Source organism: Pleomorphomonas sp. T1.2MG-36 (assembly GCF_950100655.1).
In the GTDB taxonomy this organism is placed as follows: domain Bacteria; phylum Pseudomonadota; class Alphaproteobacteria; order Rhizobiales; family Pleomorphomonadaceae; genus Pleomorphomonas.
This window is the reverse complement of the sequence record NZ_CATNLY010000045.1, coordinates 56554-112021: the sequence shown is the minus strand read 5'-3', so window position 1 is coordinate 112021 and position 55468 is coordinate 56554. Positions and strand designations below refer to the sequence as shown.

Below are 55468 nucleotides of genomic sequence, written 5' to 3'. Positions count from 1 at the left end.
CGACGGCTTCTCCGGGGTGATCACCGAGCGCGAGGGGCGTGGCGAAAAGATCGATTTCACCTTCGTCGGAATCGACGAGGCGAACGTGGTCGATGCCGGGCTTGAAGGCGGCATCGCACAGGTGACGGTCCGTTTCTCCTCACAGCTCATTTCCGTCACTCGCGGGCGCGATGGCTCGGTTGTCGAAGGCGATCCGCAAAAGGTGGCCGAAGTGACAGATGTCTGGACTTTTGCGCGCGAGGCCAGATCGTCGGATCCAAACTGGAAACTCGTCGCTACCGACGCCGGGGGCTGACCCCATCTTGGCCGACGTCTTCTCCGCCGCCCGCCTCGTCGCGGTTGACTTCATCGATCTTCCCGGCTGGGCCGACGACGACCACGCCGCCGCTTTCGCGGCCTTTCGCCGTTCGGCGATCCGGCTTGCCGCCAAGTCCCCGACGACGAAGGAGCTTGGCCCGGATAGTGCGGCGTTGGTCCGGGAAGGGAAGGCAGCGATCGCTCTCGGGGAGGGCATCGAGCAGGCAGAGGCCCGTACCTTTTTCGAAACGCACTTCCGGCCTTTCCGCGTCGAGCCTAACTCGGGGGAAGGGTTCGTGACCGGGTTCTTCGAGCCCGAAGTGGACGCGCGCCTTCAGCCTTCGCTCGCTTTCCCGGTCCCGCTTCTCGCGCCGCCCCGCGGTCTGCGCGAAATCGGCGCCGATGACGACCGACGCAACCTCGATCCGACGCTGACCTGGGCACTTGAGGACGAACAGGGGCGCCTCGCCGCCTGTCCCAACCGCAGGGCAATCATGGCTGGCGTTCTGGACGGCCGGGCGCGCCCGATCGCCTACGTGGGGAGTGCCGTCGAGGCCTTTTTCATTCACGTGCAGGGCGCGGCGCGGCTTCGTCTGCCAGGTGGCGATCTTCTGAGAGTCACCTTCGCGGCGAAAAGCGGTCATCCCTACTTTCCAGTGGCGCGCCTGATGCTCGAACGCGGCGTCGTGGCGAGCCCGTCCGAAGCCACCGCCGATGCGCTGCGCTCGTGGCTCGAAGGACTGGCTCCACAGGACAGGCGAGCGGCGCTCGGCCGCAATCCATCCTATATCTTTTTCCGCGAGGCACCCGTCGACGATCCCACCCTTGGTCCAATCGCCGCGGCGGGCGTGGCGCTGACGGCAGGCCGATCGCTGGCCGTCGATCGTTCGCAGATCACCTTTCACGCGCCAGTGTTCGTCGAGGCCGATCTTGCCGCCGGACCGTTCCGCCGCCTGATGGTGGCGCAGGACACCGGTTCAGCAATCATCGGACCGGCGCGCGGCGACATTTTCTTCGGTTCGGGCGAAGCCGCCTTTGCGCTGGCGGCCCGGGTGCGCGACACCGCCCGCTTCACCCTGCTTGTGCCGCGGGAGACCTGACGATGTCCCGCCGCAAAGGCCGATCGCTCGCTCCCGAGGAGGAAGAACTCTGGCGAGCGGTGAAGAAGACCGTGACGCCATTTCTTCCCGAAAAGGTCACACTGCCACCACCGGCGGCGCTCGCGGCACAGCCCGAGGCGCAACGATCTCTAGTGCCGTTGCAGCCGACCGTCTCTCCCGCTCCGTCTGCCAAGCCCGCGCTGCCGAAGCTGCACCCGTTCGGCAAGCGCGAGCGACAGGCCGTCAATCGCGGCCGTACGGCCATCGATGGCCGGCTCGACCTGCACGGCTACCGGCAGGACGAGGCCCATGCCCGCCTTTCGGGCTTTCTATCCTACGCGCAGTCCATGGGCTGGAAGGTGGTTCTGGTGATTACCGGAAAGGGGCGCCCGGGCGGGGACTTCCAGAGCCTGCACGATCATGAGCGTGGCGTGTTGCGGCGTGTCGTGCCACTCTGGCTGAGCCTGCCGGAGTTTCGCCGGGTCGTGCTGGGTTATGAGGACGCAGGGCCGGTACACGGCGGTGATGGCGCGCTCTACATACGGATCCGCAAGAGGAAGTAGCATGACCCCGTTCGGCGCCCGCCTGCGTGAGATTCGCGAGGCGCGCGGCATGACGTTGAAGTCGATGGCGGCAGCGATCGGCGTATCGCCGGCTTACCTGTCGGCGCTCGAGCACGGTCGGCGCGGCCGCCCCACCTGGGATCTCCTGCAACGGATCATCGGGCATCTCAACGTCATCTGGGACGAAGCCGACGAGCTCGAACGGCTGGCCGACCTGTCGCATCCCCGTATCGTCATCGACACCGAGGGGCTCACCCCAAAGGCAACGGAACTTGCCAACCGACTTGCGGAATGCATCCGCAGCCTCGACGAAGAGCGGCTCGATCAGCTGATCGACCTCGTCGGCAAACGCTGAGCGCCAAGAGAAGGTCAGCGAGTCACCACCCGAACCGGAAGCGTCAGGAGATAGGCCGGCAGGGTTACGACGGCGCCCGCCGTGGTACCGACGAGGCTGCCTAACGAACCGGTCAAACCCCGCGCCGTTTCGGTGAAGCTACCCTGCGCCGTTGCCAACCGATCGCCCCGTCTCAGGCGGTCGCCGAGCTTGTTGACGAAGTCGGGCAGGACCACGGCGAACTTGTTGTGCGCCAGCCTGTCGTTGGCTTCGGTGGCCGAGAGATCGATGACGATGACGCCCAGATCGGCAATGGCTTTCTTGTCTTCGGTATAGGCTCCGAGGCGCGGCTTCTCGCCGGCGATCAGACCGGACAGCCAGAGCGCCTGGTCGTCGGACGAGGAAAACAGCACGAATGGGTATTTTGGCCGGCCGATCACCTGCATTTCCGACTTGAAGACGTCGACGTCGATATCGGGCGCGGCCAGAACCACCGTGCGCAGCTTGCCACCGAAATCGCCGTCACCGGCGATCTTGGCCTGGCGCAACGCCTCAATGGTTGCCCAGTTCCCCATGGAATGGGCGAAGACATACAGGTCTTCGACGCCGCTTTTGGCGGCGATGCGCAACAGCTCTTCCAGACCGTCGCGGGCGATGGTGGCGCTGTCGCGGTCGTAGACATAGTCGAACACCGAGCCGCGCGATGCCCAGGTGAACAGCACCGGCACACCGTCGAAGCCGGTATCGTGAACGATCTGCGTGGCGCGAAACACCGCCTCGTCGAAATCGGTGTTGAAACCGTGGACGATGACCGCGATCGAGCGACGGCCCTTCGGCAGCGCGGCAACCCGCGCGGCAAGGCGCTTTTCGAAGGCGTCGGCGCCATCGACATAGTCGAGCGAACGGGCCACGAACTGTTTCTTCGGATCGCCTGGCAGCGGAGATGGCCATTCGATATCGCCGGTTTTGTGGCTTGGCGGCACCGAGATCTCGAGATCGGCGAAATCGAGGCGACTCGCCCGCTCGCCGTTGAACATCGCCGGCCCCGACGTCGCTCGTTCTCGTGTCGCGGCCACCAGCAGTTCATGCTCCGTTGCTTCAGGCGCCGGCGCCGCCGTCACCTCAAGGGCGCCGCCGTCGGGCCGCGATCCGGCACAGGCGGCGAGGAAAAGAATGGGCAGAAGGAGAGCAAAACGGAAGCGCATGGCGACCCAGCGATAAGGAAGGCTCTCTTCTAGCCGAGCAGGAGCAAATAGGCCAAGCCCGAACTGGCGCGCTGGACAAAAGGCCGCAGGAAATGCCATGACAGCCGGGATTTTTCATCCTGTCGTCGTCATTTACCTCCACACGCCGACATGCCGGGGTCGTTATCCATGTCCGCCGTCAAGATCGCCGAGGTCGCGGAGGCCGAGGCTTTCCTCGCCGCCAATCCCGACGTCGTCCAGTTCGAGTGCTTCCTGACCGATTGCTCGGGCGTGCAACGCGGCAAAATGCTGCGCCGGTCCGAGCTGCTCGGTGCCTATCGCGTAGGCCGGCCGCTGCCCTGCTCGGTTTTGTCGCTCGATATAAAGGGAGCCGACGTGGAGGGAACCGGGCTGCTGTGGGAACAGGGCGATGCGGATCGCATGTGCCGCCCGGTTGCGGGCACTCTCGTCCGGTCGCCCTGGCGGGAGACGCCCACCGCCCAATTCATCCTCACGTCCTTCGAAGGCGACGGTGCGGGCTCGGCCAGCGACCCGCGCCATGCGCTGGCACGCGTCGTCGACGAGGCACAAGCGCTCGGTCTTCGGCCGGTGACTGCCGTCGAACTGGAGTTCTATCTTCTCGACGGCCGCGCGGCGGCCGAGGGTAGGGTGATGCCGCCGGCGGCACCGAACGGTTTCCGTCAGGCCGATCTTCAGGCTTATCTCGTTCAGGATCTGTCCGATTTCTCTGGATTCCTCGAGGCGGTCTATGCCGCCGCCGAGGTTGCCGGCCTGCCGGCGCGCACGTTGATCTCCGAGTATTCGCCCGGCCAGTTCGAGATCGTGCTGGAACATCGTGACGACGCGCTGCGTGCCGCCGACGACGCCATCCTGTGGAAGCGGCTCGTCAAGGGCGTGGCCGAGCGCCATGGCCTCACAGCCACTTTCATGGCCAAGCCCTACGAGGCTTTCGCCGGCTCCGGCGCCCACTTCCATGTCAGCCTGTGCGACGAAACCGGCAAAAATCTCTTCGCGGGCAGCGAACCAGAGGGCAATGCCCTTCTCCGCCACGCCATCGCCGGCCTCGAAGCGACCATGGCCGAGAGCATGGCGATCTTCGCCCCGAACGCCAACAGTTACAGGCGCTTCAAACCCAACTCCTACGCCCCTTTGGGGCCGGCCTGGGCGATCGACAACCGCTCGGTGCCGATCCGCGTCACCGGCGGACCGCCGCAAACGCGTCATCTCGAGCAGCGCGTGGCCGGCGCCGACGCCAACCCCTATCTTGCGCTCGCCACGGTGATCGCCGGCATGATCGAGGGCATCGAGGCGGGGCGCGAACCGTCGAAGCCGATCACCGGCAACGGGTATGCGCAAGTTCCGCCGTCGTTGCCGCGCTTCTGGCCGGAAGCGCTTCGGCGGGCTCGCGACTCCGAGTTTCTGAAGCGCCGGCTCGGAGAGCGGCTGGTCGATATCTATCTCACCATCAAGGAAGCGGAATGCGACCGTTTCTTCGCCGAGGTGAGCGATCGCGACATTCACTGGTACCTGAGGCTGGCGTGAGGGACGCCGGGCGGCCGTGCCGGCAACCCGGCAGCCGTCTCATTCCTTGTCCTTGCCGTTCTTGATCTTCAGGAACTTCGAACCCTTGCCGAGAATCTTGTCGTCGATTTCGCCGATGGCGGCCAGATTCTTGCGGTCGTAGTCCAGCCGCGACAACAGGTAGCGGATGGCGTTGAGACGCGCCCGCTTCTTGTCGTTGGACCGAACGACGACCCAGGGACTGAGATCGGAGTGGCTGGCCTTCAGCATGCGGTCGCGGGCCGTCGTGTACTGGTCCCACATGGCCAGCGCCTTGAGGTCGACCGGCGACAGCTTCCAGATGCGCAGGGGATCGTGACGGCGGTCGTGGAACCGCTTGAGCTGCATTTCGCGGCCGATATCCAGCCAGATCTTGATCAGCACGATGCCGTCGTGAATGAGCATGCGCTCGAAATGCGGCACTTCCTCGAGGAACAGATCCGACTCCTCGGCCGTGCAGAAGCCCATCACCGGTTCGACGACGGCGCGATTGTACCAGGAGCGGTCGAAGAACACGATTTCGCCCTTGGTGGGCAGCTCCTTGACGTAGCGCTGGAAGTACCATTGGCCACGCTCGACGTCCGACGGCTTGGTGAGCGCCACGTGGCGGGCCGAACGTGGATTCATGTATTCGAGAAAGGTGGAAATGGTGCCGCCCTTGCCGGCGGCGTCGCGGCCTTCCAGCAGCACGACGATGCGCTGGCCGGTGTCGTTGGCCCATTTCTGCAGCTTCACCAGCTCGATCTGCAAAACCCTCAGCTCTTCAACGTAGGGCTTTTCCTTCAGGCTCTCCTTATAGGGGTAGCCACCGGAGCCGAGCGCTTCCATCTCGATCTCCTCGGGAAGATATGGATTGTCGAGATCGAAGGTGACCTTGCCGAGCGTGATCGGCGGCGCGTCGGGTGCCTGCGTCGCCAACACGGCGGCGCCTTCACGGGCGGCGATCAGCTCGACGCTCGACACGAAACGACGGGTCATGTCGTTCGTCGATTTGTCTTTCTTTCCCATCGGCTTTCCCCCAGAATCCGCCTACCGCGCCACCGACGCGGGCACAGCGAGCCGCGCTACAAGCGTCATAAAAGACGTTTATCAATATGACAGACTCCGCGTTTCCGCTTAAGGACCAATAAATATCATGAGCCCCACGCCGGACAGGCCGGAAAATAGCGATTTTGCGCATGAAGGACGGGGGCGCTTTGCTGAATCTGTTGCCGAGGGACGCCTGCAGGCAGTGCTTGCCGCCGCCGCCGCATTCTGGCTGGTCATGCTGTTCGCGGCCGATCTCGCGCCGGCCGTGGCGCTACTGGGGCTGGTTGCCACAGCGACAGCCGCGATTTGCGTTCTGCCAACTGGCGCAAAGGTAGCGCAATCGCGGCCAACCGACCGATCGCCGCCTCGCCGCTGGCCCGACACCGGCATGAAGTTGCTGCTCGATGGCATGGAGGAGCCGGCTTTTCTGACCGATGCGGACGGTACGCTTCGCTATCAGAATGCCGCGGCCTCAGCCGAGTTCGGACCGGCCCGCATCGGCGACCCGCTTGCTTTTCGCCTGCGCGTGCCGGAAATACTCGACGCGGTGCAGCGCGCCGGACGGGGAGAAAGCCTGCCTCCGGTGCGCTTCATCGAACGCGGCACGGGAGGGGAGCGACATTTCGTCGTCCGTTGCTCGCCGCTGCGCCTGCCGCGCCCCGAACCCAAGCGCCGGCCGGATTTCGTGCTGTTGCGCTTCCGGGATGAAAGCGATGCCGTTCGGCTGGATCGCATGCGAAGCGATTTCATAGCCAACGCCAGCCACGAACTCAGAACGCCGCTCGCCTCGCTGACCGGCTTCATCGAAACGCTGCTCGGGCCTGCCCGGCGGGACGAAGTCAACCGAGAGCGGTTCCTGACCATCATGCTGGAACAGGCTCGACGCATGGGCCGGCTCATCGACGATCTGATGTCGCTGTCTCGCCATGAGATGAAGGCGCACCTTCGTCCGACCGGTGCCGTCGACCTTGCCGAGATATTGCCGGCAGTCGCCGACATGCTGACGCCGGTGGCAGAGGCTCGACAGACGGTCATTACCATCGGAGCCGACCTCGCCAACGCTCCCATCACCGGTGATCGCGATGAGCTGATGCAGGTTTTTACCAACCTCGTCGAGAATGCCGTGAAGTATGGCCGTGAGGGCGGCCGCGTTACGCTGGAGCTCGAAGACGAGGCCGGCGACGATGGCAGGCCCGGCTTTCGTGCCTGCGTGTCGGACGATGGCCCGGGCATCCCGGCCGAGCATTTGCCGCGCCTTACCGAGCGCTTCTACCGTGTCGATGCGGCGCGGAGCCGCGAGCAGCGCGGCACCGGCCTCGGCCTTGCCATCGTCAAGCACATCATCAACCGCCATCAGGGACGCCTCGTCATTCGCTCCGAGGTGGGGGCCGGCACGACGGTCAATGTCTGGCTGCCCAAGCGATCCGACCTGCCGGGACCCGAGATGACGAAAAAGACGGAAGCCGTTGTCGCCAACGGCCTCGCTGTCTGATTTTCATCATATAATTCAATATATTATACTGTCATAATATTGTAGCCCATCCGTCATAGAAGGGTAGCGCCAGGCCGTTAGGGTCCGCGACGTGACGGGGACGAGACAGCCAGCGGGCTTTCAGGCCTCCGACCGTCATGATCCTAAACCGTTAGGAGTACTCCCGTGAAATTCTCCACCGCCGCCAGCGCCTTCGTGCTCGGTTTTTGCGCCACCGGAACGGCTGCCTTTGCCGCCGAGCAGATCCACATCGCCGGCTCTTCCACCGTTCTGCCCTACGCGACCATCGTCGCCGAGGCTTTCGCCGAGGCCAACCCCAACTTCAAGGCGCCGATCGTCGAGGGCGGCGGTACCGGTGCCGGCCTGAAGGAGTTCTGCAAGGGCGTGGGCGACGACACCATCGACGTTGCCGACGCTTCGCGGAAGATCAAGGCCGAGGAGCTTGACGCCTGCAAGGCGGCCGGCGTCACCGAAGTCCAGGAAATTCGCATCGGCTATGACGGCATCGTCTTCGCCTCCGACATCAAGGGCCCGGACTTCGCCTTCGAGCCGGCCGACTGGTTCAACGCCATCGGCGCCAAGGTTCTGAAGGACGGCCAGCTCGTCGACAATCCGAACGCCAAGTGGTCGGACGTCAAGGCCGGCTTCCCGGACTGGGAGATCGCCGCCTACATCCCCGGTGAAAAGCACGGCACGCGCGAAGTCTTCGAGCTCAACGTTCTCCTCGCCGGCTGCAAGGCCACCAAGGCCTATGATGCGTTCATCGCTTCGGGTCTCGCCAAGGGCGACGCCGAAAAGGCCTGCGCCAAGGTGCGCAAGGATGGCAAGGCTGTCGACATCGACGGCGAGTACAACGAGACGCTCGCCCGCATCGATTCGAACAAGACCGGTATCGGCGTGTTCGGCCTCGCCTTCTACGAGAACAACAAGGACAAGCTGAAGGTCGCAACCATGAGCGGCATCGCTCCGTCGGTGGAGACCATCGCCAAGGGCGAATATCCCGTGTCGCGTCCGCTGTTCTTCTACGTGAAGAAGGCGCATCTCGGCGTCGTTCCGGGCCTCAAGGAGTACGTCGAGTTCTTCCTCGCCGATCAGATGATCGGTCCGCGCTCGCCGGCCGTCGCCAAGGGCCTCGTCCCGGCGCCGAAGGAAGAGCGCCAGAAGGTTCTGGCCGACTTCCAGGCCGGCAAGACCCTCTGATCGATCGACATGAACTCCAGAAGGGCCTCTCGTCGGAGGCCCTTCCTTCTTGCGCCGCGCCGATCGGCGGGCGAAACATCGGGGAGGCCGTATGGGTCCGCTCTGGCTGCTCGCGCTGATCGCGGGTCTTTCCTTCTTCGGCTTCGTGCTGGGCCGTTGGAAGTCTGTCGTCCTCTCAGGCAAGGGGCGCGGAGCGCTCGCCGCCCGGCCCGGCTATTACGGCGCCTACGTCCTGATCTGGACGGCCATGCCGGCGCTGCTCATTCTCGTCGCGCTATCGATCGCCAAGCCGTTGCTCGTCGATCACACGGTGCGTGCCAACCTGCCCGAGCAGGTGTTGAGCAATGCCGCGCAGCTGTCGCTGGAGATTTCCGGCGTGCAGCAGGTGGCCGCCGGTCTGAAGCTCGCGACCCCCGAGGAACTTGAGAACATCCGGATCGGCGTCGTGGCGGCGCGTTCGGTGTTCGCCCAGCACGGACTGCCGCTTGGCGCCGACGTCAAGCCCTATCAACTGATCGCAGCGGGGGCGCTCAATCTCGTTTCCGACGGTCTCGATACCGCCGTCGACGCGGCGGTCGTCGCCGCTCTCGCCTTCGGCCTGATCTTCGCGTTCGTCCGGGTGAAACCGCGACTCAGGGCCCGCAACCTCGTCGAAAACACCGTTCTGGCGCTGCTCATCGCCGCGTCGTCGGTCGCGATCCTCACCACAGTCGGCATCGTCCTCAGCCTGTTGTTCCAGGCCCTGCAGTTCTTCTCCATGGTGTCGCCGGCCAACTTCTATCTCGGTACCGTCTGGGACCCGCGGTTTGCCGCCGCTGGCTCGACGGAGAGTGGCCAGTTCGGCTTTCTGCCGCTCTTTTGGGGCACGCTCTACATTTCCTTCTTCGCCATGGTCGTGGCCGTGCCGGTCGGTCTGTTCTCCGCCGTGTACATGGCCGAATACGCCACCTCGAAGGTCCGCTTGATTGCCAAGCCGCTCATCGAGATCCTGGCCGGCATCCCGACCATCGTCTACGGCTTCTTCGCCCTGACCACCGTCGGGCCGCTCATTCGCGATTATGTCGCCATGCCGCTCGGCCTCGGCACTTCGGGCAACAACGTGCTCACCGCCGGCCTAGTGATGGGCATCATGATCATTCCCTACGTGTCCTCGCTTTCCGACGACATCATCATGGCCGTTCCCCGTTCGTTGCGCGACGGCTCGCTGGCCCTCGGCGCCACCCGCTCCGAAACCATGCGGCTGGTGATTTTGCCGGCGGCGCTGCCCGGCGTGGTCGGCGCGGTGCTGCTCGCCGTGTCGCGTGCCATCGGCGAGACGATGATCGTCGTGCTGGCGGCGGGTGTCGCAGCTCGCGCATCGCTCAATCCCTTCGAGGAAATGACCACCATTACCGTGAAGATCGTCAATCAGCTGACCGGCGACCTCGAGTTTACCAGTCCGCAAACGCTGGTGGCCTTCGCGCTGGGTATCACGCTGTTCGTCATCACGCTCGGCCTCAACGTGCTGGCGTTGACCATCGTCCGCAAGTACCGGGAGCAATACGAATGACGGAAGCCACCTCTCCTCTTCCCTCTTCCCGGCTTGGTGGCACGGAGGTCCGGAAGATCTCCAAAGTCGACATCGGCCTGAAACGGCGCTACGCCGCCGAACGGCGCTTCCGCGTCTACGGCCTGCTCGCCGTGACCATCGCCATCTGTTTTCTGGCAGCTCTGTTCAGCTCCATCGTGGCCAAGGGCTACACCGCGTTCCAACAAACGCGCATCAGCATGATCGTCGACTTCAATCCGACCATCATTGCACCGGACGGCGATCGGTCGTCCGCCTCGATCATGGGCGGCAACGCGTTCCGCTTCGACGATCTGATCGCCGCGTCACTGCAGAAAACCTTGGAGCTCGATCCCAACGACGAGGATGCCCTCTACGATGGTCTCGATCTGTTGTCCAAGGGCTCCGCGCCGATGCTGAGGAGCATGCTCGCCAAGGACCCGTCGCTGATCGGCACCAAGAGAAACGTCGAGTTCTATGCCACGGGCGACGTCGATGCCTTCGTCAAGGGTTCGATCCGGGCCGACATTCCAGAAAGTCAGCGTCTCATCAAGGACAAGCACATTGTCCTCATCGAGAAGCTCGAGAAAGAGGGGGCCCTGCGACTCGCCTTCAACACGGGCCTGTTCACCAACGGCGCGTCGACACGGCCGGAAATGGCCGGCGTTGGCGTGGCGCTCGTCGGCTCGCTCTACATGATGATGGTGGTGCTGGTGCTGTCGCTGCCGCTTGGCGTCGCCGGATCGATCTATCTTGAGGAGTTCGCGCCGAAGAACCGCTGGACCGACCTGATTGAGGTCAACATCAACAACCTCGCCGCCGTTCCGTCCATCGTCTACGGTCTTCTGGGTCTTGCCGTCTTCATCAACTTTGCCCATCTGCCGCGCTCGGCGAGCCTGGTCGGTGGCCTGGTCCTGACGCTCACGACCTTGCCGACCATCATCATCGCCACGCGCGCCGCGCTGAAAGCGGTGCCTCCGTCGATCCGCGAAGCCGGCCTTGGCGTTGGCGCCTCGAAGATGCAGACAGTCTTCCACCACGTACTGCCGCTGGCCATGCCCGGCGTGCTCACCGGAACGATCATCGGGCTGGCCCATGCCCTGGGCGAAACGGCGCCGCTGCTGATGATCGGCATGAAGGCATTCGTCGTCGAATACCCGACGACACCCTTCGATCCGGCGACGGCGCTGCCGACGCAGATCTACATGTGGGCAACCGAGCCGGAACGCGCCTTCACCGAGCGTACCTCGGCGGCGATCATCGTGTTGCTCGCCTTCCTGCTCGCCATGAACAGTATCGCCATCATCCTCCGCCGCGCCTTCGAGCGCCGCTGGTAACCCGTTTCTCCGGAGTTTCCGCCATGTCCGCAGTTCAGGTCGCGACGACCTTCGAAACCGTCCGCACCCCCGATCCGGCGAGCCGGCCGATCAAGATCCACACGGCCAACGTCCGAGTGACCTACGGCCAGAAAGAAGCCTTGCACGGGGTTTCCATCGGCATTCCCGAGAAGGCGGTCACCGCTTTCATCGGCCCGTCGGGTTGCGGCAAGTCGACCTTTCTGCGCTGCATCAACCGCATGAACGACACCATTGCGGGCGCCCGCGTCGAAGGAACCATCAAGCTCGACGATCAGGATGTCTATGATCCGGACCTCGATGTGGTGGAACTCCGAGCGCGCGTCGGCATGGTGTTCCAGAAGCCGAACCCGTTCCCGAAATCGATCTTCGACAATGTCGCCTACGGGCCGCGCATCCACGGCCTCGCCCGTTCCAAGGCCGACCTCGAGGAGATCGTCGTCACGTCCCTGCAGAAGGCCTCGCTCTTCAACGAGGTCAAGGATCGCCTCAACGAGCCGGGAACCGGCCTTTCCGGCGGCCAGCAGCAGCGGCTCTGCATCGCCCGCGCCATCGCCGTATCGCCCGAAGTCATCCTGATGGACGAGCCCTGCTCGGCGCTCGACCCGATCGCCACCGCCAAGGTGGAAGAATTGATCGACGAGCTTCGCGCCAACTTCACCATCGTCATCGTGACCCATTCGATGCAGCAGGCGGCGCGTGTGTCGCAGCGGACCGCCTTCTTCCATCTCGGACACCTGATCGAGGAAGGCCCGACGGACCACGTCTTCACCAATCCGCTCGAACAGCGGACGCAGGACTACATAACGGGCCGCTTCGGCTAATCGGAAACGGCAGGAGATTTCCATGGAACATACGGTTTCCGCCTATGACGACGACCTCAAGGCAATCGCCCGCATGGTCACCGAGATCGGCGGCCTTGCCGAGCGCGCTGTCGGCGACTCGGTTGCCGCCCTGACGCGGCTCGACCTCGCCCTCGCCCAGAAGGTGATCGCCGGCGACAAGGATCTCGACCGGCTGCAGCGCGAGATCGAGGACAAGTCGATCCTGGTGATCGCCCGTCGCCAGCCGATGGCCAACGATCTTCGCGAAATCGTCGGTGCCATGCGCATCGCCAACGATATCGAACGGGTCGGCGATCTCGCCAAGAACATCGCCAAGCGTGTCGTCGCCATCAACGGCGTGTTCCCGCACAAGCAGCTCATCACCGGCGTCGAGCATCTCTGCGAGATCGCCCTGCAGCAGCTGAAGAGGGTGCTGGATGCCTATGCCAGCCAGGATGACCAGGCTGCCGGAGCCGTGCGCCAGCGCGATGACGAGATCGACGCGCTCTACACGTCGCTGTTCCGCGAGCTCCTCACCTACATGATGGAAGATCCGCGCAATCTCACCTTCTGCATCCATCTTCTGTTCTGCGCCAAGAACATCGAGCGTATCGGCGATCACGCCACCAACATCGCGGAATCGGTGCATTATGTCGTGACGGGCCGGTCCTACGATGAGGAGCGGCCCAAGGCCGACGCTTCGATTGCCAGTACCATTGCCGGTTCATAACAAGCTCTGGAGTTGAGGACGACCATGGCCAAGGTGATGATCGTCGAGGACGAGGAAGCAGTGTCGCTGATGCTGCGCTACAATCTCGAAGCCGAGGGCTTCGAGGTAGAGCAAGCTTTCCGCGGCGACGAGGCCGACATTCGCCTCAAGGAGATCACTCCCGACCTGCTTCTGCTCGACTGGATGCTGCCGGGTCTCTCGGGCATCGAACTGTGCCGTCGCCTGAGGGCACGGCCGGAAACCGAGCGGCTGCCGGTCATCATGTTGACGGCGCGCGGCGAGGAGTCGGAACGGGTACGCGGACTTGCGACCGGTGCCGACGACTATGTCGTGAAGCCCTTCTCGGTCCCCGAGCTGATCGCTCGCGTCAAGGCCATGCTGCGGCGTGCCAAGCCGGAAGCGGTATCCAGTCTTCTGACGGCCGGCGACATCGAGCTCGACCGCGAAACACGGCGTGTCCGGCGCTCGGCACGCGAAATACACCTCGGCCCGACCGAGTTCCGGCTGCTCGAGTTTCTGATGCAGTCGCCCGGCCGAGTTTTCTCGCGCGAACAGTTGCTCAATGGCGTGTGGGGCCACGACGTCTATGTCGACGAACGCACCGTCGACGTCCATGTCGGTCGCCTCAGAAAGTCGATCAATCGCGGCCGCGCCCGCGACCCGATCCGTACGGTACGCGGTTCCGGCTACTCCTTCGACGAGAAGTTCGCCAGCGGCTAAGCCATTGCCACCGTTTCGGACTGGGCGCTTCCCTCCGCTTTTGTCGCTTACGCTCCGCGGCCCGATGGTCTAGGTTCCCTTCCGATCGTCCAAAAGGGAGCCTGAGATGCTGGCGGGCAAGCGCATTCTGATCGTCATCGGTGGTGGCATCGCCGCCTACAAGGTGCTTGAGGTGATCCGACGCCTCAAGGAGCGCGGCGCCGAGGTACGAGTGATCCTGACCCGGTCGGGAAAAGAGTTCGTGACGCCGATGACCGTGGGAGCGCTCTCCGGCGAGAAGGTGTTCAGCGATCTGTTCGATCCCACCGAGGAGCAGGACATCGGCCATATCGTGCTTTCCCGCGATACGGACCTGATCCTGGTGGCGCCCGCCACCGCCAACCTGATGGCGCGCATGGCCAACGGCATTGCCGACGAACTTGCCACGGCCAGCCTGCTGGCCGCCGCCGCGCCGATCATCGTTTGTCCCGCCATGAACCAGCGCATGTGGGCGCACCCGGCAACCCGGCGCAACGCCGCGCAACTGGCCGCCGACGGCGTTCGCTTCATCGGCCCGGCCGAGGGGCGGATGGCCGAGCGCAACGAAGCAGGCGTCGGCCGCCTGTCCGAGCCGATGGACATCGTTGCCGGTGTCGAGGCTTTCTTCGCCATGCGGGAGCAACCGAGGCCGCTGGCCGGTCGGCACGTGCTCGTCACCTCCGGTCCGACCATCGAGCCGATCGATCCGGTGCGTTTCATCACCAACCGCTCCTCGGGCAAGCAGGGCCACGCCGTTGCCGCCGCCGCCGCCCGCGCCGGTGCCCGCGTGACGCTCATCTCCGGCCCGGTTTCGATCCCGGATCCTCTGGGTGTCGACATCGTTCGGGTGGAGACGGCCCGCGAGATGCTTGCGGCCGCGTTCGCCGCCCTGCCGGCCGACGTCGCGGTGATGACCGCCGCCGTATCGGATTGGCGTCCGGCCGAAGTGGCGCCGGACAAGATCAAGAAAGCGGCCGGTGACCCACCGCCGCTTTCGTTCATCGAAAACCCCGATATCCTAGCGACGCTCGGCCACGACGCCCAACGGCCGAAGATCGTCGTTGGATTCGCCGCCGAAACGACTGAAATCGAGACCAACGCTGCCAGAAAGCTGGCAACCAAGGGAGCCGACTATATCGTCGCCAATGACGTGTCGGCGGCCGGAGGGGTGTTCGGCGGCGATCGCAACAGCGTTCGCGTCCTTTCGGCGGCCGGTGTCGATGTCTGGCCGACGTTGTCCAAGGATGAGGTCGCCGAGCGCTTGGTTGCGCTGGTTGCCGAACGGCTTGGCTGATTTTCGATTCGGGTCCGCAACACATAAGGTTTGAGGTTATCGATGGTCGAGGTTGCTCTTTTGCGTCTACCCCATGCCCAGGATCTGCCGTTGCCGGCTTACCAGAGCGAGGACGCCGCAGGCCTCGATCTTCTGGCAGCCGTCGAAGAGGCGGTGATCCTGCCGCCGCTCGGGCGTGCATTGGTGCCGACCGGTCTCGCCATGGCGCTGCCGTCCGGTTACGAGGCGCAGGTCCGGCCGCGCTCGGGGCTGGCCGCCAAGCATGGTGTGACCGTCCTCAACTCGCCCGGCACGATCGATGCCGACTATCGCGGCGAGATAAAGGTCATCCTGGTCAACCTTTCCGATACGCCATTCACCATCGGACGCGGCGAGCGCATTGCCCAGATGGTCATCGCGCCGGTCTGTCGTGCCCACCTCGTCGAAACCGAGGCACTCGACGCGACCATTCGCGGAGCGGGTGGGTTCGGATCGACAGGTCGATCTTGAGGATGGGGCAATCCGTTCTCAAGTATGGCTCTTCTATGGGATCATTTTCCAATCCGATTGCCTGATGCGACCTCGGTTGACTGGTGACGTTTTGCGACCGCCGATAGAATGGGCGTAATTTCAGAAGGCCAGCACAACGAGGATTTTCCCATGAGCGATCTTTCCCGCCGCGGTCGCGGCAAGATCTACGCGTCCATCACCGACACCATCGGCGACACACCGCTTGTTCGCTTCGACAAGCTCGCCAAGGAGAATGGCGTCAAGGCGACCATTCTCGGCAAGCTGGAGTTCTTCAACCCCATCGCCTCGGTCAAGGATCGCATTGGCGTTGCGATGATCGAGGCGCTGGAGGCACAGGGCAAGATCAAGCCCGGCGAGTCCACCCTGATCGAGCCGACCTCGGGCAACACAGGTATCGCGCTCGCCTTCGTCGCGGCCGCCAAGGGCTACCGGCTGATTCTGGTCATGCCGGAATCGATGTCGGTTGAACGCCGCAAGATGCTGAAGCTGCTTGGCGCCGAACTGGAGCTGACCGAAGCGGCCAAGGGCATGAAGGGCGCCATCGCCAAAGCCGGCGAGCTGGCCGCCAGCATTCCCGGTTCCATCATTCCGCAGCAGTTCGAGAATCCGGCCAACCCGGAAGTGCACCGCGTGAGCACGGCCGAGGAGATCTGGAACGATACCGAAGGCAAGGTCGACATTTTCGTCGCGGGCATTGGTACTGGTGGAACCATTACCGGCGTCGGCCGCGTATTGAAAGAGCGTAAGCCCGAGGTGAAGGTGGTGGCCGTCGAGCCGAACGAGAGCCCTGTTCTTTCGGGTGGCGCCCCCGGTCCGCACAAGATTCAGGGCATCGGCGCCGGTTTCGTTCCGTCGGTTCTCGACACCAAGGTCTACGACGAAATCCTACCGGTTCCCTCGGAAGAGGCACTTGCCACCGCTCGCCAGGCGGCGAAGCTTGAAGGCGTGCCGGTCGGCATTTCTTCCGGAGCGGCGCTGGCGGCGGCGATCAAGCTCGGTCAACGGCCCGAGAATGCCGGCAAGACCATCGTTGTGATCGTGCCGTCCTTTGCCGAGCGTTATCTGTCGACGGCCTTGTTCGAAGGGCTTGCCTGATCCACGTCCGGTTCGCCCGGCAACGGAGATGCTTTTTCGGCGGTCGGTGCCTTCAGGGTGCCGGCCGCCTTCTTCTTGGCGAGATCGACAAAGAAGGCGAGGATGATATCGCCGACGCCAGCGTCGGATACCAGTGCCGCGGCGTCTACCGGGTTGAAGAACCGGACCTCGCGCTGATCTTTTTCCTGCCAGTTCTCGAGCTGCCGCTCGATGGCCAGCGGAAAGACGTCGACCAGTACCTTCTCCTGGCGCTTGGGAAACTGCTTCACGTAGGTGAAGCGGCCAATGGCCTTCGGCACGGCGCTGCCGATCAGACCTGCCTCCTCCATCGCCTCGGTTTCGGCGCTCTCGTGAGGCTTCAAGCCTTTGATCGGCCAACCCTTGGGCAATATCCAGCGACCACTGTCGCGGGTGGTGATCATCACCACCTCGTAGCCTTCGGCCGTCAAACGATAGGGCAGGGCGGCGACCTGCCGGAATTTCTCGGGCGTCGCCTTGGCCACAACCGATCCTTTCGGAGACTTAATCATCAAGCGCCTCCCGACCAATCTGGCGGCTGGAACGAGCGCAGGAGCGCTCTATGACATAATTCGCCGGCTAAGGACAGCCTGACCGGACGAACCCGGGAAACCGCTGAGCCAAGTCTCGCTCAGGCCGTTTCTGCCTGCTCGCCATTGTCGAGATAGGTGTTCCAAAGCGCCTTTTCGCCAATGGCGGCAATAAAAGCTGCATGAGCCTCCGCTTCGGAAGCGGACAAACGCGAGGGCAACGGCGCGGGGCGCGGGCGTAGCGCAACGCGACCCCCGGTATCGCCGGTAGAAGCATCCTGGACGGACACCGTCAGGTCGAGGCCAGCCTGCCGGCCACCGGTCAGCTCGAGATAGACCTCGGCCAGGAGCTCCGCATCGAGCAGAGCGCCGTGCTTGATGCGCCTTGAGCGATCGATGCCGTAGCGATTGCAGAGTGCATCAAGGCTTGCGGGCGCACCGGGATGCTTCCGCCGCGCCATCATCAGCGTATCGACCACCCGCTCGTTGCCGAAAACTGGCCGTCCCGACGCCTTCAGCTCGAAATTGATGAAGCCCATGTCGAAGCTGGCATTGTGGGCAACCAAATGCGCTTCACCGACAAAGGCGACAAATCCATCGGCGATCTCGTCAAAACGCGGCTTGTCGGCCAGAAACTCGTCGGACAGCCCATGCACATCAAATGCTTCCTTGGGCACCGACCGCCCTGGATTGATGTAGACATGGAAGTTCCGCCCGGTCGGGAAACGGTTGACAACTTCGACGCAGCCGATTTCGACAAGGCGGTCGCCGGTCTTGGGATCGAGGCCAGTGGTTTCGGTATCGAAGACGATTTCACGCATGGGCGAATCCTGCCTGCCGACGAGCACGATTTCAAGGAAATCCGCCCCGCTTGTCCCCCGCCAAATCCTCAAGAAAGCAGTTGACGGAGAAAAGCCTCGACGGAAGCCTTCGCCGCGGCGATACCGTCTCCAGAGGGGATGACGAAATCGGCTCGCGCCCTTTTCTCGGCATCCGGCATCTGCCGCGCGAGGAGGACCTCGAACTTTTCCTGCGTCATGCCGGGGCGAGACAGCACGCGGGCGCGCTGCACCTCGGCCGGGGCCGATACCACCACCGTCTTGTCGACATCCCCCTGCCGGCCGGTTTCGAAAAGAAGCGGAATGTCGAGGATGACTGCTCGGGCGCCAGTGGCCCGAGACCGTGCGAGGAAATCGGCTTCGGCACGATGCACCGCCGGATGAACGATGGCTTCCAATCGGCGGAAGGCGTCGGCATCGCCGGAAAGCCGTTCGGCGAGCCGAGCGCGGTCGACGCGACCCGCCCTGGTCGTTCCAGGGAATGCCGCCTCGATATCGGCGGCGAGCGGACCTTCGTAGAGGGCATGCACCGTCGCATCGGCATCGAACACCGGCAGACCCGCTTGCCGGAACAGATCGGCGGTGGTGGTCTTGCCCATGCCGATCGAGCCGGTGAGACCGATGATGATCAAAGATCGGCCTCGATCAGTGCCCGAAGCTCCGCGGTCACCGACGGGCGTTGTCCGAACCAGCGCGTGAAGCCCGGGACCGCCTGGTGGAGGAGCATGCCAAGACCGTCGACGGTGCGGAGGCCACGCGACGCGGCCGAGGCGAGGAATGGCGTCTCAAGAGGTACATAAACGATGTCCGTCACCACGGCATCGGCCGGCACGACGCTCAGATCGAGATCGATGGCACCATCGCCTTTCATGCCCAACGACGTCGTGTTGACGAGAAAGCCGGCCGTTACCGCATATCGATTCGCTTCCGAAAGGACGTCGGCAGAGGCTCGGCCGGGATAGCGCCCCGCCAGGGCCTCCGCTCGCGACAGGGTGCGATTGAGGATGCGCACCCTGAATCCGCGGTCGACCAACGCATCCACGACGGCGGCGGCGGCACCGCCGGCACCGAGCACGAGCGCTTCGGCAGGAGCCCTGTCCCAGCCGGGCGCACGATCGTCGAGATTGGCAAGAAAGCCAATTCCGTCGGTGTTGTCCGCGCAGAGCACGCCATTTTCCATCCACAACGTGTTGGCGGCGCCAACCCGGTCGACGACCGGCTCACGATAGCCGGCAGCGCGGGCGGCCGTTTCCTTGTAGGGAATGGTGACATTGCCGCCGAGCAACCCGCTGTCGGCAAAGTGGGCGAAGAAATCCTCGGCTCGTTCCGGCTCGACGGCAACGCGGCCATAGTCACCCTTGATATCGAACTGTTTCAGCCAGTGGCCGTGGATCAAAGGTGAACGCGACTGGCTCACGGGCCAGCCAATGACGGCCGCATGACTCATTGTTCGATCATCCTTTCCTCGCGCAGAAACTCGAGCAATGGCAGGAGAGGCAGACCGAGGATGGTGAAATGGTTTCCATCGATGGCTTCGAACAGCTGAACGCCGAAGCCTTCGAGCTGGTAGGCGCCGACCGAACCCAGTGCCGTTTCGCCAACCACGGCGAGATAGTGACTGATGAAGCGTGTCGAGAGTGGCCGCATGGTCAGTTTGGCACCATCGACAGTGCGATAAAGAACCTCGCCATTGCGGGCCAATGACAAGGCGGAATGAAGTTCGTGCGTGCGCCCCGAGAGACGGACGAGTTGCCGACTGGCTTCCTCGCGATCCCTTGGCTTGTGAAAACGTTCATCGCCCAGCGACAGTGTCTGATCGGCACCGATGACCAGATCGCCGGGCCTGCGCAACGAGACCTCGACCGCCTTCACATCGGCAAGTGCCTGCGCCACATCGGCGGCGGAAAGCCCGACGAGATCCTCCTCAATGAGGCGTTCGTCGACATCGGCCGGAATCCGTTTGAAGATCAGACCGGCACCGGTCATGAGGGCGGCGCGAGCGGCGCTCGCAGAGGCAAGAACGAGGCTCATGTCTTAACCGGCGTCCGAAAAGGGATCGAGGACCTTGCCATAGCGATGCTGGTCCCAAAGGGCGAGGATGGCGGCGGCGGTTTCCTCGATCGATCGGCGCGTGACGTCGATCATCGGCCAACCATGCTCGGTGCAGAGGCGCTTGGAATAGAGAATTTCCTGGGCGATCGACGCCTTGTCGACATAGGTCGAGTTCTGGTTCTGATCGGCGAGTGCCAGCAGGCGGTTCTGTCGGACATGCATGATGCGTTCGGCAGTGGCGATGAGGCAGACCACCAGCGGCCGCCGCGCGACGATAACCTTGTCGGCAATTGGGATGCCCGGCACTAGAGGGACATTGGCAGTGCGGATGCCGCGATTGGCGAGATAGATCGATGTCGGTGTCTTCGACGTGCGGCTGATGCCGATCAGGATGACATCGGTTTCCTCGATGTCATCGGGAAGGGCGCCATCGTCGTGAGCCAGTGTGAAGTTCAGCGCGTCGATCCGCTTGAAATAGTCGGCGTCCATGGCGTGCTGGGCGCCGGCCTTGCCGATCGCCCGCACATTGAAGAAGGAACGGAACACATCGAACACGGGCCGCAACACGTCGATGCAGGGAATGGCCGCCGCCTGGCAGGCTTCTTCGAGCCGAACGGCCAGATCCTGTTGCACCAGCGTATAAAGAACGATGCCGGGAGCAGCCTCGATGTCGGCGATGACGCGCTCGATGTGCCGAACCGATCGCACCAAGGGATAGATGTGCTCGATGGCCACCATCGAGTCGTATTGCGCTGTTGCCGCCCGGCCGACGGCGAGCAGCGTCTCGCCGGTGGAGTCCGAGACGAGGTGGATATGAAAATAGGTCTGGCCTCGCTTCATGGCCGGCGTGCTCCGAAAGATGGCGGGCAGCATCTCAGATGGCGCAAGGCTTGGCGAGTTCTTTTTAGCCTCCTGCGATCAAGCACTTGGATGCGGTTGGTCGGGGGCTGTCCACAGGCCGCCGCCCATCTGGTGGACGAACGTGAACAAGCGAGGCCCTGGGAAAGGGGTCTGGCCGACCCCTGTGGGTAAGTCGCAAATTCGTCAACAGGCAGGCCAAAACGACCTCTTTTTGACGGACCCTGTGGGTGCTGTGCAAAAGCGATCCGCGTGCTTAACGGTTCTTTAACTTTTCGACCGTCATCCCCATTGACCATTCGTTAAGACTTGCGGCATTCCGCCATCCGTTGAAGTTTTCCACGAAAGCCACAGGCTAATGTGTGAGAGGCGGTTGTCGATATCCTCCGTCGCCTCCTCGCATGGTTCGGATTGTGGAGAGGCGACAATCCCTGCTATCCCTCGGCAATAAGAAAAAGAAAGTCTCTTCAAATAGGATTCTTAACTTGGAAACGGCCGACGGCGCGATGACAGACAGGGTGGCAAACGAACGTCGCCTCCTCAGGGTTCTCGATGGCGAGCGGCTCTCACCGCCACCGGTCTGGATGATGCGGCAAGCCGGTCGCTATCTTCCCGAGTATCGAGCCACACGCGCCAAAGCGGGTTCCTTCCTAGATCTTTGCTATGCACCGGAACTTGCCACGGAGGTGACGCTTCAGCCGATCCGACGCTTTGGCTTTGATGCGGCCATTCTGTTTTCCGACATCCTCGTCATACCGCATGCGCTGGGTCAGAAGGTCTGGTTCGTCGAGGGAGAAGGACCCCGACTGGAGCCGATCGATCTGTCTCGCCAGGAACTCCAACCGGATCGCCTGCTCGAACGGTTGGCGCCGGTCATCGAAACGGTGTCTCGCGTTCGCAGCGAGCTTCCGAAGGAGACCGCGCTGCTCGGCTTCTGCGGGGCGCCCTGGACGCTAATCACCTACATGGTCGCCGGACGGGGTACACCGGATCAGATGCCGGCACGCCGGGCAGCGCTCGCGGATCCAAGCGGTGTCGATCGGTTGGTCGACGTTCTGGTCGACGCTTCGATCGACTATCTTTCCGCCCAGCTTGCGGCTGGCGCCGACGCGGTTCAGATTTTCGATACCTGGGCGGGGGCGCTCGACGATACCGGCTTCTGGCGGTTTGTCATCGAACCGACGAAACGGATTGTCGCGGGAGTGCGAGCCCGAGTGCCGAATGCCCGGGTGATCGGCTTTCCAAAGGGGGCAGGCGGACATCTTCCGGCTTACGTTAGGGAGACCGGAGTCAATGCCGTTGGCATCGATTGGCAGGCTTCGCTCGATTTTGTTCGGGATAGCGTGCAGCCTCAAACCGCCGTGCAGGGAAACATCGATCCGCTGCATCTCGTCGTCGGTGGCGGAGCTCTCGATGCCGCCGTCGATCGGGTGCTCGATCGTTTGGGCGAGGGGAGGCTGATCTTCAATCTCGGTCACGGCATCACGCCGGACGGTTCCATCGACAATGTTGCGCGTATGCTGGCACGTGTTCGCGGGGGGCGGTGATGGGCTTGGCCTACGATTGGATCAAGATCGGCCATCTGTTTTCCGTCATCGCCTGGATGGCCGGCATTTTTTATCTGCCGCGCCTTTTCGTCTACCACGCCGATGCCGAGGTGGGGTCGGCTCAGTCTGAGACGTTCAAGGTGATGGAGCGCCGACTCCTCAAGGGCATCATGCGGCCAGCCATGTATGGCACTTGGGGTTTTGGCCTCTGGCTCGGTTTGAAGGGTGGCTGGTTTTCCGGCGCGTCCTGGCTGTGGCTGAAAGCCTTGCTGGTGCTTGCCCTGACCGTTTACCACTACCAGCTCGATGCTTGGCGCAAGGCCTTCGCGATTGATGCAAATCGGCGCAATTCCCGCTTTTTCAGGATGATGAACGAGCTGCCCACAATCATTCTCCTGGGCATTCTGACCTTGGTTGTGCTGAAGCCGTTTTGACGCTGAGGCGACGGGTTGCCGTCTTGCCGCGCCGGTCGGAACAGAGTATAGCGAAATCCGTCCCTCGCTTCGCGGGCAGGCATCTTCCGGACGGAGCGTTCGGATAGTTTTCCCGTGGCGGCTCCCCGCCGTCACTGCCAGCCCGCGTCTTTCGGAAAAGATCGTCGATGCGTATCCCCACCGAGGGGAGTTTTGTGTTTTCGACTTCAATTCCTTTTTCCAGCCAAGAGATGCCTTGTCCATGTCGGAGATGAAGCTCCAGGATCTCAAGAAGAAGACCCCCACCGAACTTCTGGCCGTTGCGGAAGAAGTCGAGGTCGAGAATGCCTCGACCATGCGCAAGCAGGAACTGCTGTTTGCCATTTTGAAGCAGCTTGCCGAGCAAGAAGTCGATATCATCGGCGAGGGTGTCGTCGAAGTGCTGCAGGATGGGTTCGGTTTCCTGCGCTCTCCCGATGCCAACTATCTGCCAGGTCCGGACGACATCTATATTTCGCCGGCCCAAATTCGTCGGTTCTCGCTCAGGACCGGCGACACCGTCGAGGGGCAGATCAGGAGCCCCAAGGAAGGCGAGCGCTACTTCGCGCTGCTCAAGGTCAACACCGTCAATTTCGAGGACCCCGAGAAGGCGCGCCACAAGGTGCACTTCGACAACCTGACGCCGCTCTATCCTGACGAGCGCTTCCGCATGGAAGTCGAGGGCGTGCCGTCGAAGGACTTTTCGGCGCGCGTCATCGATATCGTGGCGCCGCTTGGCAAGGGACAGCGCGCGTTGATCGTTGCGCCGCCGCGTACCGGCAAGACGGTCCTGCTGCAGAACATTGCCCACTCGATCACCACCAACCATCCGGAATGCTATCTGATCGTTCTTCTGATCGACGAGCGTCCGGAAGAAGTGACCGACATGCAGCGCTCGGTGCGCGGCGAGGTGGTGTCCTCCACCTTCGACGAGCCGGCGACGCGCCACGTCCAGGTCGCCGAGATGGTCATTGAGAAGGCCAAGCGTTTGGTCGAGCATGGCCGTGACGTCGTCATTCTTCTCGACTCCATCACCCGTCTCGGCCGAGCCTACAACACTGTGGTGCCGTCTTCCGGCAAGGTGCTGACCGGCGGCGTCGATGCAAACGCGCTGCAACGGCCCAAGCGCTTCTTCGGCGCGGCACGCAATATCGAGCAGGGTGGGTCGCTGACCATCATCGCCACCGCACTGATCGACACCGGCAGCCGCATGGACGAGGTGATCTTCGAAGAGTTCAAGGGCACGGGCAACTCGGAAATCATCCTCGATCGCAAGATCTCCGACAAGCGCGTGTTCCCTGCGATCGACATCCAGCGTTCCGGTACCCGCAAGGAAGACCTGCTGGTGGCGCCGGACAAGCTCAAGAAGACCTTCGTTCTTCGCCGCATTCTCAATCCTATGGGAACCACCGACGCAACCGAGTTCCTGTTGGACAAGCTGCGGCAGACCCGAACCAACGGCGATTTCTTCGATTCCATGAACACCTGATCCGGTCGACGGTGTTTCACGTGAATCAGTGAAACACCGTCGATTCGGTACCGTTTCAAATCGCCAGAATGTCGATGAGGGCCCCGTTGGGGCCCTTGCCTTTTGAACATACCGCCAACCCCAACGGTACTCCCTGGGTTCGGCACTACGAAGGTATCAACGGAGACATCGAATCGTGACCGAGACGATCTTCGCCTTGTCGTCAGGTGCGCCGCCAAGCGGCGTCGCGGTGGTGCGTGTCTCCGGACCTCAGGTTCGATTCGTACTCGAAACAACGATTGGGCATGTGCCTGCTTCTCGCCGTGCGGTGTTGCGAGACATCAGTGGAAATGGTCAGCTGATCGACCGCGGTCTGGTGCTTTTCTTTCCGGGGCCGGCCAGCTTTACCGGTGAAGACGTCGCCGAGTTCCATCTTCACGGCGGTCGAGCGGTCCTATCGGCTTTTCTCGCCTATATTGGTGGGCTACCCGGGCTGAGACTGGCTGAAGCCGGAGAGTTCACGCGGCGAGCGTTCGAGAATGACCGCCTGGACCTGACGGAGGCCGAGGGACTTGCCGATCTGATCGCTGCCGAGACAGACGCTCAGAGGCGGCAGGCCTTGCGACTGGCTGGCGGAGCGTTTCGACAGAAGGCCGAGGAGTGGCGCCAGCGTATCATCGGCCTCAGGGCCTATGTCGAAGCTGATCTTGACTTCTCCGACGAGGAGGATGTGCCGGCTGACGTCTCAAGTGGCGTTGTTCCGGCCGTTGCCGGCCTGCAAGCGGAAATCGAACGCGCACTGACAGCTGGAGAGCGTGGCGAGCGGATTCGCGATGGTTTGGAAGTGGTGGTGCTCGGGCCGCCCAACGCGGGCAAGTCCAGCCTGGTCAACGCCCTGGCCGAACGTGATATCGCCATCGTCACGGACATTCCCGGGACTACCCGCGATGTCCTGGAAGTCCGCCTTGATCTTGACGGTTACGCCGTGACGTTGATCGACACAGCCGGTCTTCGCGACGGTGGCGATACCATCGAGGCGGAAGGTATGAGGCGCGGTAGGGCGAGGGCGGCGGCGGCTGACATCGTTCTATGGCTTGATGAGACTAGTGCCCTCCCGCCGGACGAAGTGTTGGCGCTTGAGGCTGCGGTTTTGAGGGTTCGGACAAAGGCTGATCTCTCTCCCGGGGAGGGTGAAGGGATCCGGGTTTCGATCCATGATCGGACTTCGATCGATCGTCTGCTTCTCAGGTTGTCCGAGGAAGCAGCCAGTCGACTGGGCGGAGAGGCACCGTTGGTCAGCCGCGTTCGTCAACGGGGGTGCTTGGATCAGGCTTGTAAGGCACTACGAGAGGCTGGAGCTCCTGGCCTTCCTGCAGAGGTGGTAGCCGATCACCTTCGGCGGGCTAGTGATGCACTTGGACGCCTGACAGGTCGGATCGATGTGGAAGAGGTGCTGGGCTCCATTTTCTCGACCTTTTGCATCGGCAAGTAACCGATTCTCATCCGAAACGAATCTCCAGAAGCACTTATAGGCGGAATGGCTGCGGCGCGCGGCGGGCTGAAATTCGCAGTTAATTAACGGTGTTTCACGTGAAACACTCCACAGCCTGTGGAAAAGTCTTCGGATTCGCCTCCGAACCGAACCACGGAATCGAGCCTTTTCGAGGCGAGATCGGGCGAGAAAGACCGGAAAACAGCGCTTTCGGCTTTGACCTTATAGCCTCAATTGCCCTATGAAGACCCAACTGACCCCTGTCATCGGGCGCCACGCGCCGAGAAGGGCTTAGCTCGGTCGGCCACGGCGCCAATGGTCGCGCCAATTGGGCAGCGGCGACACTTGCAGATATCGGAGCGACAGTGAACGATCTGGAACGCTTTGACGTAATCGTTATCGGCGGTGGCCATGCGGGCGCCGAAGCCGCGCACGCCGCTGCGCGTAGTGGTGCGCGTACTGCGCTGATTACACATCACTTTTCGACTATTGGCGCGATGTCCTGCAATCCCGCGATTGGCGGGCTGGGCAAGGGACATCTCGTTCGTGAAGTCGATGCACTCGACGGCTTGATGGGCCGAGTTGCCGATGCTGCCGGCATTCAGTTCCGTCTTCTCAATCGACGGAAAGGGCCGGCCGTGCGGGGTCCTCGCGCGCAAGCCGACCGAAAGCTCTACAAGGCGGCGATGCAGGCCGAGATTGCGTCGACAGCCAACCTTTCGGTGGTCGAGGGTGAAGCCGACGATATCGAGGTTACTGACGGTAGTGTTTCGGCAGTCGTCATAGCGGATGGGCGTCGGCTGACCTGCGCTGCTGTGGTTTTGACGACCGGGACCTTTCTGTCCGGACTTATTCATCTCGGCCCCAAAACGACGCCGGCAGGGCGCATCGGCGAACGGCCGGCCATGGGATTGTCACGAACGCTTGCTCGGCTTGGGTTACGGCTCGGTCGCCTCAAGACGGGTACGCCGCCCCGGCTCGACCGCCATTCGATAGACTACGCCTCACTGGAGGCACAGCCGGGCGATGAAAGCCCGGAGCCATTCTCCACGCTGACCTCGATAATCGCCCAGCCGCAGGTTGCCTGCTACATCACCCGAACGAGCGAGGCAACGCACCGGGTAATTCGTGACAATGTCCACCGCTCGCCCATGTACTCCGGTCAGATCGGCAGCCGCGGACCTCGCTATTGCCCATCGATCGAAGACAAGATCGTCCGCTTCGGGGATCGGGACGGGCATCAGATTTTTCTGGAGCCGGAAGGGCTCGACAGCGATCTCGTCTATCCCAACGGCATCTCGACGTCCTTGCCCGAAGATGTGCAGGACGCGATCATTGCGTCGATTCCCGGGCTGGAGCGGGCGCGCATCGTCCAATACGGCTATGCCATCGAGTATGACCACATCGACCCTCGCGAGCTGCAACCGACGTTGGAAGCAAAGAAGCTGGCCGGATTGTTCCTCGCCGGCCAGATCAACGGCACCACCGGTTATGAGGAAGCGGCGGCTCAGGGTCTTGTCGCCGGCATCAACGCGGCCCGGCGAGCGGGTGGGGCGGAAGGCATCGTGTTCGATCGAGCCGAAGCCTATCTCGGTGTGATGATCGATGATCTTGTCACCAAGGGTGTGAGTGAGCCCTATCGCATGTTCACCTCCCGTGCCGAGTATCGCTTATCGCTGAGGGCGGATAACGCCGACCAGCGGCTGACGGCCCGTGGGCTTGCTCTCGGTGTGGTCGGGTCGACCCGTGCCCTTGCCTTCTCGGCAAAGATGGCGGCGCTGGAAGCCGCGCGGCAAACGGCGCTGTCACTCTCGCTGAGCCCGCGTGAAGGCGAGGACCATGGCCTTGCTCTCAACAAGGATGGCGTCCGACGGACCGCTTATGAGCTTCTCTCCTATCCGGACATGTCATTGTCCCGCCTTGCCGGCATCTGGCCTGAGCTCGGTTGTTTCGATAGCGTGACGAGCGCGGCCCTGGAGACCGAGGCGCTCTACGCCGTCTATCTCAACCGGCAGGAGGCCGATATCGCGGCGTTTCGACGCGACGAAGCCCGCGCATTGCCGGCTGATCTCGATTATCAGGCGGTGACGGGGCTTTCCAACGAAGTCCGGCAGAGGTTGGAATCGGTGCGACCGACCACTCTCGGTCAGGCCGGTCGTATCGATGGCGTGACGCCTGCCAGTCTGACGCTGCTTCTCGCCCACTTGCGCAAGCTTTCGGCGCGCCAGAAAGGGGAGGCCGCCTGATGACGGGGAAGGTAGCGAACCCAGCCGAAACGGATGACGACCTGGACGCCGTGCGGGCCATCCTGCCACTGGATGCGGCCATGGAAAGACGGCTTGTGGCTTATGTTGGTCTCGTTCGGAAGTGGCAGCCGGTCAAGAACCTAGTTGCACCGTCAACTCTTCCTGACATCTGGCGGAGGCATGTTGCCGACGGAGCGCAGGCGTTCGCTGCTCTGCCGAACGCCCGGCGTTGGCTCGACATCGGCTCGGGCGCCGGTTTTCCTGGGCTCGTGACGGCCATCCTGTTGGCGGATGTGGAGGGCGGTTCAGTGACTCTCGTTGAGTCCAACGGGCGGAAAGCGGCATTTTTGCAGGCGGTCGCTCGCGAATTGAGCTTGCCGGCAAAGATCGTTTCGGATCGCATCGAGTCGCTTCCGGAACGACTATCGCCCAATGAGAATCGATTCGACGCCGTTTCGGCTCGGGCTCTCGCCTCGTTCGATCGTCTTCTCGAGTATGCCGAACCTTGGCTGTGCGCTGGAGCAACGGGCGTTTTCCACAAGGGACAGGATTTTGCCACGGAGCACAGGCAAGCGTCTCTCTCGTGGAGCTTCGATCTGGTAGAACGGAAGAGCCGGATCGAAGCCGACAGCCGCATCATTCTCGTCGATCATGTCCGCCGGCTGCCGACTGCCGGTCTTCCAGAACAGGATGCCCGCCGATGAACCGCCTTCCGCACAGTCCCCGCGTGTTGTCGCTGGCCAACCAGAAGGGCGGCGTCGGCAAGACGACCACGGCCATCAACCTCGGCACGGCCCTGGCCGCCATCGGCGAGGAGGTGCTGATCATCGACCTCGACCCGCAGGGCAACGCCTCGACCGGCCTCGGTATCGATCGCAAGTCGCGCAAGGTGTCGACGTATGATCTTCTGATCGGCGAAGCGGAACTGCGGGAATGTCTGGTGCCGACGGCCGTGCCGCGGCTCACCGTCGCGCCGTCGACGTTGGACAATCTTGGGGTGGAGCTGGAAATCGCCGGCTCGGGAGATCGTGCCTACCGTCTCAGAAAGGCCATCGCCCGGCATGTCGAGGCGGTGGAGAACACGGGTGGTCGCGAGAAGAACTTCACCTACGTGCTGATCGACTGTCCGCCCTCGCTCAATCTGTTGACCATCAATGCGCTGTCGGCCTCGCACTCCATCCTTGTGCCTCTGCAGTGCGAATTTTTCGCCCTTGAGGGCTTGTCGCAGCTTCTCTCCACCGTCGAGCAGGTCAAGCGCAGCCTCAACCCGGAACTCGGTATCCATGGCATCGTGCTCACCATGTATGACGGCCGCAACAACCTCAGTGCGCAGGTCGTGCAGGACGTTCGCGCCAATATGGGCGATGCCGTCTATGAGACGATCATTCCGCGCAACGTCCGCGTTTCCGAGGCGCCCTCCTACGGCAAGCCGGCGCTGCTCTATGACCTCAAGTGTACGGGCAGCCAAGCCTATCTGAAGCTTGCCTCTGAAATCATCCAGCGCGAGCGGCGTTTCCGCGCCGTCGCGGCATAAGGTATCCCGGAGTCAGGGATGCCGGACCACGAAGACCTCGTCGAACGTGTGGTTCCCGGGGGCTGAAGAAAGCGAAGGGAAAGTCATGAGCAGCGTCAGCGACGAGAGCGGACGTCGGCGGCTGGGCCGGGGACTGGCGGCGCTGATTGGCGATGCCAGTTCCGAATTCGAAGTGGTCGAGCGGGTCCGCGGCATTCGCAAGGTGTCGATCGACCTCATCAAGGCGAACCCCAAAAACCCGCGCCGTCTGTTCAAGGAGGAAGACCTTGAAGAGCTGGCGGGGTCCATTCGCCAGCACGGCATGATTCAGCCAGTTGTGGTTCGGCCGGCGCCGGCCGGCGGCAATGGGTATGAGCTGATCGCCGGTGAGCGGCGGTGGCGCGCCGCGCAGAAGGCCGGCCAGCACGAGATCCCCGTCATCATCCAGGACGTGACCGACCGCGAGGCGATGGAAATCGCCATCATCGAAAACGTTCAGCGGCAGGACCTCAACCCCCTGGAAGAGGCAATGGGATACGACCAGCTCATTCAGGAGTTCGAATACACGCAAAACGACCTCGCCTCGGTGATCGGCAAGAGCCGCAGCCATGTCGCCAACACGCTGCGTCTGCTCAAGCTGCCCGAACCGGTGAAGGAGTATCTCAACGCAGGTGCTTTGACGGCCGGCCATGCCCGTGCCCTGATTGCCGCGCCCGATCCCACAGCGCTTGCCAAGCGTATCGTCGAGGAGGGCATGACCGTCCGTTCGGCGGAGACGCTGGCGCAGGCGACCATTTCGGAGCCGCATGGTCGGGCAAAGGTGGCAAAGCCGGACAAGGATGCCGATACGCGAGCGCTGGAAAAGCGGCTTTCCGACGCGTTGGGGCTGTCCGTGGAAATTCGTCACAAGCCCAACGGCTCGGGCGAGATGCGGCTCGGCTACGCCAGTCTCGATCAACTGGACGACATCATTCGTCGTCTGGAAGACTGATTTTTCCGATTTTCACCTGTTCGATTCGCAAGCGAAACGCCCCGACGATGTCTCGCCGGGGCGTTTTGTTTCGATTCCGATCTTTCGGACCCGTAACGATCTCGTCGGGAGAGAGTCTCAGCGCTGGGAAAGTGCCTTGACCATGCGGTCGATGCCTTCATCGAGCATGGAGCGAGGACAACCGAAGTTCAGACGAACGTGATGGTCGTCGCCGCCGAAGCTGGGGCCGGGGTTGAAGGCGACTTTGGCCTTGTCGAGGAAGAAGCGATAGGCGTCCCCAAGATCGAGCTCTGAACAATCGAGCCAGGCGAGGTAGGTCGCTTCCGGGGCGGTGATCCGGATTCCTGGAATCTCCCGTTCAAGGCGCGCAACGAGATGGTCCCGATTGGCTTCGAGATAGGCAAGCAGGGCTTGTTTCCAGGGGCGTCCGTTTCGGAGTGCCGCTTCGGTGGCGACAAGCCCAAGCACGTTGGCGCCTTCGCTCATGCCGAGATTGGCGGCGATGAAGCGACGGCGCAGATCGGGATCGGGAATGATGGCGTAGGCCGTCTTCAGGCCGGCGATGTTGTAGGTCTTGCTGGCCGCCATCAGGGTGATAGTTCGGCGGGCGATATCCGGCGAAAGGGACGCAATGGGCACGTGCCTGACTGCCCCGTAGACGATGTCGCAATGAATCTCATCCGAAATGATTACGGCGCCGGACGAAAGGCATGCGTTGGCGATTGCCGCGAGCTCGGCGCGCGTCCGCACGCGACCGGTGGGATTGTGCGGGTTGCAAAGCAGGAAAGCTGCCGCGCCGGCGAGGGCGCCGGTCAGACGATCGAGGTCGACGGCGCAACCCTGGGCGACCGGCAACACCGGAACGTCGACGCGGGTGAGATCCCAGTTGCCGGCAGCGGCGAGGATCGGCGGATAGACCGGCGTTTCGACCACCAAGCGGTCGCCGGGTTGAGCAAAGGCCTTGAGCGCCTGGTTGAAGCCCGGCACGACGCCTGGCAGAAACACCACGTCAACAGGCGATATGGTCCATCCATAGAGATCCTGCATGTCGGCCGCGATCGCGTCGCGCAGCGAGGCTGGCCCAGGACCGCCGTACCCGAACACCGGATGATCCAGGCGGTCGCGCAAAGCGGTGGCAATCGGCTCGGCAACGGGGAAATCCATGTCGGCCACCCACATCGGCAGAACGCCCTCGGGATAGCGGTCCCATTTGGAGGTGGGTACCTGCCGTCGATCGATGACGGTGTCGAAGTCGTAGGCAGCCATGAAGAAAATGTCCTTGTCGTAGAGGCGGATCAGCCGACACTAGACCCAAAGCCCGGACCCGATCCAGCCTTTGGACGCATGTTGATTGGGCAGATGATGCTGTTGTCAGGCGGCTCGCTTCGGCTCGATGAGATCCCAGCGGTTGCCGTAGAGATCTTCGAAGACTGCGACGGTACCGTAGGCCTCGAAGCGGGGCTCTTCGAGAAAGCGAACGCCTCGGGACGAGAACGACGCATGGTCTCGGGCGAAATCGTCGGTCTCGAGGAAAAGGAAAACCCGGCCGCCGGTCTGATCGCCGATATGCGCCGCCTGTTCCGGACCGTCAGCCCGGGCAAGCAGCAGGGCGGCTCCGGATCCGGTTGGAGCGACCCGCACCCATCGCTTGCCGTCGCCAAGCGGCGCGTCGTCTATGAGGGAGAAGCCGAGTACATCGACATAGAAGGCGATCGCCTCGTCATAGTCGGCGACCACGAGCGCCACGCTGGCGATCGTCCGGGTCATGCGGGATCCTTGGAAATGCCCGGCTGTTCGATGGCGTGACGCGACAGAAGTGGCAGTTGCGCGATCGAGAACAGCAAGGTCAACGGCATGATGCCCCAGACCTTGAAGGCGACCCAGAACTCGGTCGTCTGGGTGCGCCAGATCAGCTCGTTGAGGACGGCAAGAAGAAGGAAGAACAGGCCCCAGCGGATGGTCAGTTTGCGCCAGCCCTGTTCGTCGAGATGGAAAGCGCCGTCGAAGACGTATCCGAGCAAAGTCTTGCCGAAAAACAGACCGCCGAGGAGCGCGCCGCCGAACAGGGTGTTGACGATGGTCGGCTTCATCTTGATGAAGGTGTCGTCGTGCAGGATCAGCGTCAACGTGCCGAAGATGGCGACGACGATACCCGTCACCAGCGGCATGATGGCGAGGCGTCGGTTGATCGCCCAGGAAGCGATCAACGCCACCGCCATCGCCGCCATGAAGGCACCGGTGGCGGCGAAGATACCGAAGCGGCCGTTGGCAAAGAAGAAGACGAGAAGCGGGCCCAGCTCAAGGGCGAGCTTGAGCCAGGGATTCTCGGCCTTGCGGCCGGCGGCGGGCATCTCGGTCATCATCACTCCTGGCGGGCTGCGGTCACTTGTACTTGGAATAGTTGATCTGGAACCATTCCGGATTGGTGGGATTGCCCACCTTGGTTTCGTAGATGGCCACCGTGGTGTCAAACCCCTGATCGTCGGTTACCGTCCACTGCTTCAGTTCGGTGGTGCGTGCATCGAAGTAAAGCGTCAGATGGCTGGTGACGAACGTGCCAGGGTCTTGAAGGCGGATGACGATGAAATCGGAATCGGCGCTGACCGACTGCACCACTGCCTCTTCAAGCAGGTTGATGTTCTTGTCGAGCAGGAAGCGCAATGGCGTTTCCGACAGAAGATAGAGCGTCTGCGACTGCATGGCCTTGTCGTCGACCGCAACTGTCCGGCCGTCGACTGTGATGTCGAGCTGTGCCGGCGGATAGTAGCGGAAACGCATCTTGCCGGGCCGGTCGATGACGAAATAACCGGTGGTCTCGCCGCCATCAGGCGCCGTCTGCAGGAACTTCCCTTCGAAGGTGGTGATCGAGTTGAAGTAGCGGTTGACCGCCTGCACCGTGGCGAGCTGCTCGGGCGAAAGATTGGCGAGGTTGGGCTTGGCCAGCGCTTCGGTTGTTGCAAGGGGTACCGCGGCGGTGGCGAGCGCCAGCGTCACGCCGGCACCGGCAATGCCGCTCAGGAACGCACGGCGCCCTATCCTCAGGGTTTGAAACATCGCGGATACCCTTTCCGTTGTTACTTTCCGCACGCGATGGCGACGCTGCGGCACACGTCCCACCCACTTAAAGATCAGAAGATGGCGAAACAAGGTAGAGTTTCCAGCGCCGTATTGACAAGACGGCGGCGTGCGCCAAAGACAGGCGGCAGGGTTGGCGACAGAGATGCCTCCGGCCCTTCGGGACTTGGGCCTTCGCGGCTTTGGCGGAGAATGGAGAGGCCAGCATGACCATTTCCGAAGCGCTTGGACGGGTGCGGGCGGTGATCGAGGGGGCCGAGGAGGAGGCCGGACGGCCAACCGGTTCGGTGACGTTGATCGCCGTTTCCAAGACCTTTCCGGAGGCCGATGTCCGTGCCGCCATCGCCGCCGGGCAGTTCGTCTTCGGCGAAAACCGCGTGCAGGAGGCCGCCACCAAGTTTCCGTCGGTAAAGGCGGATTTCCCCAGCGTTGAGCTGCATCTGATCGGACCGTTGCAGTCAAACAAGGCGCGCGAAGCGGTGGCTTTGTTCGATGTCATCCACAGCGTCGACCGCGACAAGATCGCGGCGGCTCTTGCCAAGGAAATGCGGACGCAGAACCGTTTCCCCAAGCTGCTCGTGCAGGTCAACACCGGGGAGGAGCCGCAAAAGGCTGGTATCGCGCCGCGCGAAACGGTGGACTTCGTGAAGCGCTGTCGCGACGTGCACGGCCTCGCCATTACCGGGTTGATGTGCATCCCGCCGGTCGGCGATCCGCCAGCGCCGCATTTCGCGTTGCTCGACGAACTGGCGCGGCGGGCTGGGGTGGCCTTCCGCTCGATGGGCATGTCGTCGGATTACGAAACGGCGATCGGCCAGGGCGCGACGCATGTGCGGGTCGGCAGCGCCATTTTTGGCTTCCGGGACTACGGCGCCGCCTGAGCGCCCAGCGCCCTGTCGATGGCCGGTCTCAGTTCCGTCGAGATTCTGTCGGGCGTAAGCGGCCCCACCAGCTTGGCGACGATGTGACCGTCGGCCACCACGAAGGTTTCGGGCACGCCATAGACGCCCCAGTCGATGCCGACGCGACCTTTGCGATCGGCGCCGACGGCGGCATAGGGATTGCCGAGGCCGTTGAGGAAGCGCAGCGCCTGATCGTCGGCGTCCTTGTAGTTGAGCCCGTAGAGGCGGATACGCCGGTCCTCGGCGATTTTGGTCAGCAGCGGATGCTCGGCACGGCAGGGCGCGCACCAACTGGCGAACACGTTGACGACGGAAACGCCTTTGGCGAGGTCGGTCGACGAAAGACCGGGAACCGATGCTCCGTCTTGCGTCAGTCCGGCGACGGCGTCGAGCCGGAAGTCGGGAACCGGTTTGCCAATCAGTGCGGACGGTACCTCCGCCGGGTCGCCCGCTCCGAGTCTTGCGTAGAACAAGGCGGCAAGCGCCAGAAACAAGACGAGCGGAACGAGCGCGAGAAGGCTGGCGCGGCGGCGGGAAGACGTGCTCAAGCCTGCGTCTCCAGCTTGGCGTCCAATGATGTTTCGGGCGCCAGTCGAGCCGCGGCGCGCGCCGATCGGCGGGTCAGGCCTTGCGCCTCAAGGGTCCTCAGCGTGTGTCTCAAACGGCGATGATCCAGAACCACCCAAAACGTGAGGCCGAAGGCGGCAAGCGCGGCCGCTCCGTAGCTCAGGACAATGAAGCCGGCATAAGGGCCGAGAGAAGCGATCATCGGGCGGCTCCGGCGGCAGTCAGGCCGAGCGCGCGAATGCGCCGACGCAAAATCTCATTGCGCATGGCGGCCAGGTGCAGCGTGGCGAGAAGGGCGGTGAAGGCCAATGCCATGGCCGCGAGCGGCAACAGCATGGTGACGTCGATGGTCGGACCGTCGATACGGAACACCGAGGCAGGCTGGTGCAGAGTGTTCCACCAGTCGACCGAGAACTTGATGATCGGCAGATTGACCGAACCGACCAGGATCAGGATTGCGGCGGCGCGCGCGCCGCGCGTCGGATCCTCGATGGTACGCCAGAGTGCGATGAGGCCGAGATACATGATGAACAGCACCAGCACCGAGGTGAGGCGCGCATCCCACTCCCAGTAGGTGCCCCACATCGGCCGACCCCACAGCGATCCGGTCACCAGGGCCAGCGCGGTGAAAGTGGCACCGATCGGGGCGGCCGCGCGAGCGGCGACATCGGCAAGCGGATGTCGCCAGACCAGGGTGCCGAGCGCGGACACGGCCATGATGGCGTAGGTCAGCATGGACAACCAGGCGGCGGGCACGTGGATGTACATGATCCTGACGGTCTCGCCCTGCAAATAATCAGCCGGCGAGCGGATGACCAAGGCGAGACCGCCGGCGAACAACATGACGGTGAGCCCGGCAAGCCAGGGGATCAGGCGGCCGGCAAGTGCTAGGAAGCGTGTTGGATTGGCCAGATCGGCGAGGGGCATGCTTGCCTCGGAGCGTGGGTGCGCGGCCGTCAATCGCGGCTTCGACGTATTCCAGACTGCACAAATAGCGGCTTCGTCGGCGACCGGCAATCCGCAGCGGCGCGAAGGACGCTCAGGGCGGCACCGTCAGTCGCCAAGTCCGGCGATGGCCCGGGCAAAGTCGCGGGCAGCAAAGGGCTCAAGATCGTCGATCCCCTCGCCGACGCCGATGAAGTGCACCGGCAGGCCAAACTTCTCGGCGATGGCGACGAGGATGCCACCGCGCGCCGTACCGTCGAGCTTGGTCATGACGAGACCGGTGACACCGGCCGTCCGGCCGAAGGCTTCCACCTGGGAGATGGCGTTCTGGCCGGTGGTAGCATCGAGCACCAGCAGCACGTCGTGCGGCGCGGTGGGGTCAATCTTGCGGAGGACGCGGACGACCTTCTCGAGTTCGGCCATCAGTTCGGCCTTGTTCTGCAAGCGGCCGGCCGTATCGATCATCAGAACGTCAATGCCCTCGGCTTTCGCCCGGGTCAACGCGTCGAAGGCGAGGCCGGCCGAATCGGCGCCAACGTCGCGGGCAACGATCGGCACGTTCGTGCGCCCGGCCCAGACCTTCAACTGGTCGATGGCGGCGGCACGGAAGGTGTCTCCGGCGGCCAGCATGACTTTTCGGCCCTCGGAGGTGAACTTCAAGGCCAGCTTGCCGATGGTGGTGGTCTTGCCGGACCCGTTCACGCCGACCACGAGCACCACCTGCGGCGCCTTGTCGACCTTCAGTGCGAAGGGGATGGCGACCGGGGCGAGGACATTTTCCACCTCGGCTGCGAGAATGGTCTTCACCTCGTGGTCGGTGATGTCCTTGCCATAGCGCTCGGCGGACAGGCGCTCGGCGATAGCCGACGATACGGCAACGCCAAGGTCGGCCTGGATCAACACGTCCTCAAGTTCCTCGAGTGTGTCGGCGTCGAGCTTGCGCTTGGTAAAGATGGAGACGATGCCGCCGCTGAGCGCCTGCGACGAGCGCGACATGCCGCTGGTGAGGCGCTGGAACCAGGATGGGCGTTCGGCGACAGCGGGTGCCTCCGGCTCGACTGGTGATTCACGTGTATCCGACGCCTCGCGCCCGCCGCCAAACCAACGCCCTATGAGACCCGGCTTCTTGTCGTCCGACATGTTGGTTGGTCCTCTGCCTCAGGCGGCCTTGGAAATAAGGGCACGGTCGGTATGGCCTGTGACGACGGCCGATACGATTTCGCCGGGCATGCCCCGGTCGATCTCTGTGAGCGTAAACTGTTCGGTGCGGCCGAGCCCGTCCTTTTCGACCAGAACGGAGTGACGACGGCCAGCCTCCGCTTCAAGATGGGCGCGGAATGCGGCATCGCCCTTTTCGCGCAATCTAAAAGCGCGATTCTTGATATCAACACGCAAAACTTGTGGCATGCGGGCCGCTGGCGTACCTGGGCGTGGCGAGTAGGGGAAGACATGCAGATGGGTGAGGCCGCAGTCGTCGACGATGGCGAGCGAATTGCGGAACATGTCCTCGGTCTCGGTCGGGAACCCGGCGATGATGTCGGCTCCGAAGACCATGTCCGGCCGGAGACGCCGCGCTTCCTCGCAAAAGCGAATGGCGTCGGCACGAAGATGGCGCCGCTTCATCCGCTTCAGGATCAGGTCGTCGCCATGCTGCAGCGACAAGTGCATGTGCGGCATCAGCCGCTCTTCCTCGGCGATGGCCGCCATCAGGTCGGGGTCGGCCTCGATGGAGTCGATCGACGAAATGCGGAGGCGGGATAGCTCAGGCACTTCCTTCAGGATGGATCGGGTCAGGCGCCCAAGGCGCGGATTTCCAGGCAGATCGTCCCCATAGGAAGTGAGGTCGACGCCGGTCAGCACCACCTCGGCATAGCCGTTCTCGACGAGGCGGCGCACCTGTGCGACCACGTCGCCCATCGGTACCGAACGGGAATTGCCCCGGCCGAAGGGGATGATGCAGAAGGTGCAGCGGTGGTCGCAGCCGTTCTGCACCTGAACGAAGGCGCGGGTGCGTCCCTCGAAACCGTCAACAAGGTGCAGCGCCGTTTCGCGCACGCTCATGATGTCGTTGACGCGGGTCTTTTCCTCCGCCGACACGCCGAAGTCGGGGATCGCCTGATAGGCCGCCTCGGTGAGCTTGTCGGCGTTGCCGACCACGAGATCGACCTCTTCCATGCCGGCGAACAGCTCGGGCGAGGTTTGGGCGGCGCAACCGGTCACCACGATACGGGCTTCGGGATTGGCGCGCCGTGCCCGGCGGATCGCCTGCTTGGCCTGCCGCACGGCCTCACCCGTCACGGCGCAGGTGTTGACCAGCACGGCTTCGGACAGGCCCGCCTCGGCCGCCTTCTGTCGCATCACTTCGGATTCCGCCGTGTTAAGGCGGCAGCCGAAGGTGATCACCTCGATTGCCATGCTTTCGTTCCGATGCTGATGCCCAAACCGGCTATATGGCGGAAAGGCGCGGAAATTGCCAGAGCGGAAACCGCATGGCGGGCGGGCTCAGGCCTGATGCTGGGCGTGGAGAACGTGGAGGCCAAAATCTGCCGCGCCTTCGCTCGGCCTCTCGTCCAGATAGCGCTGCCGGAGCCTCGGAATATCGAGGTCCTCAATGTCGGACAGTCCAAGATCGGCAAACTCGCGGGCGAGCGCTGCTGGCGCTATGAGACCGAGCCAGGGTTCGCCGACCTTTGCCGCCTCGGCCATCTGCGCCACCGTGATCGTTCTGCCTTCCGGCGACTGGCTTTCGGGCGGCGTCGTATAGTCGAGCACGACCTCCGAGGCCGGAAGGTCGGCAATGAAGGCGAAAAGCGCTTGCCGCGTCGCGGCGGGCAGGTAAACCACAACGCCCAGCATCTGAAAGAAGGTCGGCTTGTCCGCCCGCCAACCCGCCGCGGCAAGCTCCGCGACGATGTCGCTCTCGCCGAATACGGCCGGCACCAGCGAAAGGCTGGTCGGTAGTCTCGGTCCGAAGCGCAGCAGGCGGCGACGCTTGTCGGCCTGGGTCGCTGGATGGTCGACTTCGAAAACATGCAGCCCGATCGCGCGATAGGGATTCCGGAGGCCGAGGGTATCGAGACCGGCGCCGAGCACCACCACCTGCCGACAGCCGCGAGACACTGCCTCGGCCAGCGCGTCGTCGGCATACCGGCTGCGCGCGGCCATGAAAAAGCGCATCATCCGATAGCCCGGGACGATCGGCAGGCCCATCATCAGCGGGGCGCCCTCGGGTCCCAGCATGTCCTCGGCATAGGGATCGCGAAATACTCGGCCGTCGTCATGGGTCTGGTGCGCGGCGCGAAGCGCTGCGACGACCAGGGCGGTGGAGCTGGGTGTGCCGTGTTCCATGAAATGCCCCGATAACGAGGCGCCTCAGGCTACAGCCGAGGCGAAGATGTCTTCCGGCAGCAGGCCGTCGCGTTCGAATTCGGTGGCGCCGGTCATCAGAATGCGGTTTTCCGCCGTCCACTCGATGACGAGGTCGCCACCGGGAAGCGTCACGCGAACCTTGCGCCCGGTCCGGCGCGTACGGGCTGCCGACACGGCAGCGGCGCAGGCGGCTGAGCCGCAGGCGCGCGTCAGACCGGCACCTCGTTCCCATACCTTCAGCGTCAATGCGTCCGAGCTTGTCACGTGGGCAAGCGAGATATTGGCGCGCTCGGGAAAAATGGGATGATTTTCAAGCATGGGTCCGATGGCCTGGAGATCGTAGGCTTCCACGTCGTCGACCCAGAAAATGGCGTGCGGGTTGCCGATGTTGGCGACCGAGGGCGAATGCAGGATCGGGGCGTCGATCGGCCCGATCTGCAATTCGATGGCGCGGGTGTCGGCGAAAGGTTCGGCAAGCGGAATGTCGTTCCAGGCAAACCGCGGCTCGCCCATGTCGACGGTAACGAGGTCGCCGGCCTTTTCGATACGCAAGCGGCCGGCGCGTGACTCGACGAAGCAGGGCGAGGGCGCTCCCGCTTCGAACAGACGCCGACCGACGCACCGCGTGCCGTTGCCGCAGGCAAAGCTCTCCGAACCGTCGATATTGAAGATGCGCATGAAGGCCAGCGTATCGGGCCGGCGGGGAGCGTAGAGAACCATGAGCTGGTCGAAGGGCTCGCTGGCGCCGATCGCGCGTGCGGCCTCGGCGGTCACGGTCTCCGTCCTGTCGCGCAGATCGAGCACGACGATCTCGTTGCCGATGCCGTTCATCTTGACGTAAGGGATGCTCATCGCCGCCTGGCTCCTTCTGCTCTCTCATAGACGAATGGCGGCGGCAGAGGAAGCGGCGGGCGTGTCGGCGCGGTAAATGCAGCTTCTGAGGCTGGCGAAAAGCCGGTTTTCCTTGACTCGATGCTGTCTTGCCGCTAATGCCGCTCCATTCTCGTCCTGTTGCGACAGCCGAGCCGCCGACCGGGGCATGATCCCGGAGGTCAACATCCGCCAGCGCGTCGCGCCCGCGGATGCCTGCGGTGCTTGGGTTTCGTGGCGGTCGGGGCCATATGAGCGGTCCGACAAACCGTTCGACGAGGACCGCCGATGTTTGAAAGCCTTTCCGATCGCCTTGCCGGCATTTTCGACAAGCTCACCCGTCGCGGCGCGCTGTCGGAAGCCGACGTCGCGGAAGCCATGCGCGAGGTGCGGCGGGCGCTGCTCGAGGCCGACGTGGCGCTCGACGTTGTCAAGTCCTTCACCGACAAGGTGAAGAACCGCGCTGTCGGCGTCGAGGTGGTCAAGTCGGTCACTCCGGGCCAGATGGTCGTCAAGATCGTCCACGACCAGCTCGTGGAGATGCTGGGGTCCGACGCCCAGCCGATCGATCTTGAAGCACCGGCGCCGGTTGCCATTCTGATGGTTGGTCTGCAGGGCTCGGGCAAGACGACGACGACGGCCAAGATCGCCCGGCGTCTGACCGAGCGTCAGCGCAAGAAGGTGCTGATGGCGTCGCTGGACACCCGGCGTCCGGCGGCCATGGAGCAATTGAAGGTTCTCGGCGAGCAGAACGGCATTGATACGCTGCCGATCGTCGTCGGACAGTCGGCGCAGGAAATCGCTGCGCGGGCGCTGACTGCCGCCCGCCTCGGCGGCTACGACGTGGTTCTGCTCGATACCGCCGGTCGCGTCACCGTCGACGATGCCCTGATGAACGAGGCGGCCGACGTCAAGCGCATCGCCCAGCCGCACGAAGTGCTGCTGGTCGCCGACGCGCTGACCGGCCAGGACGCCGTCAACACGGCGCGCGCCTTCGACGGACAGATCGGCATCACCGGTATCGTTCTGACGCGCGTCGATGGCGATGGTCGCGGCGGTGCGGCGCTGTCCATGCGCGCCGTCACCGGCAAGCCGATCAAGCTGATGGGCGTCGGCGAAAAGGCCGATGCGCTCGAAGACTTCCATCCGCAGCGGGTGGCCGACCGCATTCTCGGCATGGGCGACATCGTGGCGCTGGTCGAGAAGGCCGCTGCCAATATCGACGCCGAGAAGGCGGCCCGGATGGCCGCCAAGATGGGCAAGGGTGAGTTCGACATGAACGACCTTGCCGAACAGCTCGGGCAGATGCAGAAGCTCGGTGGCATGAGCGGCATCCTCGGCCTGATGCCCGGCATGGCCAAGATGAAAAACCAGCTCGCTGCCGCCGGTTTCGACGATCGCCTGCTAAAGCGGCAAGTGGCCGTCATCCAGTCGATGAACAAGAAGGAGCGGGCCAAGCCCGCCGTCATCGACGCCAAGCGTCGCAAGCGCATTGCCGCCGGCTCCGGCACCGAAGTGTCCGACGTCAATAAGGTGCTGAAGATGCATCGGCAGATGGCCGACATGATGAAGGCCATGGGCAAGCAGAAGGGCGGGCTGTTCGGCGGTCTTGGCAAGCTTGGCGCCATGATGGGCGGCGGCATGCCCGATCCGTCCAAGATGGATCCGGCGCAGCTCGAAAAGATGGCTCGCGACATGGGCATGGGTGGTGGACTTGGCGGGAAGGGCGGCTTGCCGCCGGGCCTGCCGGGGACGTTGCCGCCCGGTCTCTCCGGTCTGCCGGGCCTCTCCGGTGGTCGTCTGCCGGGATTGCCGGGTCTTCCCGGTCTGCCGAAGGGACCGAAGAAATGACGACGCTCGATCCGGTGATGGCCGAACTGCTGGAACTGCGCGGCTCGATCGACAACATCGACGCGGCGCTGGTTCATCTCCTTGCCGAGCGTTTCAAGTGTACGCAGAAGGTCGGTCGGCTCAAGGCCGAGCACAAGCTTCCGCCGGCCGATCCCTCGCGGGAAAAGGTCCAGATCGAACGGCTCAGGGCGCTCGCGGCCGATGCCCGGCTCGATCCTGATTTTGCCGAGAAATTCCTGAACTTCATCATCACGGAAGTGATCAGGCACCACGAGGCGCTTCGCCAGTAGGCGACTCCTCACCCCTAACCGAAGACAAACCAAGCTGGAGTAATCCCAATGTCCCTCAAGATCCGTCTCGCCCGTGGCGGCGCCAAGAAGCGTCCGCACTACTCGATCGTCATCGCCGACGCCCGTTCGCCGCGTGATGGCCGCTTCATCGAAAAGATCGGCACTTTCGATCCGATGCTGGCCGATGACGCCGAGAACCGCATTGTGCTCGATGCCGACCGCGCCAAGTACTGGCTCGATCAGGGCGCCCAGCCGACCGATCGCGTCCTGCGCTTCCTCGACAAGGCCGGCCTTGCCAACCGCCCGGCTCGCAGCAACCCGAAGAAGGCCGAGCCGGGCGACAAGGCCAAGGAGCGCGCCACCGAGCGTGCCGAGAAGGCCGCTGCCGTCGAGGCTCCGACCGAGTGATTTCGGTCTGACACCATCCTTTAAGGGACCGTCCCGCCCCGCGGGGCGGTCCTTTTCTTTGACGGAGACATCCCTTGGCCGAACCGCAGAAGTCCGTTGTCATTGCCGAGATCGGCGCCGCCCATGGCGTACGTGGCGAGGTGCGCGTCAAGGCGCATACAGCCGATCCCCTGGCCGTGGCCGACTACGGCCCTCTGCATGACAGCCGTGGGGCCATCTTCCGCATCAAGTCGCTGCGGCACCTCAAGGACGACATGCTGGTTGTTTCCTTCGAGGGGCTCACCGACCGAACCGCCGCCGAGAAACTGAACCGCACCAAGCTTCACGTCGATCGCTCGGCCTTGCCACCGCCGGATGAGGACGAGTTCTACCACGCCGACCTCATCGGTCTCGCGGTCGAGACGACGGCCGGCGAGGCGATCGGCACGGTGGTGGCAGTGGTCAATTTCGGAGCGGACGACCTTCTGGATGTGAAGCGCCCGGGGCGCGCGTCGGTCTATGTGCCCTTTACGCGCGCCGTCGTGCCGACCCTCGATTTTGCATCCGGCAAGGCCATCATCGCACCGCCGGACGGCCTCCTCGACGAACCCGGCGAACCGGACGGGGAGGAGGCGCCGTGACTGGTTTTGCCGCCGATGTGCTGACGCTCTATCCGGAGATGTTTCCCGGCCCGCTCGGGGTCAGCCTCGCCGGCCGGGCGCTTGGCGAGGGGGGGTGGTCGCTGAGACCGACCCAGATCCGCGACTTTGCCGAGGGACGCCATCGCAACGTCGACGACACGCCGGCCGGCGGCGGTCCCGGCATGGTGATGCGCGCCGACGTGCTGGCGCGTGCCGTCGACGCCGTGTCTCCGCCGGATGATCCCCGGCCACGTTTGCTGATGACGCCACGCGGAGCTCCTCTCAAGCAGGCCCGTGTGCGCGAACTTGCCGCCGGTCCGGGTGTCGTCATTGTCTGCGGCCGTTTCGAAGGCGTCGACGAGCGGCTGATCGGACACCGCCGGCTGGAGGAGGTCTCGATCGGCGACTATGTGCTGTCCGGCGGGGAGGTTGCGGCCATCGTGCTTCTCGACGCGGTCGTCCGTCTGCTGCCCGGCGTGATGGGCAACGACCTCTCAGGCATCACGGAGAGCTTCGAGGAAGGTCTGCTCGAGCACGCGCAGTACACGCGGCCCCCGATCTTCGAGGATGAGGCGATCCCGCAGGTTCTGCTGTCGGGAGATCACGGAAAAGTCGACGCTTGGCGCCGTGCCGACGCCGAACGGGTGACGACCGAGCGGCGTCCCGACCTCTGGTCCGCGCATCTCGCCGCCAAAGGCCGGAAATGAGCAGTTTCCGGCAAAGAATCTGGGTGGAAGTGGTCGACAAACGGGTCCGTCTCGTGTAGGAACCCCGCCCATAGTTGATTGACGTATCCGCCCCTTCGTTCGATGTGACGATGAACAGGGCGCTCTGGTCGGCTCAGGAAAAAGAAGGAATCCAAAGATGAGCAAGATCATCCAGGAGCTCGAGGCCGAGCAGATGGCCGTGGTCAAGGCGCAGCGCCAGCTGCCCGAGTTTTCTCCCGGCGATACCGTTCGCGTCAACGTGAAGGTTACCGAAGGCACGCGTACCCGCGTGCAGGCCTATGAGGGCGTCTGCATCGCCCGCAAGGGTGGCGGTCTCAACGAGAGCTTCACCGTTCGCAAGATTTCCTACGGCGAGGGCGTCGAGCGCGTTTTCCCGATCTACTCGCCGATGATCGACTCGCTCGACGTGGTGCGCCGCGGCAAGGTGCGCCGGGCCAAGCTCTATTACCTGCGCGACCTGCGCGGCAAGGCGGCCCGTATCTTCGAGGCGACCAACGCCCGCGCCCGCAAGCTTAACGACGCCGCCAAGGCCGACAAGTGAGCGCAGCCCAAGGCTGACCGATCGTTCCGGGCCCGCGCGCTTCGCACGCGGGCCTTTTTACATCCGGAGATCCCGCAAGCTCATGCGACAGGTCAAGATCGCCACCTGGAACATCAATTCCGTGCGCATGCGCCGACTCATCGTCGAGCGCCTGCTCAATGAAGCGGCGCCGGACGTGCTGTTCCTGCAGGAGACGAAGTGCCAGGACGGCCAGTTTCCCGCCGCCGACTTCCGCAAGCTCGGCTACGAGCATATTGCTCTCAACGGCGGTCGCGGCGGCTATCATGGTGTCGGCATCGTCTCGCGCTTGCCGCTCGGCGACGTTCGCGTTCGCGAGTTCTGCGACAAGGTTGGCGACCCGCGCCACATTTCCGCAGTGATCGGCGAGGGCAATTCGGCTTTTCGCGTCCATAACTTCTACGTGCCGGCCGGCGGCGACGAGCCGGATGTTGCCATCAACCCGAAGTTCGACCACAAGCTTCGCTTTCTCGACGAGATGAGGGACTTTCTGCCCACGGCCAGCGACGGGCTACCGGATGTGGTGGTGGGAGATCTCAACGTCGCTCCCCATGAGCATGACGTCTGGTCGCACAAGGCGCTTCTCAAGATCGTCAGCCACACGCCGATCGAATGTGAGAAGCTGGAGGCTGTCCGCTCGGCTGTCGGTTATGTCGATATTGCCCGACGATTCGTGCCGCTTGAGGAGAAGCTCTATTCCTGGTGGAGCTACCGCGCCAAGGACTGGCGGGCGGCCGACAAGGGGCGTCGGCTCGACCACATATGGGCGCACCCCAGCATGGCCACGCGGGTGAGCGACTTCCGCATCCTGAAGGATGCGCGAGATTGGGACCGCCCGTCGGATCATGCGCCCGTCGTGGTCAGCATCGAGGTCTGATCTCAGGCGGCGTCAGTTTCCGAGGCGGTCGAGGCGCTCGCGTACCGTCATCAGCCGCGAAGTGGTCTCGCGCACGTTGGCCGACAGGCGCCGATGCAGACCGGCGGCAATCTCGGGAAACTCATCGAGCATTCGGCGGAACAGCGGCCGGCGGATCAAGATGGTCTCGACTCGGCCGCGCGCCACGGCGGTCATCGTTCGCTCGCCATCGACGATCAGGGCGAGGCCGCCAAGCAGAGCGCCACGGCCAACCACCTCGGTGGGGGTTTCGGACTCGCCGGGCGGGAACAGTGCCACCTCACCTGCCGATATGACATGGGCACAGTCGGCGCGGTCGCCCGCCGAGTAGAGGCGCTGCCCGTCCCGGAAGTCGCGGCTCTCGGCCGAGAAGGCGAGCAGGCGCAGCTTGTCCTCCGTGAAATCGGAGAGCATGGACACCGTGCCGAGCAGCTGTATGTCGGACTCGAGACTCATGAATGGCCTGGCGCGGGCGGGACAAACGATGGTGGCAATTATCGGTCATGCGCCGCGGACGCGGCACATGACGCAAAATCCCTAGCATGCCGCCCGTAGAAGGTTAACCGCCCAATCCCCGGCTTGCCGGCGTCGGCCGGGTTTTCCACCCCCGAAGGGAGGCGGAAGGGTTACGGCACGAGCTTGTAGCCGCCGCCTTCGGTGATGAGGAGTTGGGCGTTGGCCGGGTCCTTCTCGATCTTCTGGCGAAGGCGGTAGATGTGCGTCTCGAGGGTGTGGGTGGTGATGCCGGCGTTGTAGCCCCAGACCTCGTGCAAAAGCACATCGCGGGTGATCACCTTGTCGCCGGCCCGGTAAAGGAACTTCAGGATCGAGGTTTCCTTTTCCGTGAGGCGGATCTTGCCACCCTTGGCGTCCACCAGAAGCTTGGCCGAGGGACGGAAGGTATAGGGCCCGATCGTGAACACCGCCTCTTCCGACTGTTCGTGCTGGCGCAATTGGGCGCGCACGCGAGCAAGCAGAACGGCGAACTTGAACGGCTTGGCGACATAGTCGTTGGCACCGGCTTCGAGCCCGAGGATCTGGTCGCTGTCGGTATCGTGCCCGGTCAGCATGATCACCGGCGCCGCAAATCCGCCTTTCCTGAGAATCTTCACCGCCTCGCGGCCATCCATGTCGGGCAGGCCGACGTCCATCAACACGAGGTCGACGTGGGCCGTCCGGGCAAGTTGCATGCCCTTGGTGGCGGTTTCCGCCTCGATGGGCTCGAACTCGTCGAACAGGGACAGCTGTTCGAGCAGCGCCTCGCGGAGGTCGGGGTCGTCGTCGACGATCAGAATTTTTCGAGCGGTCATGTCATCCCCGTCAAAGATGATCGCTGCCAGAGAGCCCGCCCCTCGTCTTCGGGGTGCATCGCACCGGCTTGGCGATTCATCCGATCCCTGCCAGATTATCATGGCAGACCGGATACTTCACAAAATTATACCGTCTGTCGGTCCTTCGCGACCGTCTGTCAAGCAAGGCGAAAAATATGCACGGCAAGTTGAAACCGAAGGGGCCGGCGCTCACGCGCCTTCACGTTCGCGTGAAATCGCCCCATTCCACGCGCGGGCGGCTTGTCGGCGGAGGCGTTGATCTGGCGGCGACGATCGGTCGGTCGGGACTCTCGGTGTTGAAGCGGGAGGGGGATGGGGCGAGCCCGCGGGGAGGTTTCCGCATTGTCGGCGGTTTCTATCGGCCGGATCGCTTCGGAAGCCGACCGCGTGCGGGCATTTTGCTTGTTCCGCTGCGGCCTGACGACGGCTGGTGCGACGATCCGTCCGACGGCAACTACAATCGTCCGGTCCGCTGTCCCTATCCCAGGAGCCACGAGGCGATGTGGCGCGACGATCACGCCTACGACGTCGTCCTGGTGCTCGATTTCAATCTCCGGCCCCGCATCCGCGGCGGCGGCAGCGCCATCTTCTTTCACCTTGCGCACGCTGACGGTCGCCCAACGGCGGGCTGCATGGCGTTGAAGCGCGCCGACATGTTGAAACTGCTGCCACGTCTGTCGGCGCGCACGACCATCTTCTTTGGCTGAAGGTCCCTAGATCGGCTCGCCGGCGACGAGACGTGGCGACGGCCCGGGTGCGCCGGCCGCCGCGTCGGCGAACACCCGCTTGATCGGTGGCAGCCGATCGACCAACCCGAGACCGAGATCGCGGATCAGCCGCAGTGGCCCGACATCGTTGGAGAACAGCCGATTCAGCCCATCGGTCATCGCGGCCATGCGCAAGGTGTCGAAGCCGCGCCAACGCTGATATTCGTCCAGAACGTCGGCAGCACCGGGGTCGCGACCGGCGCGCAGGGTGATTGCAACGACCTCCGCCAGCGCGGCCGCATCCTTGAAGCCAAGGTTGAGGCCTTGGCCGGCAATGGGATGAATGGCATGTGCGGCGTCGCCGATCAGCGCCAGCCGATCGGCCGTGAAGCGGCGGGCGAGCGCCAGTCCGAGCGGGAAGGCCTGCTTCCGGCCAACGACGCGAACCTCGCCGAGGCGGTGGCCGATCCGGCGGACGAGTTCCGCGTCGAACAGGAACGGCGCGCCGGCGACAAGACGGCCGGCGATATCGGTGCGTTCGCTCCAGACGAGCGAGGATCGATTGCCACCTTTGAGCGGCAGCACGGCAAACGGGCCCGCCGGTAGGAAATGCTCTTCGGCGCGTCCTTCATGCGGTCGATCGTGTTCGATGGTGGCGACGATCCCCGATTGGCCGTAGTTCCAGGAGTTGACGCCGATGCCGGCTTCCGAGCGCAGGCGCGAGCGGGCACCGTCGGCGGCGACCACCAGGGAAGCGACCAGCGTTTTCCCGGATGCGAGCATCACCCGGCGGCCGCCTGGGCTCTGTTCGGTGGCCAGTACGCTGTCGGGCGTCAGGAAGCGGACGCCGGCGGCTTCGGCCGCTGCGCCCAGTGCCGCGACCAGCGGGCCGTTCGGCAGCATGTGCGCGAGAGGGGCCCCATCCTGCTGCCGTTCGAAAGTCAGGAACACCGGCCGGATGAGGTCGTCGAGGCGAGAGTCGGTGACGATCATCTCGCGGACCGGCTCGGCCTCGCCAACGAGGTCGTCCCAGACACCAAGAGCTGAAAGCACGCGCCGGCCCGCCGCTGCCACCGCGAAGGCCCGCAGATCGCCCGAGGCTTCGCGCCACGGGCGGGGGTCGGCGAGCGCCACGCGGGCACCCGGCACCGAAGCGGCGATGGCGAGCGCGGCGGAAAGGCCGACGTAGCCGCCGCCAGCGACCAGCACGTCCACTCTTTCGACAGGTTCTGTCATCTCGTCTTCCCTTCCTTTTCCGGCCATGGACGACAACGCCAGCATAGTGGGATTGCGGATGCCGGCCAAGAACCGGCTTGGTGACTTTCTGAGCGCTTTCGCAGGCGGCGAGGACGGGATGGCGCTCCAAACGGGCAATTACTGCCCATCGATTAGGCATCTGTGGTCTGCTGCCCTGATTTCAAGATGTGCACATTCGAGTTTTTGCCGGGGATTTGGTCATCCGTTGCCACGCGGCGACCGTCAAAACCGGCGAAAACAAGGCATTTGGTAAAGAGAAAGCAGAATGTGCCGCATCCACGGTCTGCTTGGCACAAAGATTGATTCTATCGACGGCATCGAGTTCCGCGACGGGGCGCATCGCGGGGGTGCGCATTCGGTCCGGGGGACCAATCGATGGAAGGAACCCCATGAAAATCGTCATGGCCATTATCAAGCCGTTCAAGCTGGACGAGGTGCGCGATGCGCTCAACGCTCTCGGCGTGCACGGCCTCACGGTGACGGAAGTCAAGGGCTATGGTCGCCAGAAGGGCCATACCGAGATCTATCGCGGCGCCGAATATGCCGTCAGCTTCCTGCCCAAGCTGAAGGTTGAGGTGGCGGTCGCCACCGATCAGGTCGACAAGGTGGTCGAGGCCATCTCCACGGCCGCCAAGACCGGCCAGATCGGCGACGGCAAGATTTTCGTCACCTCCATCGAACACGCCGTCCGTATCCGCACCGGCGAGACCGACGGGGAGGCGCTCTGACCCATTCGGGAAGCCCGTCGGGGCTTCCAAGGCACGCCGCCGGTGTTTCGCCCCAAGGGTGATGCCCTGCGGACAGTCGACAACCGATCCAAGAGGATTTCGATGAAGTATCTCAAGCCACTTCTCGCGGCTGCGCCGATCCTGGCGCTTTCGGCCGCCGCGGCTTTCGCCCAGGACGCCGTCGCGCCCGCCGTCGAGGCCGCCGCTCCGGTTCCCACCGCCGATCCCGGCCACACCGCCTGGATGCTGGTCTCCACCGTTCTGGTCGTCATGATGACGGTACCGGCGCTGGCGCTGTTCTACGGCGGCCTCGTCCGCTCCAAGAACGTGCTGTCGATCCTGATGCAGTGCCTTATCGGCTTTGCGGTGATGGCGATCCTGTGGATCACCTACGGCTATTCCATCGCCTTCACCATGCCCGGCGAGGCGACGGCGCTGTCGCCGTTCGTCGGCACGCTGGACAAGGTCATGCTGGCGGGCATCACACCGGCTTCGGTCTCCGGCTCCATTCCGGAGATCGTCTTCGTCGCCTTCCAGATGACCTTCGCCTGCATCACCCCGGCGCTGATCATCGGCGCCTCGGCCGAGCGCGTTAAGTTCTCGGCGGTGATCTTCTTCCTGATCCTGTGGTTCACCTTCGCCTATCTGCCGATGGCCCACATGGTCTGGGGCGGTGCCGGTTCCTATATCGGCTCCGGTTGGGGCGCCCTGGACTTCGCCGGTGGCACCGTGGTGCATATCAATGCCGGTATCGCCGGTCTTGTCATCGCCATCATGGGCGGCAAGCGCATCGGCCTCGGCCGTGACAACTTCGCCCCGCACAACCTTGTGCTGACCTATATCGGCGCCATGCTTCTGTGGGTCGGCTGGTTCGGCTTCAATGCCGGTTCCGAGCTCGCTGCCGATGGCGTTGCCGGTTATGCGCTCATCAACACCATCGTCGCCACCGCCGCCGCGGCCATCGCCTGGCCGTTCGCCGAATGGCTCACCCGTGGACATGCCTCCCTTCTGGGTGGCGCTTCCGGCGTGGTTGCCGGCCTCGTCGCCATCACCCCCGCTTGCGGTACCGCCGGGCCGTTCGGCGCGATCATCATCGGTCTCGCCGCCGGCGCGATCTGCTTCTGGGCCTCGACCTGGGTCAAGTCGAAGTTCGGCTACGACGACGCGCTCGACGTGTTCGGCGTGCATGGCGTTGGCGGTATCGTCGGCGCCATCCTGACCGGCGTGTTCGCCAATCCGGCGCTTGGCGGCATCTATGCCAGCTACCCCGGCTTCGGCACTCAGGTTACGGCGCAGATCGTCGCGGTCATCATCTGCATCCTGGTGTCTGGCATCGTGTCGGTAATCGCCCTCACCATCGTCAAGGCGATCATTGGTCTCCGTGTCACCGAGACGGCCGAGCGCGAAGGCCTCGACGTCACCACCCACGGCGAACGCGCCTACAACTGAGACTGACATCATTCAGTCGACAAGTCCTGGCGGGCGGGCTCCAAACGGAGCTCGCCCGTCGGCGTTTTACTCCGTCGGGTGGAATCATCCTTTGGGCGCAGTCGTTGCGGAAGTTCGTGCGTCGGATGATTTTCACCCTATTTCCCTCTTGGCGCTTGCGTCCGTCACGCTATGGTCTTGGCATCGATCGGAGTCGGTGCGCCGCTCCGAGCAATCTCGAGACAGACCGGAAAGAGGTGCCCCATGAAGATCGTGACGGCCATCATCAAGCCCTTCAAGCTCGACGAGGTTCGAGACGCCTTGACCTCGCTCGGCGTTCACGGCCTGACGGTCACGGAAGTCAAGGGTTACGGCCGCCAGAAGGGCCACACCGAGATTTATCGCGGTGCCGAATACGCCGTCAGCTTCCTGCCCAAGCTGAAGATCGAGGTGGCGGTGCCCGCCATCGAAGCGGAAAAAGTGGTCGAGGCGATCGCCTCGGCGGCCAAGACGGGCCAGATCGGCGATGGCAAGATCTTCGTCTACGCGATCGAGCATGCCCTTCGCATCCGCACCGGCGAGCAGGACGAAGAAGCGCTCTGAGGTGTCGTGGCGCACAGGGTTAAAGAGCGTTTAACCATGGGTGCCTAAAGTGGCCGGCAGCAGAAAAGGTCCGGCCGCCTTCGGGCGGCGGGCCGAATCACCCGTTGCCCGAGCCCTGGTTACATGTCGCCACGCGTGCCGCTTCCCCTTTCTCCGTTTCAACGCCTCGGTCGTTTGATCGCCGGTGTCGAGCCGGGCCGCCCTCCGATCGACGTTTCGGTCGGCGAGCCGCGTCATCCCGTACCCGAATTCGTCGGTCCGGTGCTTTCGGGCGCGTTGGCCGATTTTGTTCGTTATCCGCCGATCAAGGGTACGCCGGCTTTCCGCGCGGCCGTTGCCGGCTGGGCCGAACGGCGGTTCGGCCTTCCTGGCGGGGCCATCGACCGCGATGACGGCGTATTGCCGCTCAACGGGTCGCGCGAGGGGCTTTTTCACGCGACGCTCACCGCTGTTAGGCTTGCCGGCAGCGACAAGGGCGTGCGTCCGGCGATCTTGTTGCCCAATCCCTTTTATGCCGTCTATGCCGCCGCTGCCGAAGCAGCCGGGGCCGAACCGGTGCTTGTCGCCGCCAATCGCGAGGATGGCTTCCTGCCGCGTTTCGAGAGTTTGCCGGCCGATGTTCTCGCCCGAACGGTGGCGGCCTTCCATGCCAGCCCGGCCAATCCGCAAGGAGCCGTTGCCGATCTCGGTCGGCTCGAAGGGCTGGTCCGCCTGGCGCGGGAGCGCGGTTTCCTTCTGTTTTCCGACGAGTGCTATTCGGAAATCTGGCGCGGCCGAGCGCCCGACGGCGTGCTTGCCGCGGCGTTCGGCATCAGCGGCGAATTGTCGGGCGTCGTTGCCTTCAACTCGCTGTCCAAGCGCTCCAATCTTGCCGGTGCCCGATGCGGTTTCGCGATCGGCGACCCCGCTTTCCTGAAAGCGTGGGCAGCCTTGCGCAACGTGACGGCGCCCCAGGTGCCGATGCCAATCCAGGCAGTGGCGGTCGCCGCGCTCGCCGATGAGGCACACGTCCGTGAAAATCGCCGGCTTTACGATCTCAAGTATGCTGCCGCCCAGGAGATGCTGGGCGGTCGTTTCCCGGATCTCGTGCCGCCCGGCGGCTTCTTCCTTTGGCTTGATGTCAGTCGTTGGGGCGGCGGTGAAGAGGTGACGGCCCGGCTCTGGAAAGAGCAGGGCGTCAAGGTTGTGCCGGGTGGGTATTTGTCGGCAACGGATGCCGATGGCATCAATCCTGGGGCCGACTTTGTTCGCATCGCCATGGTCGAAAGCCTTGAGACAAGTCGCGAGGCGCTGAGCCGTCTCTCGGAGGTTCTGTCATGAGAGCAGAAATGAGGACCAGTCCCCGTCTTCGCGAGACCGGCGGCCGGCTCGACGGCCCCTACGAGCCGCGCCCGGTCAACGCCCGCCGCGCCGCCAATCTCAAGGAACTCGACAAGCGGATGCGGCGCGCGGCGCCGACGCGCGAGGATCGCTTGCGGCAGGCGATGCTGCGCAACATCGCCGGCGCATCGGGCTTGATGCTGATCGCCGGTGTCGCGGCTCTGTCGGCGGCGCTTGCCACCTGGTCGGTGGACGATCCGAGCTGGAGCCATATCGCCGATGGACCGACACGCAACGTCATGGGTCCGGCCGGCGCGGTGGTTGCCGACCTGATCATGCAGCTCATCGGCCTCAATGCGGCGTTGTTCCTGGCGCCCGTGGTGATCTGGGGTTGGCAGCTGACCATCGGCCGCATTCCGCACGTGGCGCGCAACCGGCTGATCGGCTGGCTGATCGGCACGCTGATCGGCGCCGCGTTCATGGGCGCCCTGCCGCCAACCACCGGCTGGCCTTTGCCCACCGGTCTTGGTGGCGCCATCGGCGATCTGATGCTCCAGCTGCCGGCCGCTTTCAATAACGGCATCCTTACCGACACGCTGCGACTCATTGTGCTGATCGTCACCGGTCCGTTGGCGCTGGCCGCCATGATCTACGCTTCGGGCGTGCCCGGTCATCGTATCGTCAATCCCGTGGTGGCTGTCGACGACGATGAAGACGACGAGGAAGAGGACGGGAGCGAAAGCCGCATCGGCGCCCTCATCGGGGTCGCCGGCCATTGGTGGCTGACGCTGCGCGCCAGCCTGTCCCGCCGCCTCTTCCATCGTCCGGCCTTCGCCTATCCGGGTGAGGAATATGATGACGAGGGCGAGGACGATTACGAGCCGCCGGTCTCGCGCCGGGCCGAACCAACCCTTGCCGGCCGGCCGCGCCCCGCTGCTGCGCCCGTTGCCGATGACGAGGATGAGGACGACTACGAGCCGCCGGTTGCCGAGCGGCGCGTCGGCCGCGTCGAACCTTCCTTCTCTCCAGTCGAGCGGCCCCGGCCCGCGGCCCCGGAAGCGGTGGTCGAGGAAGACGAGGACGACGATCCGCCGCCGTTCGATCTTGACGACCGCCTGTCCGATTACGACGAGACGGAGTTGATTTCGCCTCCGGAGCCGGTCGCCGTGGCGCCGGCGCCACGCGCCTTCGAGCCGCGTCCCGCTCCGCTTCGCGGTCCTGCTTCGCGCATAGGCAAGTCGGCCGCGCCGCAGGAGAAACCGGCGGCCCGCGTCAAGGCGCCCGCGCCGCCGATGCAGCCCAGCAAAAGGGCCAAGGGTGGCACGCAGCTGTCGCTGCTCGACGAGGCCCGTTTCGAGTTCCCGGCCATCGAGCTCCTGGCCGAACCCAAGGGCGGAAATGGCGTTCAGTACACGCCGGACAGTCTGGAGCAGAATGCCGGCTTGCTGGAAGGCGTGCTCGAAGACTTCGGCATCAAGGGCGAGATCTTCAACGTTCGCCCGGGGCCGGTGGTGACGCTTTATGAACTGGAGCCGGCGCCCGGCATCAAGTCGTCCCGTGTCATCGGCCTGGCCGACGACATCGCCCGCTCGATGAGCGCGGTTGCCGCACGCGTCGCCGTCATTCCCGGCAAGAATGCCATCGGCATCGAGCTGCCCAACCAGCGGCGCGAGATGGTCTATCTGCGCGAACTGATCGCCAGCCAGGACTTCGAGAAGTTCAAGGGACGGCTGGCACTGGCCCTCGGCAAGACCATCGGTGGCGAGCCGGTGATCATCGATCTTGCCCGTACGCCGCACATGCTGGTGGCCGGCACGACCGGTTCGGGTAAGTCGGTGTCGATCAACACGATGATTTTGAGCCTCCTCTATCGGATGACGCCCGAGGAGTGCCGGCTGATCATGATCGATCCGAAGATGCTGGAGCTCTCGGTCTACGACGGCATTCCCCATCTCCTGACGCCGGTGGTCACCGATCCGCGCAAGGCCGTGGTGGCTCTCAAGTGGACGGTCCGAGAAATGGAGGACCGCTACAAGAAGATGTCCAAGGTCGGCGTGCGCAACATCGAGGGCTTCAATGCCCGCGTGGCGCAGGCGATCGAGCGCGGCGAGAGCATCAACCGCACCGTCCAGACCGG

General features: G+C 63.8%; 58 protein-coding genes and 1 pseudogene (2 of these 59 running past the window's edge). 37 read left to right on the top strand and 22 right to left on the bottom strand.

Annotated elements, in window-relative coordinates; translation table 11 throughout:
• The 4 genes in view from QQZ18_RS18145 to QQZ18_RS18130 are tightly spaced (at most 7 nt apart) and all read left to right on the top strand, a layout consistent with a single transcriptional unit that may run on beyond the window.
• A protein-coding gene (locus tag QQZ18_RS18145; RefSeq protein WP_284542361.1) for a Tim44/TimA family putative adaptor protein crosses the window boundary here: on the top strand, nucleotides 1-295 show its 3' portion. Its footprint begins 407 nt before the window's first position; 295 of the gene's 702 nt are visible here — the last part of the coding sequence; its start codon lies beyond the left edge, outside the window; it ends in the stop codon at nucleotides 293-295.
• A 7-nt stretch (nucleotides 296-302) separates the two neighbouring features.
• A complete protein-coding gene (gene mltA, locus QQZ18_RS18140; RefSeq protein ID WP_284542360.1) occupies nucleotides 303-1397 on the top strand; it encodes a murein transglycosylase A in 1095 nt (364 codons plus the stop codon).
• Between the two features lie 2 nt (nucleotides 1398-1399).
• The gene (locus QQZ18_RS18135; protein WP_284542359.1) at nucleotides 1400-1960 is read left to right on the top strand and encodes a Smr/MutS family protein; all 561 of its coding nucleotides are present in this window, start codon (nucleotides 1400-1402) and stop codon (nucleotides 1958-1960) included.
• Between the two features lies 1 nt (nucleotide 1961).
• On the top strand, nucleotides 1962-2315 hold the full coding sequence (locus QQZ18_RS18130) for a helix-turn-helix domain-containing protein (protein WP_284542358.1): 354 nt from the start codon (nucleotides 1962-1964) through the stop codon (nucleotides 2313-2315).
• Nucleotides 2316-2329: 14 nt separating this feature from the next.
• Here the strand turns inward: QQZ18_RS18130 and QQZ18_RS18125 are convergent, their stop codons facing one another.
• Nucleotides 2330-3499, bottom strand: coding sequence for an alpha/beta hydrolase (locus tag QQZ18_RS18125; RefSeq protein ID WP_284542357.1), 1170 nt, complete (start codon nucleotides 3497-3499; stop codon nucleotides 2330-2332).
• A gap of 168 nt (nucleotides 3500-3667) precedes the next feature.
• Between QQZ18_RS18125 and QQZ18_RS18120 the strand changes: the two genes are divergently transcribed.
• The gene (locus QQZ18_RS18120) at nucleotides 3668-5041 is read left to right on the top strand and encodes a glutamine synthetase family protein (protein ID WP_284542356.1); all 1374 of its coding nucleotides are present in this window, start codon (nucleotides 3668-3670) and stop codon (nucleotides 5039-5041) included.
• A gap of 39 nt (nucleotides 5042-5080) precedes the next feature.
• Here QQZ18_RS18120 and ppk2 read toward each other — a convergent pair whose 3' ends face one another.
• Nucleotides 5081-6067: a polyphosphate kinase 2 gene (gene ppk2, locus QQZ18_RS18115; protein ID WP_284542355.1), complete on the bottom strand. Its 987-nt coding sequence runs from the start codon at nucleotides 6065-6067 to the stop codon at nucleotides 5081-5083.
• A gap of 127 nt (nucleotides 6068-6194) precedes the next feature.
• Between ppk2 and QQZ18_RS18110 the strand changes: the two genes are divergently transcribed.
• The 10 genes from QQZ18_RS18110 to cysK all read left to right on the top strand — a co-directional run bounded on the left by QQZ18_RS18110 (nucleotide 6195) and on the right by cysK (nucleotide 16872).
• Nucleotides 6195-7580: an ATP-binding protein gene (locus QQZ18_RS18110; RefSeq protein WP_284542354.1), complete on the top strand. Its 1386-nt coding sequence runs from the start codon at nucleotides 6195-6197 to the stop codon at nucleotides 7578-7580.
• A gap of 165 nt (nucleotides 7581-7745) precedes the next feature.
• Entirely contained in the window at nucleotides 7746-8780 is a 1035-nt protein-coding gene (locus tag QQZ18_RS18105) for a substrate-binding domain-containing protein (RefSeq protein ID WP_284542353.1), read from the top strand.
• Between the two features lie 91 nt (nucleotides 8781-8871).
• Nucleotides 8872-10329, top strand: coding sequence for a phosphate ABC transporter permease subunit PstC (gene pstC / locus QQZ18_RS18100; RefSeq protein ID WP_284542352.1), 1458 nt, complete (start codon nucleotides 8872-8874; stop codon nucleotides 10327-10329).
• 56 nt (nucleotides 10330-10385) lie between these two features.
• On the top strand, nucleotides 10386-11663 hold the full coding sequence (gene pstA / locus QQZ18_RS18095; protein WP_446728684.1) for a phosphate ABC transporter permease PstA: 1278 nt from the start codon (nucleotides 10386-10388) through the stop codon (nucleotides 11661-11663).
• Nucleotides 11664-11686: 23 nt separating this feature from the next.
• Nucleotides 11687-12505: a phosphate ABC transporter ATP-binding protein PstB gene (pstB, locus tag QQZ18_RS18090; RefSeq protein WP_284542350.1), complete on the top strand. Its 819-nt coding sequence runs from the start codon at nucleotides 11687-11689 to the stop codon at nucleotides 12503-12505.
• 22 nt (nucleotides 12506-12527) lie between these two features.
• Entirely contained in the window at nucleotides 12528-13235 is a 708-nt protein-coding gene (gene phoU, locus QQZ18_RS18085; RefSeq protein ID WP_284542349.1) for a phosphate signaling complex protein PhoU, read from the top strand.
• A 24-nt stretch (nucleotides 13236-13259) separates the two neighbouring features.
• Complete coding sequence (phoB, locus tag QQZ18_RS18080; RefSeq protein WP_284542348.1) at nucleotides 13260-13955, top strand: phosphate regulon transcriptional regulator PhoB; 696 nt, start codon at nucleotides 13260-13262, stop codon at nucleotides 13953-13955.
• A gap of 106 nt (nucleotides 13956-14061) precedes the next feature.
• A complete protein-coding gene (gene coaBC / locus QQZ18_RS18075) occupies nucleotides 14062-15267 on the top strand; it encodes a bifunctional phosphopantothenoylcysteine decarboxylase/phosphopantothenate--cysteine ligase CoaBC (protein ID WP_284542347.1) in 1206 nt (401 codons plus the stop codon).
• 42 nt (nucleotides 15268-15309) lie between these two features.
• Nucleotides 15310-15756, top strand: coding sequence for a dUTP diphosphatase (gene dut, locus QQZ18_RS18070; protein ID WP_284542346.1), 447 nt, complete (start codon nucleotides 15310-15312; stop codon nucleotides 15754-15756).
• 150 nt (nucleotides 15757-15906) lie between these two features.
• Nucleotides 15907-16872, top strand: coding sequence for a cysteine synthase A (cysK, locus tag QQZ18_RS18065; RefSeq protein WP_284542345.1), 966 nt, complete (start codon nucleotides 15907-15909; stop codon nucleotides 16870-16872).
• On the opposite strand, the gene QQZ18_RS18060 is transcribed toward cysK, so the two are convergent.
• The 6 genes from QQZ18_RS18060 to QQZ18_RS18035 all read right to left on the bottom strand — a co-directional run bounded on the left by QQZ18_RS18060 (nucleotide 16836) and on the right by QQZ18_RS18035 (nucleotide 21151).
• On the bottom strand, nucleotides 16836-17402 hold the full coding sequence (locus tag QQZ18_RS18060) for an NUDIX hydrolase (RefSeq protein ID WP_284542344.1): 567 nt from the start codon (nucleotides 17400-17402) through the stop codon (nucleotides 16836-16838). The genes cysK and QQZ18_RS18060 overlap by 37 nt on opposite strands.
• 119 nt (nucleotides 17403-17521) lie before the next feature.
• Complete coding sequence (gene dnaQ, locus QQZ18_RS18055; RefSeq protein WP_284542343.1) at nucleotides 17522-18241, bottom strand: DNA polymerase III subunit epsilon; 720 nt, start codon at nucleotides 18239-18241, stop codon at nucleotides 17522-17524.
• A 68-nt stretch (nucleotides 18242-18309) separates the two neighbouring features.
• A complete protein-coding gene (coaE, locus tag QQZ18_RS18050) occupies nucleotides 18310-18891 on the bottom strand; it encodes a dephospho-CoA kinase (RefSeq protein WP_284542342.1) in 582 nt (193 codons plus the stop codon).
• Nucleotides 18888-19706 carry a shikimate dehydrogenase gene (locus tag QQZ18_RS18045; RefSeq protein ID WP_284542341.1) on the bottom strand — a complete coding sequence of 273 codons (819 nt, stop codon included), beginning with the start codon at nucleotides 19704-19706 and terminating at the stop codon, nucleotides 18888-18890. The genes coaE and QQZ18_RS18045 overlap by 4 nt, the downstream gene beginning before the upstream one ends.
• A complete protein-coding gene (locus QQZ18_RS18040; RefSeq protein WP_284542340.1) occupies nucleotides 19703-20290 on the bottom strand; it encodes a Maf family protein in 588 nt (195 codons plus the stop codon). Before QQZ18_RS18040 ends, QQZ18_RS18045 begins: the two co-directional genes overlap by 4 nt.
• Before the next feature lie 3 nt (nucleotides 20291-20293).
• Nucleotides 20294-21151 (bottom strand): pyruvate, water dikinase regulatory protein, encoded by an 858-nt coding sequence (locus tag QQZ18_RS18035; RefSeq protein ID WP_284542339.1) that lies wholly within the window; start codon nucleotides 21149-21151, stop codon nucleotides 20294-20296.
• 536 nt (nucleotides 21152-21687) lie between these two features.
• Here QQZ18_RS18035 and hemE point away from each other — a divergent pair.
• The 8 genes from hemE (at nucleotide 21688) to QQZ18_RS17995 (ending at nucleotide 30878) form a co-directional block, all read left to right on the top strand.
• Nucleotides 21688-22716 carry a uroporphyrinogen decarboxylase gene (hemE, locus tag QQZ18_RS18030; protein ID WP_446728677.1) on the top strand — a complete coding sequence of 343 codons (1029 nt, stop codon included), beginning with the start codon at nucleotides 21688-21690 and terminating at the stop codon, nucleotides 22714-22716.
• Nucleotides 22716-23150 carry a protoporphyrinogen oxidase HemJ gene (gene hemJ / locus QQZ18_RS18025; RefSeq protein WP_284542337.1) on the top strand — a complete coding sequence of 145 codons (435 nt, stop codon included), beginning with the start codon at nucleotides 22716-22718 and terminating at the stop codon, nucleotides 23148-23150. Before hemE ends, hemJ begins: the two co-directional genes overlap by 1 nt.
• A gap of 241 nt (nucleotides 23151-23391) precedes the next feature.
• Complete coding sequence (rho, locus tag QQZ18_RS18020; protein ID WP_100080831.1) at nucleotides 23392-24657, top strand: transcription termination factor Rho; 1266 nt, start codon at nucleotides 23392-23394, stop codon at nucleotides 24655-24657.
• A gap of 175 nt (nucleotides 24658-24832) precedes the next feature.
• Complete coding sequence (mnmE, locus tag QQZ18_RS18015) at nucleotides 24833-26128, top strand: tRNA uridine-5-carboxymethylaminomethyl(34) synthesis GTPase MnmE (RefSeq protein ID WP_284542336.1); 1296 nt, start codon at nucleotides 24833-24835, stop codon at nucleotides 26126-26128.
• A gap of 365 nt (nucleotides 26129-26493) precedes the next feature.
• Nucleotides 26494-28374, top strand: a complete 1881-nt coding sequence (mnmG, locus tag QQZ18_RS18010; protein ID WP_284542335.1) for a tRNA uridine-5-carboxymethylaminomethyl(34) synthesis enzyme MnmG — start codon at nucleotides 26494-26496, stop codon at nucleotides 28372-28374.
• The gene (gene rsmG / locus QQZ18_RS18005; RefSeq protein WP_284542334.1) at nucleotides 28374-29078 is read left to right on the top strand and encodes a 16S rRNA (guanine(527)-N(7))-methyltransferase RsmG; all 705 of its coding nucleotides are present in this window, start codon (nucleotides 28374-28376) and stop codon (nucleotides 29076-29078) included. The genes mnmG and rsmG overlap by 1 nt, the downstream gene beginning before the upstream one ends.
• On the top strand, nucleotides 29075-29908 hold the full coding sequence (locus QQZ18_RS18000; RefSeq protein ID WP_284542333.1) for a ParA family protein: 834 nt from the start codon (nucleotides 29075-29077) through the stop codon (nucleotides 29906-29908). The genes rsmG and QQZ18_RS18000 overlap by 4 nt, the downstream gene beginning before the upstream one ends.
• Nucleotides 29909-29993: 85 nt before the next feature.
• The gene (locus QQZ18_RS17995) at nucleotides 29994-30878 is read left to right on the top strand and encodes a ParB/RepB/Spo0J family partition protein (protein ID WP_284542332.1); all 885 of its coding nucleotides are present in this window, start codon (nucleotides 29994-29996) and stop codon (nucleotides 30876-30878) included.
• 117 nt (nucleotides 30879-30995) lie between these two features.
• On the opposite strand, the gene QQZ18_RS17990 is transcribed toward QQZ18_RS17995, so the two are convergent.
• The 4 genes from QQZ18_RS17990 to QQZ18_RS17975 all read right to left on the bottom strand — a co-directional run bounded on the left by QQZ18_RS17990 (nucleotide 30996) and on the right by QQZ18_RS17975 (nucleotide 33932).
• A complete protein-coding gene (locus tag QQZ18_RS17990; protein WP_284542331.1) occupies nucleotides 30996-32144 on the bottom strand; it encodes a MalY/PatB family protein in 1149 nt (382 codons plus the stop codon).
• A gap of 105 nt (nucleotides 32145-32249) precedes the next feature.
• On the bottom strand, nucleotides 32250-32645 hold the full coding sequence (locus QQZ18_RS17985) for a VOC family protein (RefSeq protein ID WP_284542330.1): 396 nt from the start codon (nucleotides 32643-32645) through the stop codon (nucleotides 32250-32252).
• Nucleotides 32642-33238: a septation protein A gene (locus QQZ18_RS17980; protein WP_284542329.1), complete on the bottom strand. Its 597-nt coding sequence runs from the start codon at nucleotides 33236-33238 to the stop codon at nucleotides 32642-32644. The genes QQZ18_RS17985 and QQZ18_RS17980 overlap by 4 nt, the downstream gene beginning before the upstream one ends.
• Nucleotides 33239-33260: 22 nt before the next feature.
• Nucleotides 33261-33932, bottom strand: a complete 672-nt coding sequence (locus tag QQZ18_RS17975) for a LolA family protein (protein WP_284542328.1) — start codon at nucleotides 33930-33932, stop codon at nucleotides 33261-33263.
• A gap of 227 nt (nucleotides 33933-34159) precedes the next feature.
• On the opposite strand from QQZ18_RS17975, the gene QQZ18_RS17970 reads away from it, so the two are divergent.
• Nucleotides 34160-34834: a YggS family pyridoxal phosphate-dependent enzyme gene (locus QQZ18_RS17970; protein ID WP_284542327.1), complete on the top strand. Its 675-nt coding sequence runs from the start codon at nucleotides 34160-34162 to the stop codon at nucleotides 34832-34834.
• Here QQZ18_RS17970 and QQZ18_RS17965 read toward each other — a convergent pair.
• The 7 genes from QQZ18_RS17965 to dapF form a co-directional block, all read right to left on the bottom strand.
• On the bottom strand, nucleotides 34819-35403 hold the full coding sequence (locus QQZ18_RS17965) for a DsbE family thiol:disulfide interchange protein (protein ID WP_284542326.1): 585 nt from the start codon (nucleotides 35401-35403) through the stop codon (nucleotides 34819-34821). The genes QQZ18_RS17970 and QQZ18_RS17965 overlap by 16 nt on opposite strands.
• Nucleotides 35400-35624: a heme exporter protein CcmD gene (gene ccmD, locus QQZ18_RS17960; RefSeq protein WP_284542325.1), complete on the bottom strand. Its 225-nt coding sequence runs from the start codon at nucleotides 35622-35624 to the stop codon at nucleotides 35400-35402. The genes QQZ18_RS17965 and ccmD overlap by 4 nt, the downstream gene beginning before the upstream one ends.
• Nucleotides 35621-36349 (bottom strand): heme ABC transporter permease, encoded by a 729-nt coding sequence (locus tag QQZ18_RS17955; protein ID WP_284542324.1) that lies wholly within the window; start codon nucleotides 36347-36349, stop codon nucleotides 35621-35623. The genes ccmD and QQZ18_RS17955 overlap by 4 nt, the downstream gene beginning before the upstream one ends.
• Nucleotides 36350-36475: 126 nt before the next feature.
• A complete protein-coding gene (gene ftsY, locus QQZ18_RS17950) occupies nucleotides 36476-37507 on the bottom strand; it encodes a signal recognition particle-docking protein FtsY (protein WP_284542323.1) in 1032 nt (343 codons plus the stop codon).
• Nucleotides 37508-37525: 18 nt separating this feature from the next.
• Nucleotides 37526-38782 carry a tRNA (N(6)-L-threonylcarbamoyladenosine(37)-C(2))-methylthiotransferase MtaB gene (gene mtaB, locus QQZ18_RS17945; protein WP_284542322.1) on the bottom strand — a complete coding sequence of 419 codons (1257 nt, stop codon included), beginning with the start codon at nucleotides 38780-38782 and terminating at the stop codon, nucleotides 37526-37528.
• Between the two features lie 87 nt (nucleotides 38783-38869).
• On the bottom strand, nucleotides 38870-39715 hold the full coding sequence (locus tag QQZ18_RS17940) for a class I SAM-dependent methyltransferase (RefSeq protein WP_284542321.1): 846 nt from the start codon (nucleotides 39713-39715) through the stop codon (nucleotides 38870-38872).
• A gap of 24 nt (nucleotides 39716-39739) precedes the next feature.
• Nucleotides 39740-40588, bottom strand: coding sequence for a diaminopimelate epimerase (gene dapF / locus QQZ18_RS17935; protein ID WP_284542320.1), 849 nt, complete (start codon nucleotides 40586-40588; stop codon nucleotides 39740-39742).
• A 306-nt stretch (nucleotides 40589-40894) separates the two neighbouring features.
• Here dapF and ffh point away from each other — a divergent pair, with 306 nt between their 5' ends.
• From ffh to QQZ18_RS17900, 7 genes and pseudogenes are all read left to right on the top strand, one after another.
• Entirely contained in the window at nucleotides 40895-42457 is a 1563-nt protein-coding gene (gene ffh, locus QQZ18_RS17930) for a signal recognition particle protein (RefSeq protein ID WP_284542319.1), read from the top strand.
• On the top strand, nucleotides 42454-42747 hold the full coding sequence (locus QQZ18_RS17925) for a chorismate mutase (protein WP_284542318.1): 294 nt from the start codon (nucleotides 42454-42456) through the stop codon (nucleotides 42745-42747). Before ffh ends, QQZ18_RS17925 begins: the two co-directional genes overlap by 4 nt.
• Nucleotides 42748-42795: 48 nt before the next feature.
• Nucleotides 42796-43155, top strand: a complete 360-nt coding sequence (gene rpsP, locus QQZ18_RS17920) for a 30S ribosomal protein S16 (RefSeq protein WP_284542317.1) — start codon at nucleotides 42796-42798, stop codon at nucleotides 43153-43155.
• 74 nt (nucleotides 43156-43229) lie between these two features.
• Nucleotides 43230-43775, top strand: a complete 546-nt coding sequence (rimM, locus tag QQZ18_RS17915) for a ribosome maturation factor RimM (RefSeq protein ID WP_284542316.1) — start codon at nucleotides 43230-43232, stop codon at nucleotides 43773-43775.
• Nucleotides 43772-44482, top strand: coding sequence for a tRNA (guanosine(37)-N1)-methyltransferase TrmD (trmD, locus tag QQZ18_RS17910; RefSeq protein WP_284542315.1), 711 nt, complete (start codon nucleotides 43772-43774; stop codon nucleotides 44480-44482). Before rimM ends, trmD begins: the two co-directional genes overlap by 4 nt.
• A gap of 110 nt (nucleotides 44483-44592) precedes the next feature.
• Nucleotides 44593-45035, top strand: a pseudogene (rplS, locus tag QQZ18_RS17905) (50S ribosomal protein L19); the annotation flags it as partial.
• Between the two features lie 91 nt (nucleotides 45036-45126).
• Nucleotides 45127-45939, top strand: coding sequence for an exodeoxyribonuclease III (locus QQZ18_RS17900; RefSeq protein ID WP_284542313.1), 813 nt, complete (start codon nucleotides 45127-45129; stop codon nucleotides 45937-45939).
• 12 nt (nucleotides 45940-45951) lie between these two features.
• Here the strand turns inward: QQZ18_RS17900 and QQZ18_RS17895 are convergent, their stop codons facing one another.
• Together QQZ18_RS17895 and QQZ18_RS17890 are read right to left on the bottom strand one after the other, a co-directional pair.
• Nucleotides 45952-46413: a Crp/Fnr family transcriptional regulator gene (locus QQZ18_RS17895; RefSeq protein WP_284542312.1), complete on the bottom strand. Its 462-nt coding sequence runs from the start codon at nucleotides 46411-46413 to the stop codon at nucleotides 45952-45954.
• Between the two features lie 170 nt (nucleotides 46414-46583).
• Entirely contained in the window at nucleotides 46584-47267 is a 684-nt protein-coding gene (locus QQZ18_RS17890; RefSeq protein ID WP_166903377.1) for a response regulator transcription factor, read from the bottom strand.
• A gap of 176 nt (nucleotides 47268-47443) precedes the next feature.
• On the opposite strand from QQZ18_RS17890, the gene QQZ18_RS17885 reads away from it, so the two are divergent.
• Nucleotides 47444-47995 (top strand): L,D-transpeptidase family protein, encoded by a 552-nt coding sequence (locus QQZ18_RS17885; RefSeq protein ID WP_342398933.1) that lies wholly within the window; start codon nucleotides 47444-47446, stop codon nucleotides 47993-47995.
• 6 nt (nucleotides 47996-48001) lie between these two features.
• Here QQZ18_RS17885 and QQZ18_RS17880 read toward each other — a convergent pair whose 3' ends face one another.
• Nucleotides 48002-49231, bottom strand: coding sequence for an FAD-dependent monooxygenase (locus QQZ18_RS17880; RefSeq protein WP_284542310.1), 1230 nt, complete (start codon nucleotides 49229-49231; stop codon nucleotides 48002-48004).
• Between the two features lie 410 nt (nucleotides 49232-49641).
• Here QQZ18_RS17880 and QQZ18_RS17875 point away from each other — a divergent pair, with 410 nt between their 5' ends.
• The 5 genes from QQZ18_RS17875 to QQZ18_RS17855 all read left to right on the top strand — a co-directional run.
• Nucleotides 49642-49980, top strand: a complete 339-nt coding sequence (locus QQZ18_RS17875; protein ID WP_101290079.1) for a P-II family nitrogen regulator — start codon at nucleotides 49642-49644, stop codon at nucleotides 49978-49980.
• Between the two features lie 102 nt (nucleotides 49981-50082).
• Nucleotides 50083-51429, top strand: coding sequence for an ammonium transporter (locus QQZ18_RS17870; protein WP_284542309.1), 1347 nt, complete (start codon nucleotides 50083-50085; stop codon nucleotides 51427-51429).
• A gap of 243 nt (nucleotides 51430-51672) precedes the next feature.
• Complete coding sequence (locus tag QQZ18_RS17865) at nucleotides 51673-52011, top strand: P-II family nitrogen regulator (protein WP_284542308.1); 339 nt, start codon at nucleotides 51673-51675, stop codon at nucleotides 52009-52011.
• A 123-nt stretch (nucleotides 52012-52134) separates the two neighbouring features.
• On the top strand, nucleotides 52135-53331 hold the full coding sequence (locus QQZ18_RS17860; protein ID WP_284542307.1) for an aminotransferase class I/II-fold pyridoxal phosphate-dependent enzyme: 1197 nt from the start codon (nucleotides 52135-52137) through the stop codon (nucleotides 53329-53331).
• Nucleotides 53332-53339: 8 nt separating this feature from the next.
• Nucleotides 53340-55468, top strand: partial view of a DNA translocase FtsK 4TM domain-containing protein gene (locus tag QQZ18_RS17855; protein WP_446728676.1) — the 5' portion only. 709 nt of this gene lie beyond the right edge of the window; the window shows 2129 of its 2838 coding nt (coding positions 1-2129); it begins with the start codon at nucleotides 53340-53342; its stop codon lies off the right edge, out of view.

Coding starts and splice junctions, on each gene's coding strand:
- QQZ18_RS18135 (WP_284542359.1), top strand. CDS start 1,400: ATGTCCCGCCGCAAAGGCCGATCGCTCGCTCCCGAGGAGGAAGAACTC.
- QQZ18_RS18130 (WP_284542358.1), top strand. CDS start 1,962: ATGACCCCGTTCGGCGCCCGCCTGCGTGAGATTCGCGAGGCGCGCGGC.
- QQZ18_RS18125 (WP_284542357.1), bottom strand. CDS start 3,499: ATGCGCTTCCGTTTTGCTCTCCTTCTGCCCATTCTTTTCCTCGCCGCC.
- QQZ18_RS18120 (WP_284542356.1), top strand. CDS start 3,668: ATGTCCGCCGTCAAGATCGCCGAGGTCGCGGAGGCCGAGGCTTTCCTC.
- ppk2 (WP_284542355.1), bottom strand. CDS start 6,067: ATGGGAAAGAAAGACAAATCGACGAACGACATGACCCGTCGTTTCGTG.
- QQZ18_RS18110 (WP_284542354.1), top strand. CDS start 6,195: ATGAGCCCCACGCCGGACAGGCCGGAAAATAGCGATTTTGCGCATGAA.
- pstC (WP_284542352.1), top strand. CDS start 8,872: ATGGGTCCGCTCTGGCTGCTCGCGCTGATCGCGGGTCTTTCCTTCTTC.
- pstB (WP_284542350.1), top strand. CDS start 11,687: ATGTCCGCAGTTCAGGTCGCGACGACCTTCGAAACCGTCCGCACCCCC.
- phoU (WP_284542349.1), top strand. CDS start 12,528: ATGGAACATACGGTTTCCGCCTATGACGACGACCTCAAGGCAATCGCC.
- phoB (WP_284542348.1), top strand. CDS start 13,260: ATGGCCAAGGTGATGATCGTCGAGGACGAGGAAGCAGTGTCGCTGATG.
- coaBC (WP_284542347.1), top strand. CDS start 14,062: ATGCTGGCGGGCAAGCGCATTCTGATCGTCATCGGTGGTGGCATCGCC.
- dut (WP_284542346.1), top strand. CDS start 15,310: ATGGTCGAGGTTGCTCTTTTGCGTCTACCCCATGCCCAGGATCTGCCG.
- cysK (WP_284542345.1), top strand. CDS start 15,907: ATGAGCGATCTTTCCCGCCGCGGTCGCGGCAAGATCTACGCGTCCATC.
- QQZ18_RS18060 (WP_284542344.1), bottom strand. CDS start 17,402: ATGATTAAGTCTCCGAAAGGATCGGTTGTGGCCAAGGCGACGCCCGAG.
- dnaQ (WP_284542343.1), bottom strand. CDS start 18,241: ATGCGTGAAATCGTCTTCGATACCGAAACCACTGGCCTCGATCCCAAG.
- QQZ18_RS18045 (WP_284542341.1), bottom strand. CDS start 19,706: ATGAGTCATGCGGCCGTCATTGGCTGGCCCGTGAGCCAGTCGCGTTCA.
- QQZ18_RS18040 (WP_284542340.1), bottom strand. CDS start 20,290: ATGAGCCTCGTTCTTGCCTCTGCGAGCGCCGCTCGCGCCGCCCTCATG.
- QQZ18_RS18035 (WP_284542339.1), bottom strand. CDS start 21,151: ATGAAGCGAGGCCAGACCTATTTTCATATCCACCTCGTCTCGGACTCC.
- hemJ (WP_284542337.1), top strand. CDS start 22,716: ATGGGCTTGGCCTACGATTGGATCAAGATCGGCCATCTGTTTTCCGTC.
- rho (WP_100080831.1), top strand. CDS start 23,392: ATGTCGGAGATGAAGCTCCAGGATCTCAAGAAGAAGACCCCCACCGAA.
- rsmG (WP_284542334.1), top strand. CDS start 28,374: ATGACGGGGAAGGTAGCGAACCCAGCCGAAACGGATGACGACCTGGAC.
- QQZ18_RS18000 (WP_284542333.1), top strand. CDS start 29,075: ATGAACCGCCTTCCGCACAGTCCCCGCGTGTTGTCGCTGGCCAACCAG.
- QQZ18_RS17995 (WP_284542332.1), top strand. CDS start 29,994: ATGAGCAGCGTCAGCGACGAGAGCGGACGTCGGCGGCTGGGCCGGGGA.
- QQZ18_RS17990 (WP_284542331.1), bottom strand. CDS start 32,144: ATGGCTGCCTACGACTTCGACACCGTCATCGATCGACGGCAGGTACCC.
- QQZ18_RS17985 (WP_284542330.1), bottom strand. CDS start 32,645: ATGACCCGGACGATCGCCAGCGTGGCGCTCGTGGTCGCCGACTATGAC.
- QQZ18_RS17980 (WP_284542329.1), bottom strand. CDS start 33,238: ATGACCGAGATGCCCGCCGCCGGCCGCAAGGCCGAGAATCCCTGGCTC.
- QQZ18_RS17975 (WP_284542328.1), bottom strand. CDS start 33,932: ATGTTTCAAACCCTGAGGATAGGGCGCCGTGCGTTCCTGAGCGGCATT.
- QQZ18_RS17970 (WP_284542327.1), top strand. CDS start 34,160: ATGACCATTTCCGAAGCGCTTGGACGGGTGCGGGCGGTGATCGAGGGG.
- ccmD (WP_284542325.1), bottom strand. CDS start 35,624: ATGATCGCTTCTCTCGGCCCTTATGCCGGCTTCATTGTCCTGAGCTAC.
- QQZ18_RS17955 (WP_284542324.1), bottom strand. CDS start 36,349: ATGCCCCTCGCCGATCTGGCCAATCCAACACGCTTCCTAGCACTTGCC.
- ftsY (WP_284542323.1), bottom strand. CDS start 37,507: ATGTCGGACGACAAGAAGCCGGGTCTCATAGGGCGTTGGTTTGGCGGC.
- mtaB (WP_284542322.1), bottom strand. CDS start 38,782: ATGGCAATCGAGGTGATCACCTTCGGCTGCCGCCTTAACACGGCGGAA.
- QQZ18_RS17940 (WP_284542321.1), bottom strand. CDS start 39,715: ATGGAACACGGCACACCCAGCTCCACCGCCCTGGTCGTCGCAGCGCTT.
- dapF (WP_284542320.1), bottom strand. CDS start 40,588: ATGAGCATCCCTTACGTCAAGATGAACGGCATCGGCAACGAGATCGTC.
- ffh (WP_284542319.1), top strand. CDS start 40,895: ATGTTTGAAAGCCTTTCCGATCGCCTTGCCGGCATTTTCGACAAGCTC.
- QQZ18_RS17925 (WP_284542318.1), top strand. CDS start 42,454: ATGACGACGCTCGATCCGGTGATGGCCGAACTGCTGGAACTGCGCGGC.
- rpsP (WP_284542317.1), top strand. CDS start 42,796: ATGTCCCTCAAGATCCGTCTCGCCCGTGGCGGCGCCAAGAAGCGTCCG.
- QQZ18_RS17900 (WP_284542313.1), top strand. CDS start 45,127: ATGCGACAGGTCAAGATCGCCACCTGGAACATCAATTCCGTGCGCATG.
- QQZ18_RS17895 (WP_284542312.1), bottom strand. CDS start 46,413: ATGAGTCTCGAGTCCGACATACAGCTGCTCGGCACGGTGTCCATGCTC.
- QQZ18_RS17890 (WP_166903377.1), bottom strand. CDS start 47,267: ATGACCGCTCGAAAAATTCTGATCGTCGACGACGACCCCGACCTCCGC.
- QQZ18_RS17885 (WP_342398933.1), top strand. CDS start 47,444: ATGCACGGCAAGTTGAAACCGAAGGGGCCGGCGCTCACGCGCCTTCAC.
- QQZ18_RS17880 (WP_284542310.1), bottom strand. CDS start 49,231: ATGACAGAACCTGTCGAAAGAGTGGACGTGCTGGTCGCTGGCGGCGGC.
- QQZ18_RS17875 (WP_101290079.1), top strand. CDS start 49,642: ATGAAAATCGTCATGGCCATTATCAAGCCGTTCAAGCTGGACGAGGTG.
- QQZ18_RS17870 (WP_284542309.1), top strand. CDS start 50,083: ATGAAGTATCTCAAGCCACTTCTCGCGGCTGCGCCGATCCTGGCGCTT.
- QQZ18_RS17865 (WP_284542308.1), top strand. CDS start 51,673: ATGAAGATCGTGACGGCCATCATCAAGCCCTTCAAGCTCGACGAGGTT.
- QQZ18_RS17860 (WP_284542307.1), top strand. CDS start 52,135: ATGTCGCCACGCGTGCCGCTTCCCCTTTCTCCGTTTCAACGCCTCGGT.